General features: G+C 52.5%; 45 protein-coding genes and 2 pseudogenes. 17 read left to right on the top strand and 30 right to left on the bottom strand.

Going from position 1 to position 45,424, the window contains the following annotated elements:
* Positions 1-340: pseudogene (locus tag HMPREF2959_RS11410) on the top strand (hypothetical protein); the annotation flags it as partial.
* A gap of 233 nt (positions 341-573) precedes the next feature.
* On the opposite strand, the gene HMPREF2959_RS08485 reads toward HMPREF2959_RS11410, so the two are convergent.
* Entirely contained in the window at positions 574-1,629 is a 1,056-nt protein-coding gene (locus tag HMPREF2959_RS08485) for a peptidylprolyl isomerase (protein WP_083314167.1), read from the bottom strand.
* Between the two features lie 101 nt (positions 1,630-1,730).
* Positions 1,731-4,139, bottom strand: a complete 2,409-nt coding sequence (locus tag HMPREF2959_RS08480; RefSeq protein ID WP_025461287.1) for an LPS-assembly protein LptD — start codon at positions 4,137-4,139, stop codon at positions 1,731-1,733.
* Between the two features lie 69 nt (positions 4,140-4,208).
* On the opposite strand from HMPREF2959_RS08480, the gene amgK reads away from it, so the two are divergent.
* Positions 4,209-5,213, top strand: a complete 1,005-nt coding sequence (amgK, locus tag HMPREF2959_RS08475; RefSeq protein ID WP_002243894.1) for an N-acetylmuramate/N-acetylglucosamine kinase AmgK — start codon at positions 4,209-4,211, stop codon at positions 5,211-5,213.
* 56 nt (positions 5,214-5,269) lie between these two features.
* Here the strand turns inward: amgK and HMPREF2959_RS08470 are convergent, their stop codons facing one another.
* Entirely contained in the window at positions 5,270-5,968 is a 699-nt protein-coding gene (locus HMPREF2959_RS08470; protein ID WP_002243893.1) for a thiol:disulfide interchange protein DsbA/DsbL, read from the bottom strand.
* Between the two features lie 293 nt (positions 5,969-6,261).
* A pseudogene (locus tag HMPREF2959_RS13025) lies at positions 6,262-6,369 on the bottom strand (IS5/IS1182 family transposase); the annotation flags it as partial.
* Positions 6,370-6,426: 57 nt separating this feature from the next.
* Here HMPREF2959_RS13025 and murJ point away from each other — a divergent pair.
* The 4 genes from murJ (at position 6,427) to recQ (ending at position 12,252) form a co-directional block, all read left to right on the top strand.
* On the top strand, positions 6,427-7,965 hold the full coding sequence (gene murJ, locus HMPREF2959_RS08465; protein ID WP_002243892.1) for a murein biosynthesis integral membrane protein MurJ: 1,539 nt from the start codon (positions 6,427-6,429) through the stop codon (positions 7,963-7,965).
* A 132-nt stretch (positions 7,966-8,097) separates the two neighbouring features.
* Positions 8,098-9,054, top strand: a complete 957-nt coding sequence (locus HMPREF2959_RS08460) for a YheT family hydrolase (RefSeq protein WP_002243891.1) — start codon at positions 8,098-8,100, stop codon at positions 9,052-9,054.
* 50 nt (positions 9,055-9,104) lie between these two features.
* On the top strand, positions 9,105-9,887 hold the full coding sequence (gene trpC / locus HMPREF2959_RS08455) for an indole-3-glycerol phosphate synthase TrpC (protein ID WP_002243890.1): 783 nt from the start codon (positions 9,105-9,107) through the stop codon (positions 9,885-9,887).
* A gap of 64 nt (positions 9,888-9,951) precedes the next feature.
* Positions 9,952-12,252 carry a DNA helicase RecQ gene (recQ, locus tag HMPREF2959_RS08450; RefSeq protein ID WP_002243889.1) on the top strand — a complete coding sequence of 767 codons (2,301 nt, stop codon included), beginning with the start codon at positions 9,952-9,954 and terminating at the stop codon, positions 12,250-12,252.
* 142 nt (positions 12,253-12,394) lie between these two features.
* On the opposite strand, the gene HMPREF2959_RS08445 is transcribed toward recQ, so the two are convergent.
* The 3 genes from HMPREF2959_RS08445 to bioH all read right to left on the bottom strand — a co-directional run bounded on the left by HMPREF2959_RS08445 (position 12,395) and on the right by bioH (position 15,138).
* Positions 12,395-12,820 carry a hypothetical protein gene (locus HMPREF2959_RS08445; protein ID WP_002243888.1) on the bottom strand — a complete coding sequence of 142 codons (426 nt, stop codon included), beginning with the start codon at positions 12,818-12,820 and terminating at the stop codon, positions 12,395-12,397.
* Positions 12,821-13,607: 787 nt separating this feature from the next.
* Positions 13,608-14,393, bottom strand: a complete 786-nt coding sequence (locus HMPREF2959_RS08435; RefSeq protein ID WP_002243887.1) for a class I SAM-dependent methyltransferase — start codon at positions 14,391-14,393, stop codon at positions 13,608-13,610.
* 1 nt (position 14,394) lies between these two features.
* Positions 14,395-15,138, bottom strand: coding sequence for a pimeloyl-ACP methyl ester esterase BioH (gene bioH, locus HMPREF2959_RS08430; protein ID WP_002243886.1), 744 nt, complete (start codon positions 15,136-15,138; stop codon positions 14,395-14,397).
* On the opposite strand from bioH, the gene HMPREF2959_RS08425 reads away from it, so the two are divergent.
* From HMPREF2959_RS08425 to HMPREF2959_RS08380, 11 genes are all read left to right on the top strand, one after another.
* Positions 15,137-15,862, top strand: a complete 726-nt coding sequence (locus tag HMPREF2959_RS08425) for a ComF family protein (protein WP_025461286.1) — start codon at positions 15,137-15,139, stop codon at positions 15,860-15,862. The genes bioH and HMPREF2959_RS08425 overlap by 2 nt on opposite strands.
* Before the next feature lie 64 nt (positions 15,863-15,926).
* Positions 15,927-16,391 (top strand): tRNA (uridine(34)/cytosine(34)/5-carboxymethylaminomethyluridine(34)-2'-O)-methyltransferase TrmL, encoded by a 465-nt coding sequence (trmL, locus tag HMPREF2959_RS08420; protein WP_002218664.1) that lies wholly within the window; start codon positions 15,927-15,929, stop codon positions 16,389-16,391.
* Positions 16,392-16,401: 10 nt separating this feature from the next.
* Positions 16,402-16,524: a hypothetical protein gene (locus tag HMPREF2959_RS11395; protein ID WP_009346050.1), complete on the top strand. Its 123-nt coding sequence runs from the start codon at positions 16,402-16,404 to the stop codon at positions 16,522-16,524.
* Positions 16,521-17,240: a septal ring lytic transglycosylase RlpA family protein gene (locus HMPREF2959_RS08415; protein ID WP_002218663.1), complete on the top strand. Its 720-nt coding sequence runs from the start codon at positions 16,521-16,523 to the stop codon at positions 17,238-17,240. The genes HMPREF2959_RS11395 and HMPREF2959_RS08415 overlap by 4 nt, the downstream gene beginning before the upstream one ends.
* Positions 17,241-17,293: 53 nt before the next feature.
* Positions 17,294-17,620, top strand: coding sequence for a PepSY domain-containing protein (locus tag HMPREF2959_RS08410; protein WP_002218661.1), 327 nt, complete (start codon positions 17,294-17,296; stop codon positions 17,618-17,620).
* Positions 17,621-17,701: 81 nt separating this feature from the next.
* Positions 17,702-18,286, top strand: coding sequence for a Holliday junction branch migration protein RuvA (gene ruvA / locus HMPREF2959_RS08405; protein WP_002243884.1), 585 nt, complete (start codon positions 17,702-17,704; stop codon positions 18,284-18,286).
* Positions 18,286-18,423 carry a hypothetical protein gene (locus tag HMPREF2959_RS12255; RefSeq protein WP_002240237.1) on the top strand — a complete coding sequence of 46 codons (138 nt, stop codon included), beginning with the start codon at positions 18,286-18,288 and terminating at the stop codon, positions 18,421-18,423. Before ruvA ends, HMPREF2959_RS12255 begins: the two co-directional genes overlap by 1 nt.
* 25 nt (positions 18,424-18,448) lie before the next feature.
* Positions 18,449-20,305: an ABC transporter ATP-binding protein gene (locus HMPREF2959_RS08395; RefSeq protein WP_002243883.1), complete on the top strand. Its 1,857-nt coding sequence runs from the start codon at positions 18,449-18,451 to the stop codon at positions 20,303-20,305.
* Between the two features lie 4 nt (positions 20,306-20,309).
* Entirely contained in the window at positions 20,310-21,233 is a 924-nt protein-coding gene (gene rsgA / locus HMPREF2959_RS08390) for a ribosome small subunit-dependent GTPase A (RefSeq protein WP_002243882.1), read from the top strand.
* A 27-nt stretch (positions 21,234-21,260) separates the two neighbouring features.
* Positions 21,261-21,569, top strand: coding sequence for an exodeoxyribonuclease VII small subunit (locus HMPREF2959_RS08385; protein ID WP_306807026.1), 309 nt, complete (start codon positions 21,261-21,263; stop codon positions 21,567-21,569).
* Positions 21,553-22,449 carry a polyprenyl synthetase family protein gene (locus HMPREF2959_RS08380; protein ID WP_002243881.1) on the top strand — a complete coding sequence of 299 codons (897 nt, stop codon included), beginning with the start codon at positions 21,553-21,555 and terminating at the stop codon, positions 22,447-22,449. The genes HMPREF2959_RS08385 and HMPREF2959_RS08380 overlap by 17 nt, the downstream gene beginning before the upstream one ends.
* A 90-nt stretch (positions 22,450-22,539) precedes the next feature.
* Here HMPREF2959_RS08380 and HMPREF2959_RS08375 read toward each other — a convergent pair whose 3' ends face one another.
* The 23 genes from HMPREF2959_RS08375 to HMPREF2959_RS08265 form a co-directional block, all read right to left on the bottom strand.
* Positions 22,540-22,839, bottom strand: coding sequence for a DUF2818 family protein (locus tag HMPREF2959_RS08375; RefSeq protein WP_002226942.1), 300 nt, complete (start codon positions 22,837-22,839; stop codon positions 22,540-22,542).
* Positions 22,840-22,950: 111 nt separating this feature from the next.
* Positions 22,951-24,396: an NADH-quinone oxidoreductase subunit NuoN gene (gene nuoN, locus HMPREF2959_RS08370; protein ID WP_002221602.1), complete on the bottom strand. Its 1,446-nt coding sequence runs from the start codon at positions 24,394-24,396 to the stop codon at positions 22,951-22,953.
* 9 nt (positions 24,397-24,405) lie between these two features.
* Positions 24,406-25,902, bottom strand: coding sequence for an NADH-quinone oxidoreductase subunit M (locus HMPREF2959_RS08365; RefSeq protein WP_002243880.1), 1,497 nt, complete (start codon positions 25,900-25,902; stop codon positions 24,406-24,408).
* Between the two features lie 36 nt (positions 25,903-25,938).
* Positions 25,939-27,654 carry a DUF262 domain-containing protein gene (locus HMPREF2959_RS08360; RefSeq protein ID WP_002243879.1) on the bottom strand — a complete coding sequence of 572 codons (1,716 nt, stop codon included), beginning with the start codon at positions 27,652-27,654 and terminating at the stop codon, positions 25,939-25,941.
* A gap of 74 nt (positions 27,655-27,728) precedes the next feature.
* A complete protein-coding gene (locus tag HMPREF2959_RS08355) occupies positions 27,729-28,049 on the bottom strand; it encodes a cupin domain-containing protein (protein WP_002233457.1) in 321 nt (106 codons plus the stop codon).
* Between the two features lie 214 nt (positions 28,050-28,263).
* Positions 28,264-30,288 (bottom strand): NADH-quinone oxidoreductase subunit L, encoded by a 2,025-nt coding sequence (gene nuoL, locus HMPREF2959_RS08350; protein ID WP_002243878.1) that lies wholly within the window; start codon positions 30,286-30,288, stop codon positions 28,264-28,266.
* Positions 30,289-30,336: 48 nt separating this feature from the next.
* Entirely contained in the window at positions 30,337-30,678 is a 342-nt protein-coding gene (locus HMPREF2959_RS08345) for a hypothetical protein (protein ID WP_002215633.1), read from the bottom strand.
* A 123-nt stretch (positions 30,679-30,801) separates the two neighbouring features.
* Complete coding sequence (fic, locus tag HMPREF2959_RS08340; RefSeq protein ID WP_002215631.1) at positions 30,802-31,377, bottom strand: protein adenylyltransferase Fic; 576 nt, start codon at positions 31,375-31,377, stop codon at positions 30,802-30,804.
* A 33-nt stretch (positions 31,378-31,410) separates the two neighbouring features.
* On the bottom strand, positions 31,411-31,716 hold the full coding sequence (nuoK, locus tag HMPREF2959_RS08335; RefSeq protein ID WP_002215628.1) for an NADH-quinone oxidoreductase subunit NuoK: 306 nt from the start codon (positions 31,714-31,716) through the stop codon (positions 31,411-31,413).
* Complete coding sequence (locus HMPREF2959_RS08330; RefSeq protein ID WP_002243877.1) at positions 31,713-32,384, bottom strand: NADH-quinone oxidoreductase subunit J; 672 nt, start codon at positions 32,382-32,384, stop codon at positions 31,713-31,715. The genes nuoK and HMPREF2959_RS08330 overlap by 4 nt, the downstream gene beginning before the upstream one ends.
* A 35-nt stretch (positions 32,385-32,419) precedes the next feature.
* Positions 32,420-33,127 carry a hypothetical protein gene (locus HMPREF2959_RS08325; RefSeq protein WP_002221911.1) on the bottom strand — a complete coding sequence of 236 codons (708 nt, stop codon included), beginning with the start codon at positions 33,125-33,127 and terminating at the stop codon, positions 32,420-32,422.
* A 30-nt stretch (positions 33,128-33,157) separates the two neighbouring features.
* Positions 33,158-33,637 (bottom strand): NADH-quinone oxidoreductase subunit NuoI, encoded by a 480-nt coding sequence (gene nuoI / locus HMPREF2959_RS08320; RefSeq protein ID WP_002216341.1) that lies wholly within the window; start codon positions 33,635-33,637, stop codon positions 33,158-33,160.
* An 80-nt stretch (positions 33,638-33,717) separates the two neighbouring features.
* Positions 33,718-34,794, bottom strand: coding sequence for an NADH-quinone oxidoreductase subunit NuoH (gene nuoH, locus HMPREF2959_RS08315; protein WP_002228932.1), 1,077 nt, complete (start codon positions 34,792-34,794; stop codon positions 33,718-33,720).
* Positions 34,795-34,796: 2 nt separating this feature from the next.
* Positions 34,797-37,058 carry an NADH-quinone oxidoreductase subunit NuoG gene (nuoG, locus tag HMPREF2959_RS08310; RefSeq protein WP_002234490.1) on the bottom strand — a complete coding sequence of 754 codons (2,262 nt, stop codon included), beginning with the start codon at positions 37,056-37,058 and terminating at the stop codon, positions 34,797-34,799.
* A 289-nt stretch (positions 37,059-37,347) separates the two neighbouring features.
* A complete protein-coding gene (locus HMPREF2959_RS08305) occupies positions 37,348-37,785 on the bottom strand; it encodes a hypothetical protein (protein WP_002228924.1) in 438 nt (145 codons plus the stop codon).
* A complete protein-coding gene (gene nuoF / locus HMPREF2959_RS08300; protein WP_002228922.1) occupies positions 37,785-39,086 on the bottom strand; it encodes an NADH-quinone oxidoreductase subunit NuoF in 1,302 nt (433 codons plus the stop codon). Before nuoF ends, HMPREF2959_RS08305 begins: the two co-directional genes overlap by 1 nt.
* A 389-nt stretch (positions 39,087-39,475) precedes the next feature.
* On the bottom strand, positions 39,476-39,949 hold the full coding sequence (gene nuoE / locus HMPREF2959_RS08295; RefSeq protein ID WP_002221611.1) for an NADH-quinone oxidoreductase subunit NuoE: 474 nt from the start codon (positions 39,947-39,949) through the stop codon (positions 39,476-39,478).
* Positions 39,949-41,205: an NADH dehydrogenase (quinone) subunit D gene (gene nuoD, locus HMPREF2959_RS08290; protein WP_002223322.1), complete on the bottom strand. Its 1,257-nt coding sequence runs from the start codon at positions 41,203-41,205 to the stop codon at positions 39,949-39,951. The genes nuoE and nuoD overlap by 1 nt, the downstream gene beginning before the upstream one ends.
* Positions 41,195-41,788, bottom strand: a complete 594-nt coding sequence (locus HMPREF2959_RS08285; RefSeq protein WP_002216335.1) for an NADH-quinone oxidoreductase subunit C — start codon at positions 41,786-41,788, stop codon at positions 41,195-41,197. Before HMPREF2959_RS08285 ends, nuoD begins: the two co-directional genes overlap by 11 nt.
* A 12-nt stretch (positions 41,789-41,800) precedes the next feature.
* Positions 41,801-42,283 (bottom strand): NuoB/complex I 20 kDa subunit family protein, encoded by a 483-nt coding sequence (locus HMPREF2959_RS08280; protein ID WP_002215610.1) that lies wholly within the window; start codon positions 42,281-42,283, stop codon positions 41,801-41,803.
* The gene (locus tag HMPREF2959_RS08275) at positions 42,274-42,630 is read right to left on the bottom strand and encodes an NADH-quinone oxidoreductase subunit A (protein ID WP_002243875.1); all 357 of its coding nucleotides are present in this window, start codon (positions 42,628-42,630) and stop codon (positions 42,274-42,276) included. Before HMPREF2959_RS08275 ends, HMPREF2959_RS08280 begins: the two co-directional genes overlap by 10 nt.
* Before the next feature lie 463 nt (positions 42,631-43,093).
* Positions 43,094-44,545: a fused MFS/spermidine synthase gene (locus HMPREF2959_RS08270; RefSeq protein WP_002218639.1), complete on the bottom strand. Its 1,452-nt coding sequence runs from the start codon at positions 44,543-44,545 to the stop codon at positions 43,094-43,096.
* Positions 44,546-44,567: 22 nt separating this feature from the next.
* Complete coding sequence (locus tag HMPREF2959_RS08265) at positions 44,568-45,188, bottom strand: fused MFS/spermidine synthase (RefSeq protein WP_002216329.1); 621 nt, start codon at positions 45,186-45,188, stop codon at positions 44,568-44,570.
* Positions 45,189-45,424 lie beyond the last annotated feature (236 nt).

Raw genomic sequence — 45,424 nt, 5'->3', positions numbered from 1 at the left:
CATAGTAGCTTCTCGTCTAAACATTTCAAAAGAAGAAGCACTTGGGCGAATTATTCGGCATATGCAACGAACCGTAGATTACGCAACGGCTAAAGCGGATAATTTCCGTACTGATGACGCCATTATTTCAATTTTAGGAGCAAACAATTTACCCAAGCAAGATCAACATTACACTAATCCGAACTACAACAAACAATACATTCAAAATTATGTTCGTGATTTCAATTTAGCCAATAAATACAATTATTTTATGCCGTCCGTTTTTACTTTTATCCCGATTTGCGGGGCAAGTTTTCCAACTGCATCCTGTCAAAAAATTCCATTATTTTCAAATACTTAAAAGTTAAAAAGGTTAAATTTTTCTTAACAATCAAAAACATTGTTTAACGGAATATTAACTTAAAGAGCAGCTAGAAAACGAGCTTTTCGCCGTCCACCGGAAAACTTTTACGGCGTTTGTTTATTTTTTTCAATATGTTCCACCGCTTCGTCCGCCTGTCTGCCGCCGCAGTTTGAAAAAGCCGTGCCGCCCGAAGGTTGTCGGGACGGCACGGCTTTTCAGTCACGACCGTTTCAGCGGATGTCCACGTAGGCACCGGAATGCAGGTCACGCAACAGGTTGACGGTTGCCTGTTCGGCTTTTTGTTGGAAGATGTATTGCCGCACGGAATTGCGGATACGTTCCTGAGGTGTGCCGGCCTCGCGCACTTCGTTCAATTTGATGATATGCCAGCCGAATTGGGTGCGGACGGGCGCGCCGACCTGTCCGGGTTTGAGCGCGTGGACGGCTTCTTCAAAGGCGGGAACCATCACGCCGTCGGCAAACCAGCCCAAATCTCCGCCGTTGCCCGCGCTCGCGTCTTGCGAATATTGGCGCGCTAGGCTGGAAAAGTCTGTGCCGCTGCGGGCCTCTCCGTAGATTTTGCGGATGGTGCTTTCCGCGCCGACGGCGGCGTTTTCGCTGTCGGCTTTAATCAGGATGTGTTGGGCGCGGTATTGGCGCAACGGTGCGCCTTCGGGCAGGGTGATGCCTTGTTTTTGCGCCTGCTCGAGGAAGGCATCGATTTCAGCTTCGCTCACGCGGCTGTTCTGCATCACTGCCTGCTGGCGGACTTTTTCGGCAATGATGTTGTCGGCAAAATCGCGGCGTTGGGCGGGGCTGAGGTTTTTGAGGGCGGGATTTTTTGCGACGACGGCATCGATTTCCGCTTCGCTTGCTTGAATGTTGCGGCGTTTGCCCGCCTGTACAATCAGGGATTGGTTGACAAGCTGCATCAGCACCTGTCGGGACAGCTCGGATTCGCTTATCTGCGCGTCTTTGGGCAGGTTGGCTTTGGCTTCGGCAACGGCTTCGGCAAGCCGGCGGCGCGTGATGACTTCGTTGTCGGCAACGGCGGCAATGCCGTCTGAAAAGCGGATACCGCCCTGCTGTTGTGCGGGTGCGGCTTCTTTTTGCGCCGTGGCGGCAACTTTGGCAACTTTGGCAACTTTGGCAACTTTGGCAGCTTTGGCAGCTTTGGCAGCTTTGGCAGCTTTGGCGGATGCGGTTTTTGCCTTTTGCGGTGCGGCGTGGACATCGGCTGCTGCCAGCAATGCGGCGGCAATCATCAGGGCTTTGATTTTCATCATTCTTTCCTTATCGTTTGAATCCTACCTTTGATGGCGGGTTTGGGGTTGTCGGTGGAATGCCGTCTTGTTCGGGAACGGTGCTCCTGCCGGGTTTCCGACGGTCAGGGTCGTTTGTTGCGTCCGGCGGAAAGAGAGTGAGCGGGGATATAGCCGGGAACGGCGACATCCATCCTGTCTGCGGGGTTTCTGCCGACACTGCTGAGGTCTTTCAACTGAAGTGAGAAAAAGACAGCGTTTTTGTAGGTGTTTTCGCCGGTAACGTAGCGTTGGGCGTACACGCCCGCGCCCCAGCAGCCGCAACTGCTTTTGTATTCCGCACCCGCCAGCACCTCTATCGGTTTTTTGGCTTCAAAACCGTAGTTGTAACGGACGACGGCCGACAGGTTGCGCGTCAGCGGCCATTGTGCGGACAGGTCGAGCTGGCTGAGTTTGTCGTAAAAATAGGAACCGTCGGACTTCAGGTAGATTTTTTCGTTGCGCCCGTATTTGTAGCGGGCGTTCAGCACTTTGCCCTGTGCGGGACGGTAGCTTGCACCGACGGCGTAGTTCTCGGCGCGTTTGTCGTTTTGGTTGTAGTGGATGCTGCTGTCGAGGATGAAGCGGCTGCCGATGCTGCCGGAGGCAAATGCCACCCAGTCGGAACGGTTGCGCGGTTTTTTGCCGACGCTGCCGTCAAGCATCACCGCATCATCCTTGAAATAGAATTTCTGACCGATGCCGGCGCGGAAACGCTCTTCCCCCGTCGCGCCGTCCAAAATACGGCTTTGCACGGCGGCGGAAAGGCTGTTTGCGGTGTTAATCCTGTCGTTGCCGTAATAGAGGTTTTCGCGAAAGAGCTGCCCGTAGCCGAAGCTGCTTTCCGACGAATCGAAATTGGGCAGGTCGTTTTGGGATTTGGCAGGAATATAGTTGTAGAACAGGCGCGGCTCGAGGGTTTGCAGGACTCCGCCGCCGAACATCCGCGTATTCCGCTCAAAAGTTGCGCCGCTGTCGATGTTGACAATGGGCAGAGTGCGGCTGACGCGTCGGGCTTCTTGGCTGCCGAAGCGGTTGAGGCTGTAATAGGTGGCGTGCAGTCCGAGTTTGGGACGGACGTAACCCCAGCTGTTGCTGAAATCCCATTTGATGTCGGGATAGACGACGAGGCGGCTGCCGTCTTGGCGGCTGTCGTGGCTGAAGCGGGTAAATTGTGCGGACACGCCGATTTGCGCCCTGCCGGTGTTTTTGCGCCAATCGGCGGAAAGGCGCGGCATCAGGGCATACGGTTTGTCTTTGTAGCCGCTTTGGTTTGCCAGCGTCTGGTATTTCAGAACCGAAAGGCCGGCATTCAGGCTGCCGCCCGCCGCCCTGCCGCCATAATCCAGCCATACACGGCGGTTGAGGTTGACGTTGCCGGCGATTTCTTTGTTGCCGTAAAAGTCGCGGTAGTAGCCGCTGTCGGAGACTTGGTTGAAATCGACACCCGCCTGAAGCGTGTCGGAAATGTCGTGCCGATGCTGCCATTTCGCCTGATAGCGGTTATTCCTGCCGCTTTTCTTGTCGTGCGGCAGCCAGGTCAGGTCGGACTGGCCGGCATAATCCGGCCGCAGGTAGCGTACCTGCCCGTCAAAGACCGCGCCGCGTTCGCCGATCACGCTGGGCGCGAACGTGGCATCGAGATTGGGGGCAAGGTTGAAATAATAGGGAACGGAAAGGGAAACGCCGTCCGAACCGGCGGACAGTGAGGGAACAAGCAGGCCGCTTTTGCGGTTGCCGTCAAGCGGGAAGTCCGCCCAAGGGGTGTAGAAAATGGGAACGCCGCCGAACACGAAGGCGGCGTGTTTGGCAACGCCTATGCCTTTTTCCCGATCGGCTTCGACGGAAGCGGCCTTGACATACCAGCCGGCATCGCCGGCGGAACAGGTGTTGAATTGGGTTTCCGTCAGTTTGTAATGCCCTTCGCCCAACATTTCGGCGGTGCGGCTGACGCTTTGCAGCCGCCGTCCGCCGTGTTCGGTTTCCATACGGACGTTGTGCGCTTCCCCGGTCTGCTGCTCGAGATTGTAGGTCAGGGTTTCGCCCCGAATCAGCGTACCGTCCTGTTGGAGGGCGAACCGGTCGCCTGCGGTAACGGTGTCGCCCGACTGGTCGTAATCCGCCCAATCGGCATTGAGGGTCGTCCGGTTGCGTTCGACGACGACGTTGCCTTCGGCACGCACCTGCACCTGCGACTGTCCTTCCACCTTGTCGGCAACAATGCGCGTATAGTCTTCGGGGATGGATGCTTCGCCGCTGCCTTGGACGGCAGATTCGGTTTTTTCGGGTTTGCCGCTTTCGTTACTGCAAAACAGGCAGGTCGAACCGAGGCTCAGGCTGGTAGGCTGTATGGGTTCGGACACGCTCCGAACGCTTCCTCCGGCGGTCGGATTGTCCGTTTCCTCCGCCGCAACGGCATCGGCGGCGGCGCAATGCGTGCCGAAGCAGAAGCCCAATGCCAGCACCAGTGGTTTGAGTGAAAATAAACGAGCCAAAATTGCCCCTCAGGTCGGTTTGCCAGTTAGAATAGCGTTTATTGTAACCTGAAATGCTTTAGTACTGTTATGCAACGACAAATCGAACTGAAAAATTGGCTTCAGACCATCTATTCCGGCCGCAGTTTCGAACTGGCCTTTGCGGCGGCAGATGCTGATTTCCGCCGCTATTTCCGTGCAACGTTTTCAGACGGCAGCAGTGTCGTCTGCATGGATGCGCCGCCTGACAAGATGAGTGTCGCACCTTATTTGAAAGTGCAGAAACTGTTTGACATGGTCAATGTGCCGCAGATATTGCACGCGGACACGGATTTGGGGTTTGTGGTATTGAACGACTTGGGCAATACGACGTTTTTAACCGCGATGCTTCAGGAACAGGGCGAAACGGCGCACAAAGCGCTGCTGCTGGAGGCCATCGGCGAGCTGGTCGAATTGCAGAAGGCAAGCCGTGAAGGGGTTTTGCCCGAATATGACCGTGAAACGATGTTGCGCGAAATTAACCTGTTCCCGGAATGGTTTGTCGCAAAAGAATTGGGGCGCGAATTAACATTCAAACAACGCCAACTTTGGCAGCAGACCGTCGATACACTGCTGCCGCCCCTGTTGGCGCAGCCCAAAGTCTATGTGCACCGCGACTTTATCGTCCGCAACCTGATGCTGACGCGCGGCAGGCCGGGCGTTTTAGACTTCCAAGACGCGCTTTACGGCCCGATTTCCTACGATTTGGTGTCGCTGTTGCGCGATGCCTTTATCGAGTGGGAAGAAGAATTTGTCTTGGACTTGGTTATCCGCTACTGGGAAAAGGCGCGGGCTGCCGGCCTGCCCGTCCCCGAAGCGTTTGACGAGTTTTACCGCTGGTTCGAATGGATGGGCGTGCAGCGGCACTTGAAGGTTGCAGGCATCTTCGCACGCCTGTACTACCGCGACGGCAAAGACAAATACCATCCGGAAATCCCGCGTTTCTTAAACTATCTGCGCCGCGTATCGCGCCGTTATGCCGAACTCGCCCCGCTCTACGCGCTCTTGGTCGAACTGGTCGGCGATGAAGAACTGGAAACGGGCTTTACGTTTTAAACCCAATCAAAATGCCGTCTGAAAACCAAGTTTCAGACGGCATTTTCCAAACGGGCTTACTGCGCGGCTTTTTGTTCTTCGCGTACTTTGTCCGCCAAAAGGTCGATGGTGTGCATACCGGACTCCCAGTCGGCAAATTCGACTTTATATTTGCCGCCGACGATAACCGTGGGCGTACCGTCGATTTGGAAGGTTTCGGTCAGCTCCTGCATTTTGTCGGCGCGCGCCTGGCTTTCGGGGGACTCGTAGGCGGCAAGGACTTTTTTGCCGTCAAAGGCGGTTTGTTCGCCCAGCCATTTTTTGAGGACTTCCGGATTTTGCAGCTTGATTTTTTGGTTGACCATCGCATCGAAAATATGGCTGTTCGCCACATCTTTGCTTTCGGCGGCAGCCATATCGACGGCGGCGGCAAGGCGGGCCAGCGTCAGCATTTCTTTCTGCCAGACGACGTGTTCGGTACGCAGGTACATATCGTCTTTAAAAGACTTGGCGTGTTTGCTTAAAACAGGTTCGAGGTGGGCGCAGTGCGGACAGAAATAGCCGAAAAACTCAAGGACTTCGACTTTGCCTGCCTGCTGTTGGGGAATCGGGTTGGCAAGGACGGTATAGTTTTGCCCTTCGACCAGCCCTGCCGGGGCGGCGGCTGCCGAAGCGGCAGGCGCGCTGTCGGCGGGGACGCTGGTTTGGACTTTGCTGTCGCACGCGGCAAGGGCGAACAGGGCGGCAACGCCGAGGGCGAGGTGTCTGGATTTCATACGGCTCTCCGTGATGTTGGAAACAGATGTTGGAAATCAATCGGAATCCGGCTATTTTATTGCATTTCCGCGTGTTGATACAGTTTGCCGCCGGAAAAGGACGTTTTCGTTTCGGGAAACCGCTTCAGACGGCATCAAACCCGATGCCGTCTGAAGCGGTTTCTGTCGTACAATACGCGCCGTCGCCCCAGACGGATACGGCTGTTGGGGAACTAATGATGTTCCAACACACAGGACGGCACATAAAGCACCGCCCTATGCGTTGCCCTGGTTCGGAAGGGTTACACCCCTTTCAAATATAGTGGATTAAATTTAAACCAGTACAGCGTTGCCTCGCCTTGCCGTACTATCTGTACTGTCTGCGGCTTCGTCGCCTTGTCCTGATTTAAATTTAATCCACTATCAAAGTCTGATCCTGCCGCCCTAAAGGGCGGGGTTTCAACCGAAAAGGAAATACGATGAATATGCTGGGAGCTTTGGCAAAAGTCGGCAGCCTGACGATGGTGTCGCGCGTTTTGGGATTTGTGCGCGATACGGTCATTGCGCGCGCATTCGGCGCGGGCATGGCGACGGATGCGTTTTTTGTCGCGTTCAAACTGCCCAACCTGCTTCGCCGCGTGTTTGCGGAGGGGGCGTTTGCCCAAGCGTTTGTGCCGATTTTGGCGGAATATAAGGAAACGCGTTCTAAAGAGGCGACGGAGGCTTTTATCCGCCATGTGGCGGGGATGCTGTCGTTTGTGCTGGTCATCGTTACCGCGCTGGGCATACTTGCCGCGCCTTGGGTGATTTATGTTTCCGCACCCGGTTTTGCCAAAGATGCCGACAAATTTCAGCTCTCCATCGATTTGCTGCGGATTACGTTCCCCTATATCTTATTGATTTCACTTTCCTCTTTTGTCGGCTCGGTACTCAATTCCTATCATAAATTCAGCATTCCGGCGTTTACGCCCACGTTCCTGAACGTGTCGTTTATCGTATTCGCGCTGTTTTTCGTGCCGTATTTCGATCCTCCCGTTACCGCGCTGGCTTGGGCGGTTTTTGTCGGCGGTATTTTGCAGCTCGGCTTTCAGCTCCCTTGGTTGGCGAAACTGGGTTTTTTGAAACTGCCCAAACTGAATTTCAAAGATGCGGCGGTCAACCGCGTCATGAAACAAATGGCACCTGCGATTTTGGGCGTGAGCGTGGCGCAGATTTCTTTGGTTATCAACACGATTTTCGCGTCTTATCTGCAATCGGGCAGCGTTTCATGGATGTATTACGCCGACCGCATGATGGAGCTGCCCGGCGGCGTGCTGGGGGCGGCACTCGGTACGATTTTGCTGCCGACTTTGTCCAAACACTCGGCAAACCAAGATACGGAACAGTTTTCCGCCCTGCTCGACTGGGGTTTGCGCCTGTGCATGCTGCTGACGCTGCCGGCGGCGGTCGGACTGGCGGTGTTGTCGTTCCCGCTGGTGGCAACCTTGTTTATGTACCGAGAATTCACGCTGTTTGACGCGCAGATGACGCAACACGCGCTGATTGCCTATTCTTTCGGTTTAATCGGCTTAATCATGATTAAAGTGTTGGCACCCGGCTTCTATGCGCGGCAAAACATCAAAACGCCCGTCAAAATCGCCATCTTCACGCTCATCTGCACGCAGTTGATGAACCTTGCCTTTATCGGCCCACTGAAACACGTCGGACTTTCGCTTGCCATCGGTCTGGGCGCGTGTATCAATGCCGGATTGTTGTTTTACCTGTTGCGCAGACACGGTATTTACCAACCTAGCAAGGGTTGGGCAGCGTTCTTAGCAAAAATGCTGCTCTCGCTCGCCGTGATGGGAGGCGGCCTGTATGCCGCCCAAATCTGGCTGCCGTTTGAATGGGTACGCGCCGGCGGAATGCGGAAAGCGGGGCAGCTCTGCATCCTGATTGCCGTCGGCGGCGGACTGTATTTCGCATCACTGGCGGCTTTGGGCTTCCGTCCGCGCCATTTCAAACGCGTGGAAAACTGACCGATGCCGATATCCTTTTTCGGAAAACGCTTTTTCCGCGCCTATATTCGGGCGCGCATCCCCCGCGTCCGCACCGGCCGGACGGGCTGCCGCATCATCAATGCCGTCTGAAAACAAGAAAACCGATACCTTATGATTTTAACACCGCCGGACACGCCCTTTTTCCTCCGCAACGGCAATGCCGACACGCTGGCCGCCAAATTCCTGCAACGCCCCGCACCTGCATACCGCCGCGAGCTGCTTCCAGACAGCACGGGTAAAACCAAAGTCGCCTACGACTTTTCAGACGGCATTTCGCCCGACGCACCGCTGGTCGTGCTGTTTCACGGTTTGGAAGGAAGCAGTGGCAGCCATTACGCGGTCGAACTGATGCTCGCGGTACGCGATCGCGGTTGGAACGGCGCAGTCGTCCATTTCCGCAGCTGCGGCGGCATTGCCAACACCGCCCCGGTGTTCTACCACTTGGGCGATACCGCCGAAATCGCCTTTACTTTGGACACGCTCGCCGCGCGTTACCGTGAAATATACGCCGTCGGCGTATCGCTGGGCGGCAACGCGCTGGCAAAATATTTGGGCGAACAGGGCGAAAACGCGCTGCCGCAAGCCGCCGCCGTCATCTCCGCCCCCGTCGATGCAGAGGCGGCAGGCAGACGCTTCGACAGCGGCATCACGCGGCTGCTCTACACGCGCTACTTCCTCCGCACCCTGATACCCAAAGCACGGTCGCTCCAAGGTTTTCAGACGGCATTTGCCGCAGGGTGCAAAACACTGGGCGAGTTTGACGACCGTTTCACCGCACCGCTGCACGGCTTTGCCGACCGGCACGACTACTACCGCCGAACTTCCTGCAAACCGCTGCTCAAACACGTTGCCAAACCGCTGCTCCTGCTCAATGCCGTCAACGACCCCTTCCTGCCGCCCGAAGCGTTGCCGACACCGGACGAAGTGTCCGAAGCCGTTACCCTGTTCCAGCCGGCACACGGTGGTCATGTCGGCTTTGTCGGCAGCACCGGCGGCAGGCTGCACCTGCAATGGTTGCCGCAGACCGTCCTGTCCTATTTCGACAGCTTCCGCACAAACAGTCGTTAACGGTTTGATGCTAATATTCCCCCTTTCCCCAGACGAATACGGAACCCGACATGACCGACATCCTCAATAAAATCCTTGCCACCAAAGCACAGGAAGTTGCCGCCCAAAAAGCCGCCGTCAACACCGAACACATCCGCGCACTTGCCGCAGAAGCCGCGCCCGTCCGCAGCTTCATCGATTCGATACGCGGCAAACACCGCCTCAACCTGCCCGCCGTCATTGCCGAAATCAAAAAAGCAAGCCCGAGCAAAGGCCTGATCCGTCCGGACTTCCGACCGGCCGAGATTGCACGCGCCTATGAAAACGCCGGAGCGGCGTGTTTGTCCGTACTGACCGACGAACCCTATTTCCAAGGTTCGCCCGAATACCTCAAACAGGCGCGCGAAGCCGTATCTCTGCCCATTTTGCGTAAAGACTTCATCATCGACGAATACCAGGTTTATCAGGCGCGCGCCTGGGGGGCGGATGCTGTCCTGCTGATTGCCGCCGCACTGGAACAGGAACAATTGGAACGCTTTGAAGCGGTGGCGCACGAATTGGGTATGACCGTCCTGCTCGAGCTGCACGATGAAAGCGAATTGGAAAAATGCCGCAACCTGACCACGCCGTTGTGGGGTGTAAACAACCGCAACCTGAGGACTTTTGAAGTCTCCCTCGACCAAACCCTGTCGCTGCTGCACGCGCTGGAAGGCAAAACCGTCGTTACCGAAAGCGGCATTACGGGTAAGGCGGATGTGGAATTTATGCGGGCGCGCGGCGTGCACACCTTCCTGATCGGCGAAACGTTCATGCGTGCCGACGATATTGAAGCAGAAGTGGGCAAACTCTTCTAAATCCCGATTTCAGACGGCATATTGCCGCCGACCGATCAACATCCTTACCGAGCACGGAACCATCATGCACCGACCGACCGCCAAACAGATTTTGCACGAAGTATTCGGTTATCCCGAATTTCGCGGCAGGCAGGAGGCTGTCATCAATACTTTGGCAGGCGGCGGGAGTTTGACGGTGCTGATGCCGACGGGCGGCGGCAAGTCTTTGTGTTACCAGATTCCCGCGCTGATGCGCGAAGGCGTGGCGGTTGTCGTATCGCCGCTGATTGCGCTGATGAACGACCAAGTGGCCAGCCTGCATGTAGCCGGGATTGAAGCGGCGGCAGTCAACAGCAGCACATCGGCAGATGAAGCGCGCGAGATTGCCGACAAGCTTGCCCAATGCCGTCTGAAACTGCTTTATGTCGCACCGGAACGCTTGGTTACCGACCGCTTTTTGCGTTTTCTCGACCAACAAACCGTCAGCCTGTTCGCCATTGACGAAGCGCACTGCGTCAGCCAGTGGGGACACGATTTCCGCCCCGAATACCAACAGCTCGGCATGCTTGCCGAACGCTATCCGAACGTCCCGCGCATCGCCCTGACCGCCACCGCCGATGCGGCCACACGCGCCGACATCAAGCATTATCTGCACTTGGACGATGCGCCCGAATTTGTCTCCAGCTTTGACCGCCCGAATATTTATTATCAGGTTATCGAAAAAAATAACGGCAAAAAACAACTGCTTGAATTTATCCGCAAAGAAATGGCGGGACAAAGCGGCATTGTGTATTGTTTAAGCCGCAAAAAGGTGGAAGATGTGGCGCGGTTTTTGCGTGAAAACGGATTAAACGCGATTCCGTATCATGCCGGTTTGAGCATGGACGTGCGCGAGGAAAACCAACGCCGCTTTACGCATGAAGACAATATTATCGTGGTGGCGACCGTGGCGTTCGGCATGGGCATAGACAAACCCGACGTGCGCTTTGTCGCCCATCTCGATATGCCCCAGAGTGTCGAACATTTCTATCAGGAATCGGGGCGTGCCGGCCGGGACGGGCTGCCTGCCGCGAGCTGGCTGTGTTACGGTTTGAACGATTGGGTGTTGCTGCGCGAACGGATTGCCGAAGGCAACAGCGACGAGGTGCAAAAGCAAATCGAAATGCAAAAACTCGATGCCATGCTTTCCGTCTGCGAAACCGCCGCCTGCCGCCGCGTACTGCTGCTCAAACATTTCGGCGAAGAATCCGAACCCTGCGGCCATTGCGACAACTGCCTGCATCCGCCCGTACGGTTTGACGGCACGGTGTTGGTGCAAAAATTACTCAGCTGCGTGTACCGCGCCGGACAACGTTTTGCCGCCGGTTACATCACCAACCTTTTGCGCGGCAAAAGCGACGATTGGATACGCGGCAACCGGCACGAACAACTGTCCACCTTCGGCATCGGTACGGAGTTGTCCGACAAAGAATGGCGCAGCGTCATCCGCCAGTGTATCAGCCTCGGCTACCTCACCGTCAACATTACCCGATATCAGGCATTGCAACTGACCGAAGCCGCCAAAAAAGTCCTCAAAGGCGAAACCGAAGTGATGCTGCGTCCGCTCAAGCGCGACAAGCCCGCCGCCCGCACCCTCAAAGACAACTGGCTGCGTACCGAACGCGAAGAACGCCTGTGGCAGGCATTGCGCGTTTGGCGTATGAAACAGGCAGAAGCCGAAGGCATCCCCGCCTATATGATTTTCGGCGACAAAACCCTGCGCGACCTTGTCGAAAAAATGCCGCAAAACCTCAACGGGCTGCACGACATCTACGGCTTGGGCGAAGCCAAAACCGAACGTTTCGGACACGGCATACTCGAAGTCTGCCGCAACGCCGCCGGCTTCAGCCGCGACGCGGTCATCCGTCCGCAAACCGAACGCGAACAACAACTGCGTCAAAAACTCGAGGCCTGGCGGTATGAACAGGCAAGGGCGGAAAACTGCGCCCTGCATGCCGTCCTCTCCGACGAAAGCCTTGCCGATATGCTTGCCGATACGCCCGAAACCGAAACCGACCTCGAAGGCGTACACGGCTTGGGCAGCGTACGCGCCGCCAAATACGGACGGGACATCCTCGCCGTCTGCCGTCCGTTTTCAGACGGCATCGATGAAACCGCCAAACACAAACGCCGCCTGATGCGCGCCCTGATCCAATGGTGCAACGAAACGGCAAAACACGAACAGTCCGAACCCTACCGCATTCTCAGCAAAGCCGCCCTACGCGCCATTGCCGCCAAACAGCCGGAAGGTTTGGCGGAGCTTGCCGCCGTATACGGCGTAGGCGAAGAAAAAGCCGCACGTTACGGTGCGGCGGTGTTGGCGGTATTGGAACGAAATGCCGTCTGAAGCCCGTTACCAAGTTTCAGACGGCATTGCCTCTATTTAAAAATTCCTAGTTTTATAGTGGATTAACAAAAATCAGGACAAGGCGACGAAGCCGCAGACAGTACAGATGGTACGGAACCGACTCACTTGGTGCTTCAGCACCTTAGAGAATCGTTCTCTTTGAGCTAAGGCGAGGCAACGCCGTACTGGTTTTTGTTAATCCACTATCATATAGATTTTTATGCCATTTGGTCAGAAACAGCGAAGACAGGCAGGGAAACGCCTTCAGTTCCATCGCGTCTTCAAAATCATCCCAAACATCGCTCAAATTCTGTTTGGATATGCCGTATTCCCGTCCGGCAAACATCACGGTCTTTTTGCTTTTAGCGGCTTTTTTGAATGCCTTTCTCTGTTTTTCGGATATCTGCTGCCATCTCAACTGACGGTACACGTCGTAGCCGTCGCCCCAAAAAGAGGCATACCGTTGCGTGTCTTCGCCGACCAGCGGCGCGGTATTCCCAACCCGTACATATCCCGTCGGCACGACGGCACTTGCCTTATACATGTGCAGACCGCGTTCCCAATACATATTCAATTGAATCGCTCATAAATTTTTGCTCCAAAATTTAAAGTTTTACTATAGTAGAAATAAATATCAAAACTGAAAATATTACTGAAAAAATTTTATATTGTTTAACTTTTCTTTTATACGAATTCGCCTTTGTTGAAATTAATTGATAATCAAACCAGCAAGAAATAATTCCATAATAAAACATTCCAATCCAATAATAAAATTCAGGCCTCTTAGAATTAGTAAAAATTTTAAATCCATAATCTCTTTCAAAAGTAGCTATTATACAAGTAAACAATATCACCAACCCTAAACAGTCCAACATAAAAATATAGTTTAATTTTTTGTTCATACAATATTTCCAATATTATTCTTTAAGTCTTTGTAAAGCGGTTTCAAATCCGCCAGCTCCTCCGCCCCAAGCGGTTTGTTGCCCTGCCAGTCCAAAGCCAGCAGGGTCGCATGTGTTTTTTTGCCACCGTGTTCTTCAACTCGGGTAACCTGGCAGGCAGTGTACTGCTTCAGTCTGATGTTATAGACGCAATATACGTCTCCGGCATCAGCATATAGTGGATTAACAAAAATCAGGACAAGGCGACGAAGCCGCAGACAGTACAGATGGTACGGAACCGACTCACTTGGTGCTTCAGCACCTTAGAGAATCGTTCTCTTTGAGCTAAGGCGAGGCAACGCTGTACTGGTTTAAATTTAATTCACTATACATCGGCATTTCCTTTAGTTCTGTCGGTTTTCACAAACAAATGCCGTCTGAAACTTGGAAACGGCTTCAGACGGCATCTGCACATCATCTCTTCGGAAAAAACTGCACCACGTTCTCCCCTTGCGGCAGCATCAGTTTTTTAACGGCGTGTCCGTACACTGTTTCCAGCGTAATACTCAAACCGCCTTCCCGTTCAAATATTGTCCCGACACACGAACGCGCGGCGTTTTCATCGTTCCACGCCATCGCCCGCCAAACGCCCAGCGTGTCCATATCCGCCCAAAACGTTTCCGCCTTTTTGTAATCCAACACCAGCTTCGCCGTATCGGTAACGGGGTCGTAAAAGCCGTTTTCAGCAAGCATATCGCCCAAGTCGTGCATATCGGGAAACATCACGCTGCGGCTTTCAATGCCGTTTTCTTTCAGACGGCATTTCAGTTCGGTAAAAGTGTCGCGCCCGAAGCAGGTAAAAAACAGCAGCCCGTCCGTCTTCAAGGCGCGCGCCCAGTTGTGCAGCACAGGAAGGATTTGTTCCGCCGCCAACAGTCCGAGATTCGACCACAACATATCGGCACACGCTTCGGGCAGCGGCGCGGTCGGGGATTGGCAGTGCTGCACCACGCCCTTACCCGCAAACCTTTGCCAAAAACCGCCTTTGCGGGCGGCGGCTGCCGCCAAAAAATCCGCACGGGAATCGTATTCTTCAAATACCGCCTGCGGATAGCGTTTCGCCAGCAGGCTGCGGCTGATGTCCGCATCCGCACCTGCAAGCAGGATATACTTGGGCGCGTTGCGGACGAGTGTCAGGCGTTGGTCGGTATGTTCGGCAAGATGGCGGTGAACCTGCCAGCGTGCGTCCTGATGGTTCATCTCAAACCCCTTCGACAAAGTCGCGGTACAGCGCGGCAAACGCTTCCGCATGGCTCAAAAACGGCGCATGCGCCGCCTTTTCCATCACAACCAACCTGCTGCCCTTCAAACGGCGGTGCAGATATTCACCCATACGCGGCGGCGTAATCGCGTCTTTGCCGCCGAACACCAGCAGTACCGGAACATCTATCTTGTCCAACAAATGCCGCGCATCCGCCCTTTCCGCCGCGTCCAACGCCTCCTGCAAGGCTTGAGGCGTGCCGCAGCGCGCCAAATCGGGCAGGATTCTGCCTATGATTCCGTCCGCATCAGGCGTGTGCAGAAGCTGTAATTGTAGAAACTGTTTGATATGTTTGGCATAATCCGAACGGAACGCACCGACCATTTTGCCCAGTGCAGGCGCGGCAAGCCCTTCGGGATAATCTTCGGCAGCCGTCAGCCGTGCGAAACTCGCCGTCAGGCAGAGCGAACGGACTTTGTCGGGATGGCGCGCCGCCAGATACAGCGCGACCAATCCGCCGAGCGACCAGCCGAGAATGTCGGCGGGCGTATCGATTTGTGCGGCAACAGCGTCGGCGGCTGCCTCAATATCGAAGGGTTGCGCGAAGGGCGCGTCGCCGTGTCCGGGCAAATCGACGGCGGACACCGGCCACGTTGCAGGCAGGCGCGGCATCAAATCGTCGAACATGTGGCGGTTCGCCCCCCAACCGTGTATCAGGTAAACTTTTTTGACGGCATCAGGCATGGATTTTCTCTCTCGTTGGCGGCGCATCGCAGACGCGCCCACTATCAGGCGTTGCGTATTATGCCACGGTTCGTCCGGCGTTTCAGACGGCATCTGCGCCGGCTGCCGCGACGATTTGGCGGCATACCGCACCGACGCGGCAAACAGCTGCCCCCTGTGTTTCATGCACGTTCAAGGCGGATCGGTGTGCGGCGGCTGTCAGAAAAAACCGCCCGCATTCGACCGGATGTGGGCTTCGCTGCATTACGAACCGCCCGTCAGCAATATGATACACGCGCTGAAGCACTTGGCAGATTTGAGTATGGCGCGCCCGTTGGCAAACCTGATGATGCAGAATCCGCCTGATCGGCTTTCAGACGAATGTTTCGATTTCGTCCTGCCCGTACCGCTAAGCAGGGAGCGGCTGCTGCAACGCGGGTTCAACCAAAGTGAAAGCATCGTCGGGTTGTTGGCACAACGCTACGGCTGGCAGATACTGCCCCGACACACCGTTTTCCGACACCACCGCCCGCCGCAAAGCACGCTCAAAGGCGGCGAACGGCGGCGAAACATCAAAAACGCCTTTGAAATCCGCACACCGATACCGGAAAACTGTAATATTCTGTTAATCGACGATGTCTTTACCACCGGCGCGACGCTGGACGAATTGGCAAAGACGCTGAAAAAATCGGGCGCAAACCGAATCTGCTGCTGGACGCTGGCACGCACGCCAATGAAAAAATAACTAAATTTTTTGACACCCCATCCGCCTTGTGGCAAGGTTACGCGCCTATAAGTGATTGATATTTATGTTTACCATCGTTTTATACCAGCCGGAAATCCCGCCGAACACGGGCAACATCATCCGCCTGTGCGCCAATACCGGCGCGGATTTGCACCTTGTCAAACCGCTCGGCTTCCCATTGGATTCCGCCAAAATGAAACGCGCCGGGCTCGACTACCACGAGTTCGCCAGCCTGACGGTGCACGAAAACTTCGACGACTGCCTCAAGGCACTCGCAGGCAGGCGCATTTTCGCCCTGACCACCAAAGGCACGGCGCGCCCCGATGAAACCGCGTTTCAAAAAGGCGACGTTTTACTGTTCGGGCCGGAAACGCGCGGACTGCCTGCCGACATCCTCGACAGCCTGCCCGCCGCGCAAAAAATCCGCCTGCCCATGCAGCCCGGCAGTCGGAGTATGAACCTTTCCAATACCGTTGCCGTGATTCTCTTTGAAGCGTGGCGGCAACACGGTTACGCAGGCGGCGTTTGAACGCAAGTTCATGCCGTCTGAAAACCTATCCGGACACATTCCGAACCGCCGTCCGCACTGTACGGCGGTTCGGAACGTATCCGGCGGGCATGATGCCCATTCGTCTTCAACTCAAGAACGGAACACGTTTTGACTTTAACCCGAAAAACCCTTTTCCTTCTCACCGCCGCATTCGGCACACACTCCCTTCAGACGGCATCCGCCGACGCAGTGGTCAAGGCAGAAAAACTGCACGCCTCCGCCAACCGCAGCTACAAAGTCGCCGGAAAACGCTACACGCCGAAAAACCAAGTCGCCGAATTCACGCAAACCGGCAACGCCTCGTGGTACGGCGGCAGGTTTCACGGGCGCAAAACTTCCGGCGGAGAACGATACGATATGAACGCCTTTACCGCCGCCCACAAAACCCTGCCCATCCCCAGCTATGTGCGCGTAACCAATACCAAAAACGGCAAAAGCGTCATCGTCCGCGTCAACGACCGCGGCCCCTTCCACGGCAACCGCATCATCGACGTATCCAAAGCCGCCGCGCAAAAATTGGGCTTTGTCAACCAAGGGACGGCGCACGTCAAAATCGAACAAATCGTCCCGGGCCAATCCGCACCGGTTGCCGAAAACAAAGACATCTTCATCGACTTGAAATCTTTCGGTACGGAACACGAAGCACAAGCCTATCTGAACCAAGCCGCCCAAAACTTCGCCGCTTCGGCATCAAGCCCGAACCTCGCCATTGAAAAACGCCGTTACGAATACGTCGTCAAAATGGGCCCGTTTGCCTCGCAGGAACGTGCCGCCGAAGCCGAAGCTCAGGCGCGCGGTATGGTTCGGGCGGTATTGACTGCCGGTTGATGTCCCGCCTTTACGTCTTTCAAACACCACCAGATACTTCGCAGGAGCAAAACATGAACTTCAAACGCCTTCTCTTGACCGCCGCCGCAACCGCACTGATGGGCATTTCCGCCCCCGCACTCGCCCACCACGACGGACACGGCGATGACGACCACGGACACGCCGCACACCAACACAGCAAACAAGACAAAATCATCAGCCGCGCCCAAGCCGAAAAAGCAGCGTTGGCGCGTGTCGGCGGCAAAATCACCGACATCGATCTCGAACACGACAACGGCCGTCCGCACTATGATGTCGAAATCGTCAAAAACGGACAGGAATACAAAGTCGTTGTCGATGCCCGTACCGGCCGCGTGATTTCCTCCCGCCGCGACGACTGAATTTGATACAATCCGTGCCGTCTGAAGCCCGAACCGGTTTCAGACGGCATTTTGCACCCGACACTTCAGGATTCGGCACACATGATCAGCAGACTGACCGGCAAACTGGTTGAAAAAAACCCTCCGCAAATCGTCATCGATGTCAACGGTGTCGGCTATGAGGCCGACGTATCGATGCAGACCTTCTACAACCTGCCGCCCATGGGTGAAAGCGTACAACTGTTTACCCAGCTTATCATTCGGGAAGACGCACATCTTTTATTTGGTTTTGCCACTGCGGAAGAACGCAAGACCTTCCGCCAACTGATTAAGGTCGGCGGCATCGGCGCGAAAACGGCTTTGGGCATTTTGTCAGCGATGACGGCAGACGAGCTGGCGCGGGCGGTTGCCGAAGAAGATGTCAAACGCCTGTCTTCCGCGCCGGGAATCGGCAAAAAAACCGCCGAACGTATGGTCTTGGAACTGCGCGGCAAGCTGGTCGCGCATACGGTAACGGACGGGCTGTTTGCCGCCGCACCCGCCGCCGACGAAACGGAAGACATCGTCAGCACGCTGCTTGCGCTGGGTTACAGCGAACGCGAAGCAAAAGCGGCGGTCAAAGGCGTTCCGGAGGGGACGGACGTGGGCGAAGGCGTGCGCCTTGCTTTGAAAAACCTGCTGAAATAATGCCGCCTGAAGGCGGCGCGGCGTTTGCCCTGACGAAACCCTGCGTTTCCGCCTCGCGCTGTCTTCCCGACGGCTTTTCCCGTAAAATGGCGTTATTGTCCTTCCTTTCAGACGGCATTGTGTTTGATGCCGTCTGAAACTGTTTTACCGAAATCGAAAACAATGTTGAACAAAATATTTTCCTGGTTCGAGTCCCGAATCGACCCTTATCCCGAAGCCGCCCCGAAAACGCCAGAAAAAGGCTTGTGGCGGTTTGTCTGGAGCAGCATGGCCGGCGTGCGGAAATGGATAGCCGCCCTGGCTGCGCTGACCGCCGGCATCGGCATTATGGAAGCCCTGGTTTTTCAATTTATGGGCAAAATCGTGGAGTGGCTCGGCAAATACGCGCCCGCCGAACTGTTTGCCGAAAAAGGTTGGGAACTGGCGGCAATGGCGGCGATGATGGTGTTTTCGGTCGTGTGGGCGTATGCCGCGTCCAACGTGCGCCTGCAAACCCTTCAGGGCGTGTTCCCTATGCGCCTGCGCTGGAACTTCCACCGCCTGATGCTGAACCAAAGCCTCGGTTTTTATCAGGACGAATTTGCCGGACGCGTGTCCGCCAAAGTCATGCAGACCGCGCTGGCGTTGCGCGACGCGGTGATGACGGTTGCCGATATGGTCGTTTATGTGTCGGTGTATTTCATTACCTCCGGCGTGATTCTCGCCTCGCTCGACTCATGGCTGCTGCTGCCCTTTATCGGCTGGATTGTCGGTTTCGCTTCGGTGATGCGCCTGCTGATTCCCAAATTGGGGCAAACCGCCGCATGGCAGGCGGATGCCCGATCGCTGATGACCGGCCGCATTACCGATGCCTATTCCAATATCGCCACCGTCAAACTCTTCTCCCACGGCGCGCGTGAAGCCGCCTATGCCAAGCAGTCGATGGAAGAATTTATGGTTACGGTGCGCGCCCAAATGCGGCTGGCGACGCTGCTGCATTCGTGCAGCTTCATCGTCAACACCTCCCTGACCCTCTCCACCGCCGCACTGGGCATCTGGCTCTGGCACAACGGGCAGGTCGGCGTGGGCGCGGTTGCTACAGCCACCGCCATGGCGTTGCGCGTCAACGGTTTGTCGCAATACATTATGTGGGAATCCGCGCGGCTGTTTGAAAACATCGGCACCGTCGGCGACGGCATGGCAACCCTGTCCAAACCGCACACCATCCTCGACAAGCCGAACGCCCTGCCGCTGAACGTGCCGCAAGGCGCAATCAAATTTGAACACATCGATTTCTGCTACGAAGCGGGCAAACCGCTGCTCAACGGCTTCAACCTCACCATCCGCCCGGGCGAAAAAGTCGGCTTGATCGGACGCAGCGGCGCGGGCAAATCCACCATCGTCAACCTGCTTTTGCGCTTCTACGAACCGCAAAGCGGCACGGTTTCGATCGACGGGCAGGACATAAGCGGCGTTACCCAAGAATCTTTACGCGCCCAAATCGGTTTGGTCACGCAAGATACCTCGCTGCTGCACCGTTCCGTGCGCGACAACATTATTTACGGCCGCCCCGACGCGACCGATGCCGAAATGGTTTCTGCCGCCGAACGCGCCGAAGCTGTCGGCTTCATCCCCGACCTTTCCGATGCCAAAGGGCGGCGCGGCTACGACGCACACGTCGGCGAACGCGGCGTGAAACTCTCCGGCGGGCAACGCCAGCGCATCGCCATCGCCCGCGTGATGCTCAAAGACGCACCGATTCTTCTTTTGGACGAAGCCACCAGCGCGCTCGATTCCGAAGTCGAAGCCGCCATCCAAGAAAGCCTCGACAAAATGATGGACGGCAAAACCGTCATCGCCATCGCCCACCGCCTCTCCACCATCGCCGCAATGGACAGGCTCGTCGTCCTCGACAAAGGCCGCATCATCGAAGAAGGCACACACGCCGAACTCCTCGAAAAACGCGGGCTTTACGCCAAACTCTGGGCGCACCAGAGCGGCGGCTTCCTCAACGAACACGTCGAGTGGCAGCACGACTGAACCGATGCCGTCCGAACACCCGTTTTCAGACGGCATTTCCACACCCAACCCCAAAGAAACCATGAACGACACCGCCCAAATTACCGCCAGCTACGGCCGCCGCTACATTGTCCGCACGCCCGACGGCACAACCTACGAAGCCAGCACCCGCAAAAAACGCGTCGATTTCGCCTGCGGCGACCGCGTCCGCATCAGCCCCGTCAACGCCGAACAAGTTGTGATTGAAGATTTTTTACCGCGCCAAAGCCTGCTCTACCGCCAAGACGCGTGGAAAACCAAACTCATCGCCGCCAACGTTACCCAACTCCTCATCGTAACCGCCGCCGTCCCGAGTCCGAGCGTGCGGCTGCTGCAACGCGCCCTGCTTGCCGCCGAAGCCGCCGGTATTGAAGCCGTCATCGTCCTGAACAAAGCCGACCTGCCCGAAACCGCCCTTTGGCGCGAAAAACTCAAATTCTACGAAACGCTGGGTTATCCCGTCATCGAAACCCGTGCGCTGGAAAACGCCGACCTCCTGCGCCCCGTCCTGCAAGGGCACAGCAACATCCTGCTCGGGCAGAGCGGTATGGGCAAATCCACCCTGACCAACGCCCTTTTAGGCAGCCAAACCGCCCGCACCGGCGACATTTCCGCCGCACTCGACTCGGGAAAACACACCACCACCCACGCCCGGCTTTATGATTTGAACGGCGAAACCCAACTCATCGACTCCCCGGGTTTGCAAGAATTTGGTTTACACCACCTCCAAGCCGCCGATTTGCCGCGCTATTTCCCCGATTTCCGCCACCTTGTCGGGCAATGCCGCTTCCACAACTGCACCCACCGCGCCGAACCCGGCTGCGCCTTCAAAGCCGCCGCGCAAACCGGTAAAATCCGCACCGAACGGCTGACCTTCCTGCAACGCATTACCGACGATCTGCTCAAATAACCTCTTGCCGTTTGCAGGGCAAAAACCATGCCATCTGAAATCCTGCTGTTTCAGACGGCATCCGGTTTTCAGAAATGCTACAATTCCGTTTTTACAGAAACTCCCGAAACTATGAAGAAAAACGCCCCGAAATCGTTTGAAGAGGCACTGTCGCGCCTTGAATCGCTGACGCAGTCTATGCAGGGTGAAATGCCCTTGGAAGACGCGCTTGCCGCCTATCAGGAAGGCAACGAGCTGGTCAGGTACTGCCAAACCAAGCTGGCACAAGTCGAACAGAAATTACAGGTTTTGGATGCGGACGGGCTGAAGGAGTTGAACCTTGAATCCGACGAATGATTTGAAAGCGTGGCAACAGAGGGCGCAGGCGCAAACAGAGCTGCTGCTGGAACGCTTTTTGCCGTCTGAAAACGAAATACCGCACACACTGCACGAAGCCATGCGTTATGCGGTTTTGGATGGGGGCAAACGTCTGCGGCCGATGCTGGTTCTGGCAGCTTCGGAATTAGGCGAAGCCGTGCATGAAGCAGTAGAACAGGCAATGGCGGCAATCGAAATGATCCATGCCTATTCGTTGGTTCACGACGATATGCCGGCAATGGACAACGACAGCCTGCGTCGGGGCAAACCGACCTGCCACATCAAATATGGCGAAGCCACCGCGCTACTGGTCGGCGACGCTTTGCAAACCCAAGCCTTCGACGTGTTAAGCCGTCCGACAGAACTGCCCGCAGCACGCCAGTTGGCAATGTTGTCGGTGTTGGCGAAAGCGGGCGGCAGCGCGGGCATGGCGGGCGGTCAGGCAATCGATTTGGCGAATGTCGGCAAACAAATGGTTCAAGCCGATTTGGAACAGATGCACAGCCTGAAAACGGGTGCGCTAATCCGTGCGGCGGTTTTATTGGGGGCGATGTCCTGCCCGAATCTGTCTGAAGACAGTCTGGCGGTATTGGACGATTATGCGGCAAAACTGGGGCTGGCGTTCCAAGTCATTGACGATGTGTTGGATTGTGAAGCGGACACGGCGACTTTGGGCAAAACGGCGGGCAAAGACGCAGACAACGACAAGCCGACTTATGTGAAACTGATGGGCTTGGAAGCGGCGCGCTCATACGCACACAAACTGGTTGCCGAAGCGGTCGCGCTGCTCGAACCCTTCGGCGGCAAAGCCCTGCGCCTGCGGCAGTTGGCAGAATTTGCAGTCGCCCGCAAATATTGAAACCGGCGTATATCGCCGATTGAAACGTGCCGACACTTGAATGAAACAAATGCCGTCTGAAAGGGTTTCAGACGGCATTCCTATGCCTGCCTATTCCCTGTTGCGCGTGTGCCAAAAATACCGCCACACGAAACAGGGAAACGCAAAAATCAGGTACAGGCAGACGACGGTGGCGTAAAACTCCCAACCCTGATCGTGTACCGCTCCCGCACGGGATTCGAGGATGTAGGCAAGAACGGCGGTCAGCGCGAAACCTGCCGCCAGCTCGATCAGGTGGTGTCCGAAATGTTTGCGCTTGAGCGGTACGATGCCGAACAGCTTGGTCGTGAGGAAGGGGGCGTTGGCAAAAATCAAGGCAAGCAGCAAAAGGATGTACATGGATGCGGTCATGGCGGGCTTTCTGTTTGGGCATTGTCGGCGGCGATGCCGTCTGAACTGCGTTGCGGAACGGCATATCTTAACAAAAACGGCAGCCTCTGACACGGCTGCCGTTGCGGCGGCTTACAGCGTGTTTTCCAACGCCTTGGCGCACCAGTCGATAACGGTTTGCGGCATAATGCCCCACAGCACCAACAGCAGCGCGTTGACGCTCAAAAGGAATTTTGCGGCATTGTTGCCGCCGACGGTGGGACGGGCGCGGCCGGATTCGTCAAAATACATGACTTTGACCACGCGCAGGTAGTAGAACGCGCCAATCAGCGACATCACGACGGCAAATACGGACAACCAAACATAGCCTTGTTTTAAGAGTGCCATAATCACGCCGAATTTGGCGTAAAAGCCCATCAGCGGCGGAATGCCCGCCATAGAGAACATAACCAGCAGCATCAAAAAGGCAAGCCATACGCGGTGTTGGTTCAACCCTGCCAAATCGCTGATGTTTTCGCACTCGTTGTCCCCATCCGACAACACCATCAACACGCCGAACCCTGCCGCCGCCATCAGCGCGTAGGTAATGGCGTAATAGAGACCCGCCGCAAAGCCGACCGCGCCTGCCATAAACGCCAACAAGATAAAGCCCATATGCGATACGGTGGAATAGGCGAGCATACGTTTGATATTGGTCTGCATGATGGCGGCAAGGTTGCCGACCAGCAGCGAGGCGGCGGCAAGCAGGGCAAACATCAGAGACCAGTCATGATGCACGGTTCCCAGCCCGGTAACGAGGATGCGGAAAGCGAAAACGACGGCGGCGACTTTCGGGGCAGTGCCGACCAAGGCGGTAACAGAAGTGGGCGCGCCGTGATACACGTCGGGCACCCACATATGGAACGGCACCGCGCCGAGTTTGAACGCAACGGCGACGACGATAAACACCAGACCCAGTTTCAACAGCCATTCATTGGCTTCTTCATTGAAGGAAGAGGCGAGCACGCCGGCAAATTCCAGCGAACCGGTTGCGCCGTAAACCATAGAAATACCGTAGAGCAGCAGGCCGGATGCCAGCGCGCCCAAAACAAAATATTTCAAGGCGGCTTCGGCGGCAAAGCCGGAATCGCGGCGCAGGGCAATCAGGGCGTAAAGGGCAAGCGACAAGAGTTCCAAACCGATATAGGCAGTTAAAAAATGCCCCGCGCTCACCATCACGCTCATGCCCAAGAGGGCAAACAGCGACAGGGTGTAAAACTCGCCTTTGAAAATACCGCGCACTTGGTTGTAGGGCTTGGCATAAACAAACAGGGCAAACGTCAAGGCATATAAAACCATTTTTGCCAAACGCGACATACCGTCTGCAATATACATGCCGTTGAACGAAGACGTGCTGCCCTGTTCCCAAACGGCAAGCTGCACCACAGCCGTAACCGCCACCGTTGCCAACGCGCCGTAATGCGTCCAACGGCGTTTGTCATCACTGACCCACAAGTCTGCCAGCAACAATAACACCAGCAGCGACAGCAGCGCGACTTCGGGCATGGCGGGCATTAAATTCAAATCAGACCAGTTCATTTACACACCTCAAATCTTGCTTTGTGCCACATGGGCAATCAAATCGTTTGCCGCCTGATGCACCACTTCGATAAACGCTTGCGGATACAGACCCATACCCAATACCACAACCGCCAAAATCGCCAGAATCGCAAATTCGCGGCAGTTGATGTCTTTCATTTCGGCAACGTGCGGATTGTGGATCGCGCCGTAAATCACGCGCTTGTACATCCACAGGGTATAAGACGCGCCGTAAATCAGCGTCATAGCCGCCAACGCGCCCACCCAGAAATTCACTTTAACCGCGCCCATAATCACCATAAACTCGCCCACGAAGCCGGAAGTCGCCGGCAAACCGGCGTTCGCCATACCGAACAACATCATAAACGCCGCAAACTTGGGCATCACGTTGACCACGCCGCCGTAATCGGCGATATTGCGCGTGTGCAGGCGGTCGTACATCACACCGATGCACATAAACATCGCGGCAGACACAAAACCGTGGGAAATCATTTGAATGATTGCGCCTTTCAACGCCCAGTCGTCCAACTGCCCGTCAACAAACAAAAACATCCCAAGCGTTACAAAACCCATATGGCTGATGGACGAATACGCCACCAGTTTCTTCATATCGGTTTGCACCAAAGCCACCATACCGATATAAATCACGGCAATCAGACTCAATACGATGATCACGGGGGCAAAATAGCGTGCCGCATCCGGCATAATCGGCAGGATAAAGCGCAAGAAACCATACGCACCCAGTTTCAGCGTAATCGCAGCCAACACCATCGAACCGCCGGTCGGTGCTTCAACGTGGGCATCCGGCAGCCAAGTGTGTACGGGGAACATCGGCACTTTTACGGCAAATGACAGGAAGAATGCCACAAACAAAAGCTGTTGTACGCCCAATGGAATCTGCTTGATGTTTTGGAAATCGACAATAGAGAAGCTGCCTGTCTGATAGTACAGGTAAACCATGGCAACCAGCATCAAAAGCGAACCCATCAGCGTATAGAGGAACAGCTTGACCGACGCATAAACGCGGCGCGGGCCACCCCATACACCGATAATCAGGTACAGCGGAATCAGCATACCCTCGAAGAACACATAAAACAGAATCGCATCCTGTGCGGCAAACGCGCCGTTAATCAAACCCGACATCATCAGGAATGCCGCCATATACTGCGCCGGACGTTTCTGAATAACTTCCCAACCGGCCAATACCACCAACAGCGTAATAAACGCATTCAAGATGATAAAGAGCACTGAAATACCGTCCACGCCCAATGCATAGTTGATTTTCAGCAGCGGAATCCACTCGTGGAACTCGGTAAATTGATAGCCGCCGCTCAAACGGTCGAAACCGGTAAACAGGGGCAGCGTTACCAAGAAACCGGCAAGCGCACCCATGAAGGCGAGCACGCGGGCAAGCAGCGCACGGCTGTCCGACCCCGTTGCCAAAACCAGCACACCTGCGGCGATGGGTATCCATATTGCCAAGCTGAGAAGATGGTTAGAAAACATTGCGTTACCTGTTTGGTTTGGAGGTTATTGGAAAAGTTAATTTTTTTTGGGGATGCTGGCTGCTTCAAAACAATTATCGAAAAACTGTTTCAATCTATCCACAATCTGCTGCTGGCGTTTCTGAATATCACTCGGTAACCAATCATTGGCATTTTCACCTGCTAATTCACGCACTTCAACAATATCGGATTTTTGATATTGCTCCTTTTTCTTACCAAAATAGCCGTTACCTGCCTGAATATTTAACCGTTTTTCAAAAACAATTTTATTACCTAGTTGTTCTAAATATTGTTCCGCATCTATGATTGACCAACCATTATAGTTAGTTTCCTGCCATTTTTTCGGAAAGATATGTTCGATTTCAGTTTTAGTTGGCAATAATTTCTGCTTTTCATCAAATAGATAAGCATTAATCATTAACAACCCTTTAGTTATACGTCCTGTATTTTGTTCATAGTGTATGGGTGCAGGCATAACATATGATAAAGCGTTTTTTTCACCGTGATAAATCGCAACACATAATTTATAAATATCATCTTTAATTGCGGTTACGGTTGGCGCAACTAAAAATTTAGCATACAAAAATGCAGTAAGCTGTTTTAATAATGCTGCAAAATCATCTTTAAAGGATTGCGCACCCTTGTTTGCAATGAAGAACACACTCGCGGCGTATTTCCAAAACTCATTAGGATAGACATTCAGACATTGCAGCCACTTGGCCGCCTCGTCATTTACAAAGTTCGAAGTTTCCACGTCTTGGTTAGTTTTGCTGTTGTTAATATCCTGCCAAAATCCAGCCAGCTCAATTAAGTGATTGAACAAATTTTCGTTTTCCAACTGTTTGTTTCGGTTGTCAGTATAAAAACGGCGAAGCCCAATTTCTTTATCCGTAATCTTTTCTTTCGCCCTTAATACATGGGTGTAATAGCGGAACAAATCATCTACGGAAATAGATGCACCCTCTGCCAACGCAACAAGTTCCTTCCATTGTTCAACAAATTTATCTTTCTGCTGCGCCATCTTATAAAGCCTGGCTTTAAAAATATCTGCATCCGACAAAGGCAAGCCCCTATCGTTTAATGTGGAAAATATGGTTAATGCACTATTTAAACTGTCACTTTCAATCGGAAGTAAAATACAGTCATTCAAAATAGTTAAACAAAGATGATACCAATCCATTGGGTTGGTTCTGGCGTATTCTTGGCACTGTTTCAGGAAATACAAATAATTAACGGCGTAATTAGAACGACACTCTTCTGAGATTTCACCGTTTGCCAAAATCTCGTGCAAAATTTCGTTATCTGTTTCTGTGGCAACTTGCGTATGCAGCCGGATTGCGGTTCTATCGGTAATTTCAGCCGTTAGAACATCAACATCCCAAATACAGGGGGCAATTTTGCTTTTAAGTGTGGTAATTTTGGCTGCGGTATCGGGGGTACTTTCCGTTTGCTCTAAAACTCGATAAAACGCACGCAATAACAGCAGTAATGATGTTAAACGCTGTTGCCCATCAATTACTTCCAAATTACCTTTTTCATTGGGGCAAACAACGATTGTACCAAGAAAATATTCTTCATTTTTTCCTGTGGACGACTGGCGAAAATCCACAATATCAGACCATAATACGGCGCATTTTTCGGTATCCCAGCGATAGGGGCGTTGATATTCAGGAATGATAAAATATTTTTCCTGCATATCTTGATTACCTAGCAGATTAATAATTTTTTTACTACTCACATTTAGATTTGCCATGATTAAAGTCTCGTTGATAGATTTATGATTTTCAGGATACCTGAAAAAGCACATAATACTTATGCGTATCCGCCCTAAACACTGCCTTCTTTCTCAATCACTAAAATCCGCGTTTCGCCGCGCGGGTGGGCGACGTGTTCCGCGCCGATGCCGGCATAAAAGATGTCGCCGCTTCGCAGCCGTGCTATGTGCTCTTCGCCGTTTTCACGGTAGTGCATGTCCACTTCGCCGTCCATCACGGCAAACACTTCCTCGCCGTCGTTGACGTGCCATTTGTAGGGCTGGTCCGTCCAGTGCAGGCGCACAGTGGTGCCGTTCATATTGGCGATGTCGAGTGCGCCCCATGCGCGGGAAGCGGTGAAGTCGGCAGAGCAGATGGTTTGTGTGTTTGACATTGTTTCTCAAGTTTCTTTTTTCAGACGACCTAAACGTCGTCTGAAAATCTCATTTTTATCTGAACAATCCCGATATGCCTTAGTCGGATTCTCGAATCCGACACGCTGTACTGTTTTCTTGTTCATGTCGGATACAAGTATCCGACCTACAAATTGAATGGTTCTTTTCAGACGACCTCTACAAAACTATCAACAGGTCGTCTGAAACCCGCCTTTATCTGAACAAGCCCCAGAAGGTCATGCCGAGCAAGACCAATACGCCGAATACCATAGCGGCGGCGTAGGTGTAGATAAAGCCGGTTTGGGCTTTACGCACTTGCGCGGCAATCGCGCCGACCAGTCTGGCAGAGCCGTTGACAATACCGTTGTCGATAATGGCGGTATCGCCGACTTTCCAGAAGAAGGTACCCAATGCGCGCGTGCCTTTGGCAAAAACGTTGAAATACAGGACGTCGAGGTAGTATTTGTTTTCAAACAAAACATAAATCGGACGGAATATCTGTGCAATTTTCGCAGGCAGGTGCGGCAGTTTGACGTACAGGAGCCATGCGCTCAATACACCTGCGATAGCGAGGTAGAGTACAGGCGAATGCAGGCTGTGCGATACCATTGCCAATGCGCCGTGGAACTCTTCCTTCATGATGTGCATGGTCGGATGCGCGTCGGCGTTGACGAAAATCACATCCTTGAAAAAATCGCCGTAGAGCATAGGCTCGATAACAACGTAGCCGATGATGACGGACGGAATGGCAAGCAAAATCAAAGGCAGGGTAACAACCAACGGGCTTTCGTGCGGATTGTCGTTTTTACCCAAGCCGTGATGCTCTTCGCCATGATGATCGTCATGATGTTCAGGCAGGCTGCGCCATTTTTCTTCGCCGTGGAACACCATAAAGTATTGGCGGAATGCGTAAAACGCGGTAACGAACACGCTGGCGAGGACGGCAAAATAAGCAAAGCCGCTGCCGGGAAGGGTGCTGTATTTCGCCGCTTCGATAATTGAATCTTTGGAATAGAAGCCGGAGAAGAACGGCGTACCAATCAGCGACAAGTTACCGATCAGCATGGTCAGCCAAGTAATCGGCATATATTTTTTCAGGTTGCCCATATGGCGCATGTCTTGGTCATGGTGCATACCGATAATCGCGCTGCCTGCCGCCAAGAACAACAAGGCTTTGAAGAAAGCGTGGGTCATCACATGGAACATCGCCACGGAATAGGCGGACGCGCCCAAAGCCACGGTCATATAGCCCAATTGCGACAGGGTGGAATACGCAACCACACGTTTGATGTCGTTTTGAATCACGCCCAAGAAGCCCATAAACAGGGCAGTAATCGCACCGATTACCATGATGACAGACAGCGCAGTGCTGCTCATCTCATAAATCGGCGACATACGCGATACCATGAACAAACCGGCGGTAACCATGGTTGCGGCGTGAATCAATGCAGAAATCGGGGTCGGGCCTTCCATCGAATCAGGCAGCCAAACGTGCAGTGGGAATTGTGCCGATTTACCCATCGCGCCCACAAACAGGATCAGGCAGGTTACGGTAATCAAAGACCATTCCACACCGGGGAAAAGCTGGATAGTGGCATTTTGGACGTTGGGCAGATAGGCAAATACGTCCTGATAGCGCAGGCTGCCGCCGAAATAGGCAAGCACCAAGCCGATACCGAGCAAAAAGCCGAAGTCGCCGACACGGTTGATCAAAAAGGCTTTCAGGTTGGCAAATGTCGCGCTCGGGCGTTTGAAATAGAAACCGATCAAGAGATACGACACCAAACCCACCGCTTCCCAACCGAAGAAGAGCTGGATGAAGTTGTTGCTCATAATCAGCATCAACATGCTGAATGTAAACAAAGAAATGTAGCTGAAGAAGCGTTGGTAGCCGACTTTTTCGTCGTGCATATAGCCGATGGTGTAGATATGCACCATCAACGACACGCCCGTTACCACGACCATCATCATCGCCGTCATCGTATCAACCAAGAAGCCGACGGAGAAATCCAAACCGCCCATCGTCAGCCAGGTATAGACGTTTTCGTCAAACTTGGCACGGCTGCCATTGAGGAATCCCCACAGCACATAAGCCGACAGCACGGCAGACACCGCCACACCGAGTATCGTAACCGTATGCGCGCCGGCACGTCCGATTTTGTTGCCGAACAAACCCGCAATCAGCGAGCCTGCCAAAGGCACGAGGGCGATGATGAGATATAAAGTCATGTCGTTCATTTGATTGAATCCGATTGATTTAAAAATCTATGTTTGTTTCGTACAAAATTACTTCGGAAAAACAAATCCAACACGCTCCAATCGTTTGCGTGCCACAGCTAATTGCTCTTCAGTAAATAAATCACACCACGGCTTTTGTAACACCAGATATTCCATACTGTATTTCAAGGCGTGGACTCCGCCACCACTCAAAATCAGCTCTGTAAAACCGGTCTGAGTCTTCTTTTCCCCCGTACTCAATAATTTATCCGCCGCCTCTTTACCACCAAATTCATTTACAATTTGTAAAAATCGTGTCGCCTTGTAAGGTTGCGGCAAATTCAAAGCCTCCTGATAAATATTTAACATGGCTTTATGAAATTCTTGTTCTAACTGATTTTTATCCATCATTCTTCTTCCAATATTTCAGACCGGATTATTCTTACCCAGAATTTCTTTTCTCATCCGCTCCCGTCTGATCACCTACCGAATCAGGTCGTCTGAAACAGTCTGAAATCGCTTTTCAGACGACCCTCAGCCTTTTTCATACCCTTCGTAATAATACGACTGCTCGATACCTTTAAAGATGATTTCACGGTTGTCCACATCGTCAGTCAGGTTGTCCTTTAACAGAAAGCGCAGTTCTAAATCGTTGACGGGGCTGCGTTCCATCGCCTGCAAATACAGGGTTTTACTTACATTTTGCCAGTTCACGACTTTTTTCAGGTTTTTTTTCAGCACCAAATCCAGCCAGATGCGGGTACTTCTGCCATTACCCTCCAAAAACGGATGGGCAATGTTCATTTCAACATATTTGGCGATGATTTCTTCAAAAGTCCGCTCGGGCATCTGCTCGATTTTAACCAAAGCCTCTTTTAAATACATGGCGTTGGCAAAACGAAAACCGCCTTTGGAAATGTTGTCTTCCCTGATTTGACCCGCAAAATCATATAAGCCGCCGAACAGGTAACGGTGAATCTGTTGCAGGCCCGCGGTGGTACCGACTTCGATACGGTCGATGTCGCCGCTTTCAAACAGGCGGCGGGCATTATGCAGGCTTTGTTCGTCTATGGATTTCATCGTTTTTCCTATCGGGTTTTCAGACGGCATCGGTGTCTTGTCAGGTTTCGACCCAACCTACCTTTACCCTTTCAACTCATCCAAATCGGCAACGTTGATTGTTTGTCGGTTGCGGTACACCAATACCATAATCGCCAAACCGATGGCAGATTCGGCAGCGGCAACGGTCAGTACGAAGAATACGAAAATCTGTCCGGCGGTATCGCCCAAATGTTGCGAGAAGGCGATAAAGTTGAAGTTCACCGCCAAAAGCATCAGCTCGATGGACATCAGCAAGACCAGCACGTTTTTGCGGTTCATAAAGATGCCCATCGCGCTGATACCGAACAGGAGCGCGCCCAATACCAGATAATGCGTCAAGGTAATCATGCTTTGCCCTCCCCTTCCGGCTTGAGACCGTCTGAAACTTCGCTTTCTTCGGCAGATTCGACTTGCGGTTTGACCGCTTCCATTTTCACCAGACGCATACGGCCTTGGTCGGCACGTACTTTAACTTGGTCGGCAGGATCCATGCGTTTCGGATTGGTGGTTTTACGGTGAACCAGCGCAATCGCGGCTACCATGCCCAACAGCAGCAATACCGCCGCCAATTCAAACGGCAGCAGATAGTCGGTATAAATACGGCTGCCCAAATCGCGGATGTTGTTGTAATCGGCGGGAATGTCTTTCATCAGCCCAAATGCGGCAAGGTCGGTTTTCGGATTGACCAGAATCAGAATCAGGGCAACTGCCAACAATGTGCCGACCACACCGGCAACAGGCGCGTGCCGCCAGAAACCGGCACGCATTTCTTCAATGTCGATGTTCAACATCATCACGACGAACAGGAACAACACCATCACGGCGCCGACGTAAACCACCACCAGCGTCACGCCCAAAAACTCAGCCTGCATCAGCATCCAAAGCATCGCGCTCACGCAGAAGGTCAACACCAGATGCAAAGCGGCGTGAACAGGATTTTTAGCGGTGACGGTTTTGATCGCGCCATAAAGAATTATCACTGCAAAAATATAAAATAAAATCAGTTGGAAAGTCATAGTCTATGCTTTCTTTATTAATCAAAAATATGGTTTCAAGCAGTCTGAAAATCCTGGTTACGCAAACAATCAAACTTAATCAGTTGATCCATATCCGCACAAATCCACGTTGTCGCAATTTTGAATAACAACATTTCTATGTGATACGGTTTTGCTTGTTTACCATAAACTTGTTTCGCCAAATCTTGTAACAATCCACAATATTGATGAAACGAAACGTCTGGTTTCCGATAATTCGGTTTGATATCAGAAAAATGAAACAATACGTTCATATTTCGGATTTCTAGTTCCCTATTTCTACCTTGTGGCTGAAAAAACAAATCTGCATTTGTAAATTTAAACAACAACCAATTCAACGAAAAAATAGCGCGTGAATCATAAATGGCGAATCGCTCACAATCTATAAAAGAAGCCAATTTAGATAATGATGAAATTTTCAACAAACCACTACTCAATTTTCCCGAATTAAGTTCCGATAAAAATTGACGAATAAGCTGGCTATTTTCAGCAGATTGTTTAAAACTTTTAATCCCACCCCATTCACGGATAATCCAATAATGCGTCTTCAAGCTATCATCATTTTGTAATTTTGGGGATAAATTTTCTTTTAAAAAAATATTTTGTTCAAAATTACTTAATCCACTTGGCAACTCAATCGGACTATTTCTAGTTCTAATTTCTTCAAAATTATCTATTGGCTCATGTTCGGCTAAATATTTCAATGCATTAATCAGTCCTTCCATATTTAAAACCTTCCAAGAAGCCCCAAAGCATTAACGATACGGCGCGTCAGCGGCTTTGCGTTTGGCTATTTCAGCTTCGTATTTATCGCCAATGGCCAAAAGAATCGGCTTGGTCATGTGCAAGTCGCCTTTTTTCTCGCCGTGGTATTCAAAAATATGGGTTTCCACAATCGCATCGGTCGGGCAGGCCTCTTCGCAGAAACCGCAGAAGATGCACTTGGTCAGATCGATGTCGTAACGCTTGGTGCGGCGGGTACCGTCTTCACGTTCTTCCGATTCGATGTTAATCGCCATTGCCGGACAAACTGCCTCACACAATTTACACGCAATACAGCGCTCTTCGCCGTTCGGATAACGGCGTTGCGCGTGCAGGCCGCGGAAACGCACGGATTGCGGCGTTTTCTCTTCGGGAAAATAAATCGTGTCTTTGCGGGCGAAAAAGTTTTTGAGCGTTACGCCCATACCTTTTACCAATTCGCCAAGCAGAAAGGTTTTTACTAAGTTAGCCATATTATGTTCCCTCAAAACAGGGATTTCGTTAGGTATTCAAAATCGCTTTGTTCAGACGGCCTCAAGATGCCGTCTGAAACTTATTTCCACAAATTCAGCGGTGAAATCATCCACACGCCCAAAACCACGATGTAGGCGAAGCCGATCGGAATCAGCACTTTCCAGCCCAAACGCATGATTTGGTCGTAACGGTAGCGCGGGAAGGTTGCACGGATCCACAGGTACCAGTACAGAACCGCCGCCATTTTCACGAACATCCAGAATGCGGAAGGCGTACCGATAAAGCCCCAGCTTTGCGGGAACGGAGACAACCAGCCACCGAGGAACATCAACGATGTCAGCGCGGCAATCAGAATCATGAAAATGTATTCGGCAAGGAAGAACAGCGCGAACGCGAAGCCGGAATATTCGACGTGGTGACCGGCAACGATTTCAGACTCACCCTCTGCCACGTCAAACGGCGCACGGTTGGTTTCGGCAACGGCGGAAATCAGATAAACGATGAAGATGGGGAAGAGCGGCAGCCAGTTCCACGAGAATACCGAACCGCCGGCAATACCTTTGGCTTGCGCGGCAACGATGTCGGAGAAGTTCATACTGCCCGATACCATCACGACGCACACCAGCGCGGCACTCATGGCGATTTCGTAAGAAATGCTTTGCGCGGAGGCACGCATTGCGCCCAGGAACGAATATTTGGAGTTGGAAGCCCAGCCCGCGATGATCACGCCGTAAACCGACAGCGAGGTAATCATCAGGATGTACAAAAGGCCGATATTGATATTGGTCAGCACCCATTCTTCGTTGAACGGAATCACTGCCCATGCCGCAAAAGACGGGGCGAGCGACATAATCGGGCCGATGTAGAACAGGGCTTTGTTTGACAACTTCGGACGGGTTACTTCTTTAAACAAGAGTTTGAACACGTCGGCAAACGGCTGAATCAGACCCCACGGGCCGGTTACGTTCGGGCCGACACGAAGCTGCATAAAGCCGATGACTTTACGTTCGAAATACGTCAGGTAGGCAACGGTCAGAATCAGCGGAATCAGGATAATCACAATTTTGACGATGACGGATACCACCAAGCCTACGGTAATACCCAAATCGCCCAGACCGAGCGTTGCGGCAAAGAGGTTTTGGAACCATTCTTGCATGATCAAGCTCCCGCCAGTTCAATAGTGTCCATCAACGCACCCAGCGCGGCATTTTCGGTATGCAGCGGCAGATGCACCACGTTTTCAGGCAAACCGGCATCGGCTTTGACGGCAACCGATACGCTTGCGCCGTTTTGTTTGGCGACAGCAATTTGTCCGTCTTGCAGGCCCAAGCGTGCCAAAGTGTTCGGATTTACACGCGCGGCAGGCACGGCGGCATGGCTGGTTTCTTGCAACGGTGCGGAACGGCGCACGATAGAATCAGTGTGATAAATACCGACGCCGCCGACACGGACAAGGCGGTCTGAGGCCGTCTGAACGCCCTCCCCTGTCCATGTGCTACGGTTGTCCAGTTTGGACGGCAGGCTTTCTGCATCCAGCGCGTCTTTCAGAATCGCAGCGGTATCGTGATATTCAAAACCTTTCAGGTCAAACAGATTGCCCAATACGCGCAATACTTTCCACATCGGACGCGAATCGCCGAAGCCTTGTACCACGCCGTGGAAAGATTGCAGACGGCCTTCCATATTGATGAAGCTGCCTGAGGTTTCGGTAAACGGTGCAATCGGCAACAACACGTCGCACACGTCCAGCAGCGTTTCGCTGACAAACGGCGTAAACGCCATCACGCTTTTTGCCTGTTTCAACGCGGCTACGGCTTTTGCACCGTCAACCGTATCAATTTCCGGCTCGACGTTGAGCAACAAGACTGCCTGTTTCGGCGCGTTTGCCATTTCGGCAACGCTCTCGCCGGAGTTTACATTCAAGACATCCGCACCAACACTGTTGGCGGCTTGCGGCAAAATACCCAGCACTGCGCCGGTCGCGTCCGCCAGCTCTTGCGCGGCGGCATAAATGGCGGCGTAATCAGGATGGTTTTGCACTTCCGCGCCCAAAATCACCGCTGCTTTTTCAGCGTTTTTCAGGCTGGCGGTAACGGCGTGTTCCGCATCGGCAGACAGGTTTTTCAGACGACCTGCCCACTCGTCGGGATGTACGGCTTCTTGAGACAGAAGCGGCATAAACAATTCTTCTTTACTGCTTGCCAATACGCTCAAAGCCATGCGGTCTTTAGCGGCGCGGCGCAGGCGGGCGGTCAGAAGCGGCTGTTCTTTGCGCAGGTTCGCACCGACTACCAATACGGCATCGTTGTCCGCCAGCGATTCAATGCTTTGTCCCAACCATTGCGCACCTTTAATGCCGTCTGAAAGACGTTTGTCTTGTTGGCGCAGACGGGTGGCAAAGTTTTTAACACCCAAGCCGTCGGCAAGCTTTTTGGCCAAATACAGCTCTTCAACCGTATTCATCGGATTGGCCCAAACGCCGACTTGATTTTGGTTGCCGTCTTTGGCGATACATTTAATTGCGCTGTGGACATATTCCAACGCGGTTTTCCAATCCACGTCCATCCACTCGCCGCCCTGTTTGATTTTCGGGTTTTTCAAACGGCTTTCGTGATACAGGCCTTCATAGGCAAAACGGTCGCGGTCAGACAGCCAACATTCGTTAATCGCTTCGTTTTCCAGCGGCAACACGCGGCGGACGGTATGGTCTTTGGTTTGTATAATCAGGTTGCTGCCCAAAGCGTCATGGGCGGAAACGGATTTGCGGCGGTTCAATTCCCAAGTACGCGCGTTGAAGCGGAACGGTTTGCTGGTCAATGCGCCGACAGGACACAAATCGATGACGTTGCCCGACAGCTCGGTTTCCACCGTTTTGCCGATAAAGGGCATGATTTCGGAGTGTTCGCCGCGATTCACCATCGCAATTTCCTGCAAACCGGCGATTTCTTCAGTGAAACGAACGCAGCGGGTGCAGTGGATACAGCGGCTCATTTCCTCGGCGGAAACCAAAGGCCCCATGTCTTTGCCGACGACGGAACGTTTTTCTTCGGTGTAGCGGCTGGTGGTTTTTCCGTAGCCCACCGCCAAATCCTGCAACTGGCATTCCCCGCCTTGGTCGCAGGTCGGACAATCAAGCGGATGGTTGATGAGCAGGAACTCCATCACGCCTTCCTGCGCCTCTCGGGCTTTTGCCGAATGCGTACGCACAATCATGCCGTCTGTAACCGGCGTGGCACAGGCAGGCAGGGGTTTTGGGGCTTTTTCTACGTTCACCAGACACATACGGCAGTTGGCGGCGATGGAAAGTTTTTTGTGGTAACAGAAATGCGGAATATAAGTACCGAGCTTGTGCGCGGCTTCAATCACCGTCGCGCCCTGCTCCACAGATACTTGTTTGCCGTCGATTTCGATTTGTAACATGGTTCGTTCCTAGTTACGGGTATTTGATAAATAATCTTTTATGGAGGTCGTCTGAAAAATGGGTTTCAGACGGCCTTTTGAGTTTCATTGACAATCAATACTGTTTAAAACGTTTACTGCCACCTTGCCGTCATTCCCGCACAGGCGGGAATCCATTTTTTGAATTTCGGCAACTGCTTTTCAAATATCGGGTTCTGTAAATTCCACTATGGATTCCCGCCTACGCGGGAATGACGGCAAAGTTAAATTTTTAGCATTTTGCTTTTAACCAATATAAAACCAACTAAAACTATAACTCATTTATTATATTTTTAAATGACTTAAATAACTCTTTAACAGCACGCTCATTGTCTTCATCTGTAGGCTCAAACTTTTCACACCAATTAATTATATTTACATCGCCATGCAATAACTCTGCATAACATCCTACTGCATCGCAACTACCACCCCGTGTCCTTGACGTGCCAAAAATAAAATCACAATTATGCGAATAAAGTTTGTATAAATTTCTCCTAACCTCGTATTCATTATCACCAGATGAATAAAAACCAATTCTCTGACCTTCATGATCAAATACTGCAACAAAATCTAAGCCATTTCCATGTCTTTCAAAAAAGACTAGAAATTTAGAAAATTTCCAACAAATCTGATTAAAAAGCGTATTGAGTGTCGTACTCTTACCTTTGTTGGCTGCACCGTATAGAATAAAAATTTTAGCTTCCACCATTACCACCCTCCCCACTTATGCTCTTTCATCGGTCCGCCGTGTTCGATGTAATGCACAAACTCATCACGGAAATGCTTGGTAAAGCTTCGGACGGGGAAGACGGCGGCATCGGCAAGGGCGCAGATGGTGCGGCCTGCCATTTGGTTGCCGACAGAATCCAGCAAATCCAAATCTTCCATGCGGCCTTTGCCTTCTACGATGCGGTGGACGATGCGGTAAAGCCAGCCGGTGCCTTCTCGGCAAGGCGTACATTGGCCGCAAGACTCGTCGTAGTAGAAGTAGCTCAGGCGCTCAAGGGCTTTCACCATGCACACGTCTTCGTCCATGACGATAATCGCGCCAGAACCCAGCATCGAGCCTGCTTTGGAAATCGAGTCGTAGTCCATATTTGTCTGCATCATGATGTCGGCAGGCAATACGGGCGCGGACGAACCGCCAGGAATAACGGCCTTGAGTTTTTTGCCGCCGCGCATACCGCCTGCCATTTTCAAGACTTCGGCAAACGGTGTGCCCAATGGCACTTCATAGTTGCCCGGACGCTCGACATGGCCGGAAATACAGAATAATTTGGTACCGCCTGCATTCGGAATACCTTTATCGGCAAATGCCTGTCCGCCGTCACGGATAATGAATGAAACGGAGGAGAAAGTTTCGGTATTGTTGATGGTAGTCGGTTTGCCGTACAGGCCGAACGAAGCAGGGAATGGCGGTTTAAAGCGCGGCTGGCCTTTTTTGCCTTCCAGCGATTCAAGCAATGCGGTTTCTTCGCCGCAGATGTATGCACCGTAGCCGTGGTGGGCGAAGAGTTCGAATTCAAAATCCGAACCCAAAATATTTTTACCCAAAAAGCCTGCGGCACGCGCCTGCTCCAAAGCGGCCTCAAAGCGTTGGTAGCCTTCAAAAATTTCGCCGTGGATATAGTTGTAACCGGCTTTCGCGCCCATCGCGTAACCGGCGATAATCATGCCTTCAATCAGGGCATGGGGGTTGAACATAATAATGTCGCGGTCTTTAAATGTACCCGGCTCGCCTTCGTCGGTGTTGCAAACGACGTACTTTTCGCCGGGGAAAGAACGGGGCATAAAGCTCCATTTCAAACCGGTCGGGAAGCCCGCACCGCCACGACCGCGCAAGCCGGAGGTTTTGACTTCGTCAATCACATCGGTTTGCGAGATGTTTTCGGACAGGATTTTACGCAGGGCGGTATAACCGCCACGTTTGACGTATTCGTCCAATGTCCAGCAATCGGGATTGGCGGTATCCACTTGGTCAAAAATCACGCCTGATTGGTAAATAGCCATTTTTGGTGTGCCTGTTTGTTTTCGTATCGGTTGCGGCCGCTGTTTCAGACGACCTTAAGATGTCTTTGTGTACCGGCTTGTAACGTCGTCTGAAATAAAATCTAGTTTATCAAATCGATATTTTCAGACGACCTTTAATCGTTTTTGTTGGATCTCGACCACTTGCTTGTCTGTCGTCATTCCCGCGCAGGCGGGAATCCATCCTCAATGGTAAGCAATGTCTTATTAAATTCAGAAACCGAATCTTACCGGTGGATTCCCGCCTGCGCGGGAATGACGGCATTTCGGTATTTCAGTAGGGCGGATTCTTAAATCCGACATTTTGCCTTTTTACCCACTCTGTCGGCTACAAGTATCCGACCTACGTTTAAATCGTCGTTTCAGACGACCTACTCCAACTCCGCCAGTTTCTTCTCAATCGCTTCTTCGGTCATAAAGCTGCACATGCTGTGGTTGTTGACCAGCATAACGGGAGCGTCGCCGCATGCGCCCATGCATTCGCCTTCGACAAGGGTAAACTTGCCGTCAGGGGTAGTTTCGCCGTAGCCGATACCGAGTTTTTGTTTGAGGTATTCGCCGGTAGCCATACCGCCGCGCAGGGCGCAGGGCAGGTTGGTACAAACGGTCAGTTTGTATTTGCCGACAGGCTCAAGGTCGTACATATTGTAGAAAGTGGCGACTTCGTAGGCTTGTGCAGGCGTGATGCCGATATAGTCGGCAACAAAAGCGATGGTTTCGGGGGCGAGCCAGCCTTTTTCGGTTTGGGCGATACGCAACGCACCCATGATGGCGGAACGGCGTTGGTCGGCGGGATATTTCGCCAGTTCTGTGTCGATTTGTTTTAAGGACTCTGCGGATAACATTATCGGTCAACCTCCCCGAATACGATGTCCTGCGTACCGATGATGGCAACGACGTCGGCGAGCATGTGGCCTTTTGCCATTTCGTCCATGCCTTGCAGATGGGCGAAGCCGGGTGCGCGGATTTTCAGGCGGTAGGGTTTGTTTGCGCCGTCTGAAATGATGTAAACGCCGAACTCGCCTTTCGGATGTTCGACAGCGGTGTAGGTCTCGCCCTCGGGAACGTGCATACCCTCGGTAAAGAGTTTGAAATGGTGAATCAGGTCTTCCATACCTGTTTTCATTTCGGTACGTTTGGGCGGAGCGAATTTGTGGTTTGTGGTAATGACCGGACCCGGATTGACACGCAACCACTCGGAACATTGTTTGATGATGCGTACGGATTGACGCATTTCTTCCATACGGCAGAGGTAGCGGTCGTAGCAGTCGCCGTTCACGCCGACAGGGATGTCGAAATCCATTTTGTCGTACACTTCGTAAGGCTGTGTCTTACGCACGTCCCATTCCACGCCCGAACCGCGCAACATCACGCCGGTAAAGCCTTTTTGCATGGCACGTTCGGGGGAGACGACGCCGATGCCGACGGTACGCTGTTTCCAAATACGGTTGTCGGTCAGGAGGGTTTCGAGTGTGTCGATGTTTTTCGGGAAACGTTCGCAGAAGGCATCGATAAAGTCGAGCATCGTGCCTTCGCGGGATTCGTTGAGCTGCTTCAATACTTTGGCATTGCGGAATTTGCTGCCCTCGTATTTGGGCATGAAGTCGGGCAGGTCGCGGTAAACGCCGCCGGGACGGAAGTAGGCTGCGTGCATACGTGCGCCGGACACGGCTTCGTACAAGTCCATCAACTCTTCGCGGTCGCGGAAGGCATAAAGGATGGCGGTCATCGCACCAATGTCGAATGCGTGCGAACCGATGCCCATCAAGTGATTGAGGATGCGCGTTACTTCGGCGAACATCACGCGGATGTATTGGGCGCGGATAGGTACATCAATTCCGGCGAGTTTTTCTACCGCCAAGCAGTATGCCTGCTCGTTGACCATCATGGAAACGTAGTCCAGCCTGTCCATATAAGGCAGGGCTTGCAGATAGGTTTTGGTTTCAGCCAGTTTTTCAGTACCGCGGTGCAGGAGGCCGATATGCGGGTCGGCACGGACGATTTGTTCGCCGTCCAACTCCAAAATCATACGCAATACGCCGTGCGCCGCAGGGTGTTGCGGGCCGAAGTTGATGGTGTAGTTTCTTAATTTATTGGCCACCGTAGTTCTCCTCACGGACGATACGCGGCGTGATCTCGCGCGGCTCGATGGTAACAGGTTGGTAAATCACGCGTTTTTGCTCTTCGTCGTAACGCATTTCCACATAGCCGGAAATCGGGAAGTCTTTGCGGAACGGATGTCCAACGAAACCGTAATCGGTCAGGATGCGGCGCAAGTCCGGGTGGTTGTTAAACATAATGCCGTACATATCGAAGGCTTCGCGTTCGTACCAATCCGCGCTGTTGTAAATATCGACGACGGATTCGACCACGGGGAAGTCGTCGTCTGAAACCCAGACGCGTACGCGGATGCGCTGATTGTTTTTAACGGAAAGAAGCTGGCTGACGACGGCGAAGCGTTTGCCCTGCCATACTTCGTTTTTGTAAGTGCTGTAATCGACACCGCACAAGTCAACCAGAAGCTCAAAATGCAGTTCTTCATGGTCGCGCAATGCGGTCATGACGGAAATATAGTGTTCGGGCAGACACTCGACGGTAATCTCGCCCAAAGCTGAAATGACTTTGCTTGCCTGATCGCCAAGCACACCGACGACGGTCTCGTATAAGTTTTGAATGCTTGCCATATCGTCCTCTCCTTACTCGTCACGCGCGATGGTGGAAGTGCGCTTGATTTTTTGTTGGAGCTGAATCAGGCCGTAAATCAGGGCTTCCGCAGTCGGCGGACAACCCGGCACATAAACATCTACCGGCACGACGCGGTCGGCACCGCGCACAACGGAATAAGAATAGTGATAATAACCGCCGCCGTTGGCACACGAGCCCATAGACAATACCCAGCGCGGCTCGGCAAGCTGGTCGTATACGCGGCGCAGGGCGGGCGCCATTTTATTGGTCAGCGTACCTGCCACAATCATCAGGTCGGCCTGACGTGGGGACGGACGGAAAATGATGCCGAAGCGGTCAAGGTCATAACGCGCCATACCCGCGTGCATCATTTCCACGGCGCAGCAGGCCAAGCCGAAAGTAACCGGCCACAATGAACCGGTACGCATATAGTTCAACACCGTATCCGCGCTGGTGGTGATGAAACCTTTTTTCAAAACGCCTTCTATTCCCATTCCAGCGCACCTTTTTTCCATTCGTAAACAAAGCCTACCGTCAGAACGACGATAAACACCAGCATAGACCAGAAGCCGTACGCGCCCAATTCTTTAAACACCACCGCCCACGGCAGCATAAACGCGACCTCCAAATCAAACAGGATAAAGAGGATGGCGACGAGGTAATAGCGCACGTCGAACTTCATCCTGGCGTTTTCAAAGGCTTCAAAACCGCATTCGTAAGGTGCGTCTTTTTCGGCATAGTGACGTTTCGAGCCCAAAATTGTGCCGAGCAGGATAAACAGTACGCCGGCCGCGAGGCCGATGAGGATAAAGACAAAGACGGGAAAGTAAGCGGACAACATGGTTACACCCAAATCCGTTAACAAAATTTCTACAATAATTTCGTATTTTAGCGAATTTCAAAAACCATTAAAAGGTAAATATCGGCAAAACGCCCAAAAAAACCCAATAAATACAATCATGTTATGATAACGATTCTTATTTGATTTTATAAGGTCATATAAATTTTTACACCGTAATTCGTAGTTATAGTGGATTAACAAAAACCAGTACGGCGTTGCCTCGCCCTAGCTCGAAGAGAACGATTCTCTAAAGGTGCTAAGCACCAAGTGAATCGGTTCCGTACTATCTGTACTGTCTGCGGCTTCGTCCGCCTTGTCCTGATTTTTGTTAATCCACTATATATAGGAATAAGAATTCGGGACAAAATGTTTAAACCATTTTGTCCCGACTGCTGTGATGCGGTTTTTTTGAACTAGCAGGACGTTACCTAAAACCTGCGTTGCCTGAAACCCTTTAAGACGGTTAAATCCCTCTGCCGTATTTGTATTCTACAATCATATTATCGTCGGTAATGACTTCCGCCCCAGCCGAAGGTTCCGTCATCTGAATCAGCATACGAGAGACAACCTTTTGTGCTGCAGCATCCACGGTGCTGCTGTCAAATACGTGCCTGCCGCTTTCCGGCCAAATCAACCGGGAGAGACGTTGCTTGAGCAGTTCTTTATTAGGGAAAACTACCGGGGTTGCCGAGCCGACTACCATATGCCCATAGCGGTATGCATAGGGAATACTGTGTACGGCGGTAGCAAAAGCATGCGGGCTGTGCGTGGTATTAAACATTACAATACCATCCGGGGTAAGGTGGCTTTGCACCTGTTTTAAAAATTCCGCACTCAACAGGTTGGTGGAATAGGCACGCCAGTACCAAGTCGTATTCATCAAAATCAGGTCGAATTTTTCATCAGGATGGCGACGCAGCCATTTCCTACCGTCATCCAATACAATTTCAACACGTTTGTCCTGCAAAAGCGGGGCGATTTGCGGCTCGTCCGCGATAAGGCTACGGTATGCCGGATTGATTTCCGCAACAATCATCGACTGCATTTCCGGAATGGCAGACAAGACGCGCGCCCACGAACCTGTACTCAATCCAACGACGAAAATGCGGCGTATGCCAGACTTCAGGGAGGGTAGCAGATAGGCACGTTCGATGCCGTTGACACTATTGAATACATCGGTATTGTATGCGCCGTCGTATACATTCGCCCCATAAACAACCTTATCACCATCTCTATGGTAAACCGCAACAATGCCGTGTTTGTTTTCAATCAGCCGATCCGGACGGTCAGCAATATTTTGAAAGACAGAATCCGGCAGTAGGAACATGAGGATGCCGAACATTAGGGAAACTGCTACCGACACTGCATTCAGTCGGAGACTTTTTTGGAACAGTGTACAAAACAAAGGGACAGCAGCAGAAATCAAACAGATGAGCAGGTAAATCTGTTGGGTGGACAAGAAATCAAGTATCACAAAGCCGATAAGGACCGGACCCAATGCACTGCCGGCAACGTTGGCGAAATAAACATTGGAAACCTGTCGTCCGGATTTGTTGCCATCCGTACCCACATGGTGTACGAGCGGGAAAATCAACCCTCTGACGACGGCAGACAGGGTAATGAAGATACCGGCGTGGTGGACGAAGCCGGAAAAACCCGTCAACAACCACGCAGCACCCAAAATCAAAAAGTCGGCAATACCCGCCCACAAGAAGCACTGCCCGATAAAGGGAATATCAACAAAGCGGCTGCGGCAAATCCGTTTGCCAAAATACGCGCCGACGGCGATACCGGTCAGAAAACAGGCAAGAGTAAATGAAAATGCCTGAGGCACGGACTGTGCTGCGAACGAAAACATCCTTACCCACAAGACTTCTATACCCAAGCTCAATAAGCCGCTAAGGAAAGAAAGCATATAAATCAAACTAGTATTCGGTTTAGTGTTCACTATATCCATCCTTTCTGTAACGCAGCCATACTGAAGCAGCAATCAGAAGGTTAAAGCAGGCTGTCAGCGCAATGGTTTGGGAGAGGGTAAAAAAGACGTAGAAAAATTCGGCGGCGGCAAGCGATCCGAGTGCCGCACCCAAAGTGTTGAAAAAATATAAGGTACCGATAGACTCGCCAACATTATGTATTTTCCGGTTAAAAAAACAGGTCAGCAAGGGCAAGGTCGCGCCCATCATAAAGGTAGGAAGCAGCAATAAGAGGAAATTGGCAGCAGCGATGATGGGCAAATCAGCCTCAACTAAAAGATGCCCCAAGCCGGAAATCAGACTCCTGCTTACCAAACCGAACAGACCGATGGATACTTCAGCGATGCAAAACAGGGGGATGATACTTGAAGGAAAACGGTCAGCAATGCGTCCACCGAAATACGCACCTACACCCAAGCCGACCATAAATACAGAAATAATGACAGTAATCGAACTCAAATCGATACCTATGTGACTGAATAGAAGCCTCTGCCAGCTGACCTGGTAAATCAGGGCGCAGAAGCCAGAGGCGAAAAACACCAGCGACAATCCTTTCAGGGTTTTACTTGCGGTCGAATTCATATTTTCTATTTTCAAATAGGCGGAACTATAAATGAAATGTATCAATGTGTAAACATTTGTATTAACCGTAGGAAATCACCGTATTGCTCAAACTGCAGGCCGGGAAAATAAACTCGTAAGCCCGCAAACGGCGTATCACTGTTCAAACTGCTGTGCGGCTTCACGGTGTTATAAAAATAATGGGGCTGTCCTGGACAACTAAGATAAACTCGATTTTACTAATTGTTTTAAAATGG

Source organism: Neisseria sp. HMSC070F02 (assembly GCF_001814225.1).
Lineage (GTDB): Bacteria > Pseudomonadota > Gammaproteobacteria > Burkholderiales > Neisseriaceae > Neisseria > Neisseria meningitidis.
This window is presented reverse-complemented; position numbering and strand designations above follow the sequence as displayed.

Bases quoted from the DNA above. Each gene is read 5' to 3' on its own strand.
- HMPREF2959_RS08445 (WP_002243888.1), bottom strand. From the start codon at position 12,820: ATGTATTGGGAACGCGGTCTGCACATGTATAAGGCAAGTGCCGTCGTG.
- trpC (WP_002243890.1), top strand. From the start codon at position 9,105: ATGACCGACATCCTCAATAAAATCCTTGCCACCAAAGCACAGGAAGTT.
- nuoL (WP_002243878.1), bottom strand. From the start codon at position 30,288: ATGAACGACATGACTTTATATCTCATCATCGCCCTCGTGCCTTTGGCA.
- HMPREF2959_RS08325 (WP_002221911.1), bottom strand. From the start codon at position 33,127: ATGGAAGGACTGATTAATGCATTGAAATATTTAGCCGAACATGAGCCA.
- nuoE (WP_002221611.1), bottom strand. From the start codon at position 39,949: ATGTTATCCGCAGAGTCCTTAAAACAAATCGACACAGAACTGGCGAAA.
- nuoK (WP_002215628.1), bottom strand. From the start codon at position 31,716: ATGATTACCTTGACGCATTATCTGGTATTGGGCGCGCTCCTGTTCGGT.
- HMPREF2959_RS08280 (WP_002215610.1), bottom strand. From the start codon at position 42,283: ATGGGAATAGAAGGCGTTTTGAAAAAAGGTTTCATCACCACCAGCGCG.
- HMPREF2959_RS08345 (WP_002215633.1), bottom strand. From the start codon at position 30,678: ATGATGGATAAAAATCAGTTAGAACAAGAATTTCATAAAGCCATGTTA.
- trmL (WP_002218664.1), top strand. From the start codon at position 15,927: ATGTTTACCATCGTTTTATACCAGCCGGAAATCCCGCCGAACACGGGC.
- ruvA (WP_002243884.1), top strand. From the start codon at position 17,702: ATGATCAGCAGACTGACCGGCAAACTGGTTGAAAAAAACCCTCCGCAA.
- HMPREF2959_RS08375 (WP_002226942.1), bottom strand. From the start codon at position 22,839: ATGACCGCATCCATGTACATCCTTTTGCTGCTTGCCTTGATTTTTGCC.
- HMPREF2959_RS08385 (WP_306807026.1), top strand. From the start codon at position 21,261: ATGCCATCTGAAATCCTGCTGTTTCAGACGGCATCCGGTTTTCAGAAA.
- HMPREF2959_RS08410 (WP_002218661.1), top strand. From the start codon at position 17,294: ATGAACTTCAAACGCCTTCTCTTGACCGCCGCCGCAACCGCACTGATG.
- HMPREF2959_RS08305 (WP_002228924.1), bottom strand. From the start codon at position 37,785: ATGGTGGAAGCTAAAATTTTTATTCTATACGGTGCAGCCAACAAAGGT.
- HMPREF2959_RS08435 (WP_002243887.1), bottom strand. From the start codon at position 14,393: ATGAACCATCAGGACGCACGCTGGCAGGTTCACCGCCATCTTGCCGAA.
- HMPREF2959_RS08265 (WP_002216329.1), bottom strand. From the start codon at position 45,188: ATGAATTCGACCGCAAGTAAAACCCTGAAAGGATTGTCGCTGGTGTTT.
- rsgA (WP_002243882.1), top strand. From the start codon at position 20,310: ATGCCGTCCGAACACCCGTTTTCAGACGGCATTTCCACACCCAACCCC.
- HMPREF2959_RS08330 (WP_002243877.1), bottom strand. From the start codon at position 32,384: ATGACTTTCCAACTGATTTTATTTTATATTTTTGCAGTGATAATTCTT.
- nuoI (WP_002216341.1), bottom strand. From the start codon at position 33,637: ATGGCTAACTTAGTAAAAACCTTTCTGCTTGGCGAATTGGTAAAAGGT.
- HMPREF2959_RS08355 (WP_002233457.1), bottom strand. From the start codon at position 28,049: ATGTCAAACACACAAACCATCTGCTCTGCCGACTTCACCGCTTCCCGC.
- HMPREF2959_RS12255 (WP_002240237.1), top strand. From the start codon at position 18,286: ATGCCGCCTGAAGGCGGCGCGGCGTTTGCCCTGACGAAACCCTGCGTT.
- HMPREF2959_RS08485 (WP_083314167.1), bottom strand. From the start codon at position 1,629: ATGATGAAAATCAAAGCCCTGATGATTGCCGCCGCATTGCTGGCAGCA.
- HMPREF2959_RS11395 (WP_009346050.1), top strand. From the start codon at position 16,402: ATGCCGTCTGAAAACCTATCCGGACACATTCCGAACCGCCGTCCGCAC.
- HMPREF2959_RS08360 (WP_002243879.1), bottom strand. From the start codon at position 27,654: ATGGCAAATCTAAATGTGAGTAGTAAAAAAATTATTAATCTGCTAGGT.
- amgK (WP_002243894.1), top strand. From the start codon at position 4,209: ATGCAACGACAAATCGAACTGAAAAATTGGCTTCAGACCATCTATTCC.
- HMPREF2959_RS08425 (WP_025461286.1), top strand. From the start codon at position 15,137: ATGGATTTTCTCTCTCGTTGGCGGCGCATCGCAGACGCGCCCACTATC.
- HMPREF2959_RS08270 (WP_002218639.1), bottom strand. From the start codon at position 44,545: ATGCTTTCTTTCCTTAGCGGCTTATTGAGCTTGGGTATAGAAGTCTTG.
- HMPREF2959_RS08460 (WP_002243891.1), top strand. From the start codon at position 8,098: ATGATTTTAACACCGCCGGACACGCCCTTTTTCCTCCGCAACGGCAAT.
- murJ (WP_002243892.1), top strand. From the start codon at position 6,427: ATGAATATGCTGGGAGCTTTGGCAAAAGTCGGCAGCCTGACGATGGTG.
- nuoN (WP_002221602.1), bottom strand. From the start codon at position 24,396: ATGAACTGGTCTGATTTGAATTTAATGCCCGCCATGCCCGAAGTCGCG.
- recQ (WP_002243889.1), top strand. From the start codon at position 9,952: ATGCACCGACCGACCGCCAAACAGATTTTGCACGAAGTATTCGGTTAT.
- HMPREF2959_RS08285 (WP_002216335.1), bottom strand. From the start codon at position 41,788: ATGGCAAGCATTCAAAACTTATACGAGACCGTCGTCGGTGTGCTTGGC.
- HMPREF2959_RS08275 (WP_002243875.1), bottom strand. From the start codon at position 42,630: ATGTTGTCCGCTTACTTTCCCGTCTTTGTCTTTATCCTCATCGGCCTC.
- HMPREF2959_RS08365 (WP_002243880.1), bottom strand. From the start codon at position 25,902: ATGTTTTCTAACCATCTTCTCAGCTTGGCAATATGGATACCCATCGCC.
- nuoG (WP_002234490.1), bottom strand. From the start codon at position 37,058: ATGTTACAAATCGAAATCGACGGCAAACAAGTATCTGTGGAGCAGGGC.
- HMPREF2959_RS08395 (WP_002243883.1), top strand. From the start codon at position 18,449: ATGTTGAACAAAATATTTTCCTGGTTCGAGTCCCGAATCGACCCTTAT.
- bioH (WP_002243886.1), bottom strand. From the start codon at position 15,138: ATGCCTGATGCCGTCAAAAAAGTTTACCTGATACACGGTTGGGGGGCG.
- nuoF (WP_002228922.1), bottom strand. From the start codon at position 39,086: ATGGCTATTTACCAATCAGGCGTGATTTTTGACCAAGTGGATACCGCC.
- HMPREF2959_RS08470 (WP_002243893.1), bottom strand. From the start codon at position 5,968: ATGAAATCCAGACACCTCGCCCTCGGCGTTGCCGCCCTGTTCGCCCTT.
- fic (WP_002215631.1), bottom strand. From the start codon at position 31,377: ATGCCGTCTGAAAACCCGATAGGAAAAACGATGAAATCCATAGACGAA.
- nuoH (WP_002228932.1), bottom strand. From the start codon at position 34,794: ATGCAAGAATGGTTCCAAAACCTCTTTGCCGCAACGCTCGGTCTGGGC.